Source organism: Burkholderia sp. Ac-20349, from assembly GCF_017104865.1.
Taxonomy (GTDB): Bacteria; Pseudomonadota; Gammaproteobacteria; order Burkholderiales; family Burkholderiaceae; genus Burkholderia; species Burkholderia aenigmatica.
In genome coordinates this window covers 1-56,339 of the sequence record NZ_JAAGPM010000004.1, presented here as the reverse complement: position 1 = coordinate 56,339, position 56,339 = coordinate 1, and the positions used below count along the sequence as shown (strand labels likewise).

The window sequence follows — 56,339 nt, the reverse complement described above, 5'->3', positions numbered from 1 at the left end:
CTTCTTCGTATTGCCGCCACTCCGACCCCAGCGTCTTTTTCCAGTCCGTATTGGCTTTGATGCCATAGCCATAGCAAATATGCACGGCAGTCTCACACTTGAGACCTTCAATTGCCCGCTCCAGGGTCGCAACACCCCAGTCATTCACCTCATCAAAGAAGACATTGAACGCAGGCTCGTCAAATTGAATGATATCAACGCCTGCAGCTTCCAGTTCCTTGGCTTCCTGATTCAGGATCTTTGCGAATTCCCAAGCCAGTTTTTCGCGGCTTTTATAATGATCGTCATAAAGCGTATCGATCATGGTCATGGGGCCCGGCAGCGCCCATTTTATGGGTTGCTTGGTTTGCTGGCGCAAGAACTTGGCGTCTTCGACAAAAACCGGCTTTTGTCGAGCAACGGCACCGACGACCGTCGGCACGCTTGCATCATAGCGATCGCGAATTCGAACGGTCTTGCGGTTCTCAAAATCAACACCGCTGAGGTGCTCGATGAACGTCGTCACAAAATGCTGGCGCGTTTGCTCGCCGTCACTGACGATATCGATACCTGCATGTTGCTGCTCTTGCAGTGACAAGCGCAAAGCATCTTGCTTGCCCTCAATCAACCCCTCATCCTGCAATTTCCACGGCGACCAAAGCGTCTCCGGTTGCGCGAGCCAAGAGGGTTTAGGCAAACTGCCGGCAGTTGAGGTAGGCAACAATTTCTTCACAGTAGATGACCTTGTGTTTTTGATGAATCAAAGAGCGTAGTTAGCGGACCACTGCTCAAGAACAGCGTGGTACGGTTTGATGAAGTGCTCTTCGACAAACTTTCCCTGCTCGATAGCCAGCCGGCTGCGTTCTTCCCGATCGTAAACAATTCGAGTTAACGAAAAATCCTGGTGCTTCAAACTTGGCTGATAGGATTTTCCCGCCGCAGAATTCGCATTGTAAATCTCGGGCCGGTAAATTTTCTGGAACGTATCCATCGTGCTGATGGTACCGATAAGCTCGAGATCACTGTAATCAGCAAGCAAATCGCCGGAAAAATAAAAAGCCAGCGGCGCAACACTATTCGGCGGCATGAAGTAACGAACCTTCAAGCCCATTTTCTTGAAGTATTCGTCAGTCAGAGAGTATTCATCCTGCAGATATTCGATACCCAATACCGGATGCTGATTGGCGGTCCGATGATAAGTCTTGCTGCTCGAGACACTCAGGCAGATAACGGGCTGCTTTTTGAAGTTGGCCTTGTAGGCGCTTGAGTTCACGAAGCATTTGAACAGCTTCCCGTGCAGATCCCCAAAATTCTCCGGGGTGCTGAATTCGGCCTGATTCCTGGTGTGCTCCAGAAGCAGAACGCTGAAATCATAATCTCGTACGTAAGACGAGAAATTATTCCCGACGATGCCCTCGATGTGCTCACCGGTTTTTTGATCGACGATATTCGTTTTCAATATTTCAATCAACGGGAGGGACGTGCCACTGCTTTCACCGTCGATGCTCATTTCGACGGAAATGATTTCAAGCTTGACGGCATAGCGGTTGCCTTCAGGATTATCCCAATGCGCCAACGCATTGAAACGATTGTCGATCATCCTGAACGTGTTGCGCAAATTCTCTTGACGACTCGTTCCTCTAGCCAGGTTGGCGAAGTTGGTCGTGATACGCGTACTGTCTGACGGCCGATAATCTTCATCGAAGCTAAGGCGCTTGATGGCAAATGTAAAATCTTGACTCATGTTGATCTGACACCCTGATTTCCGAGATGAAGCCTGAATTCATCCCTTGGTTTTTCAATGCTTTCCGATTTTGTTTTCTGGCTCTTGCTCAGAAATCTTCAAGATATCGGCATTCAAGACAAATTTTATGCCGAGCCATCCATGAATAAAAGTGAATAGATTTCATCAAACCATTAATCATGTTCATGGTCGGGGGTGCAGGTTGGGCTGCTCGCCTCTCTCCTTCCGCACCTTCGTTGCGTGATGCAGTCAGCGACGCGGTCATACGACGCTTCATGCCCCAACGCGCTCGCGTCCTGGCACATCTGCGTCAAGGGCCTTCCTTGCTTGCGGGGTTTGACCGCCCCGGCGCTCAGCCCGGCGGAAAGCCCGACGGCGAAGTCATGGAGCAAGCTTGGGGAACGCCTTGCGCGAACAGCGGGTTCATTTCCTTCGGATCGAATCTAACGACGAACCGTGAAATGACGCGCGCGAAAAAGAGACGTTCGTCACTGCGGGTCAAGGACCGACGATCGCAGCAGATAAGGGTTTCAGGCCGGTTTCGAGTCGCTTCCGATGCGCCAGCGGAATGCCAAGCGCCTGCGCCATGGCGATTCGTGGCATGCCGTGGACGGGTACGCAGCCCGACCAGGGTTTTGCGCGAGTACGGGATCTTCAAGCCGTTCCGCTTGTTGATCCGGGAACAGATGGCGAGCTCAGGATTCGATTGCGGAGTCGTCGTCGCCGTAGAACTTCACGCCCAGCTGGATGCGTTCCCGGCCGCTTTCCACGCGATGCCGATTGGTGTCGCGTAGCGAGTAGACGCAGCCGCAATATTCTTGCTGGTAGAAGTTTTCTCGCTTGCTGATCTCGATCATGCGCGCCGAGCCGCCGCCTTTGCGCCAGTTGTATTCCCAATACAGCATGTCGGGATAGTGCGAGGCCGCGCGCACACCGCAATCGTTGATCTGTTGCATGTTCTTCCAGCGCGAGATGCCCAACGAACTGGTGATGACAGGGAAGCCGTGCTCATGGGCATACAGTGCCGTGCGCTCAAAACGCATGTCGAAGCACATGGTGCAGCGGATGCCGCGCTCCGGTTCGTTTTCCATTCCCTTCGCGCGCTCAAACCAGTTGTCGCGGTCGTAGTCGGCATCGACAAATGGAATACCGAATGTCTCTGCAAACCGGATGTTTTCCTGCTTGCGTAGTTCGTATTCCTTCAGCGGATGGATATTCGGGTTGTAGAAGAAGATCGTGAAGTCGATGCCCGACGCCTGCATGGCTTCCATCACTTCGCCCGAGCAAGGCGCGCAGCAGGAATGCAGCAGCACTTTCTTGTGCCCGCCAGGTAACGCCAATGGCTTGCGTTCGATTGTGGTTGCCATGAGAAGTGTCAATGAAATACGCCCACGTCCGCCGGACGTGGGGAGCCCGGAATTATGGGCTCCGCCCGGGAGAAATAAAAATGGATATATTTCATGTTCCCATGAACGACGTTCATGGATTCCGCTGCCACGAAGCATTGAGCTGTCGCATCGACCGGTTGAATCCACCGTCGACTACAGCCCCCGCCCGCTAAGACGCGTCCCGCGCCGCCCCATGCTCAAGCAAATGCGCAACAAAGCGCGTCAGCTTCGGCAGCGGCCGCCGATCATGCCGATACACGACATGAATCGGATGCGGCTCGGGCAAGTACGCTTGCAACACCGGCACCAGCGCGCCACTCGCCAGATCGTGAGCCACCAGCACTTCAGGCTGCAACAACAACCCCGCCCCCGCGATAGCCGCCATGCGCAGGCCATGACCATCGTCACACGTGAAAACCGGATCCTTCGAAACCTGCGGGCCATCCCAGCTTTTGAGCTTCCACCCGTTACGGCCATTCCACACCGAGTGAGACAGGCAGTGATGCGCGCCCAGGTCCTGCGGCGTCTCCGGACGCCCATGCCGCGCGAGGTAACCGGGCGACGCACAGATCACCATCCGATACATGGCCAGCGGCTTCGCGATCAGGTCGACATCGCCCAGCGCACCAATACGAATCGCCAGATCGAACCCCTCGTCAACCAGATCGACGACGCGATTGCTCAACGCCAGCTCGATGCGCACGAGCGGGTACATCTGCTGGAAAGTCGCCGCCAAAGGCGCGACGACACAGGACCCGAAGGTAAGCGGCGCACTGATACGCAACGTGCCGGACGGCGACGCGCGCAACCGTTCGACCGACGTCTCGGCGATACGCACATGTTCGAGCGCGCGCTTGGCATCTTCGTAGAACACGCGCCCCGCATCCGTCAGGCTTTGCCGTCGCGTGGTGCGCTCCAGCATGCGCGCACCGAGGCGCTCTTCGAGTTCGCGCACATACTTGCCCACCATGACCGCCGATATGCCCAGCCGCTGCGCCGCCTCGGTGAAGTTGCCCCCTTCCACGACGGCAACGAAGGTTTCCATTGAACGCAGCTTGTCCATATTCCGAACTGGCGATTAGTAGTGTCGGAAATTAGAGCACATTTATCGCAATATTGGTTCGATGAACAATGGCCACTCCAACCTGAAATCGAAAAGGAGTGGTTCCATGAAGATCGTTGTAATCGGCGCCGGTGGCGACGTAGGGCGTGCCGTGGCAGATGAGCTCGCGCGCGACGGAAAACACGACATCATTCGCGTGGGTCGCACCTCGGGCGACCATCAGGTCGACATCGCCCGTGACGAGAGCGTGAGCGCGCTGTTCGGAAAGATCGGGCAAGTCGACGCGATCATCGTGGCCGCGGGCAATGTCATCCTGGCTCCGATCGAAAAGATGACGGCGGCCGAATTCCACAAGGGATTGCAGGACAAGCTGCTGAGTCAGGTGCGCGTCGCACTGGTTGGTCAGCACGCCCTGTCCGATGGCGGGTCGATCACGCTGACTTCGGGCATCGCCGTCGATGATCCGATTGCGCAAGGCGCCAACGCCGCAACGTCGAATGCCGGGATTGAAGGCTTCGTGCGCGCTGCCGCATGCGATTTTCCCCGGGGCATCCGGATCAATGCCGTGAGCCCGACCATGCTGACGGAATCCATCGACCGGTTCGGTCCGTTTTTCCCTGGCTGCGAGAGCGTGCCGGCGGCACGCGTGGCCATGGCCTATCGGCGCAGCGTGGAGGGGGTGCATAGCGGTCGCGTCTATCGGGTTGGGCACTGACGTTGAGGGCTCGCCCCGCGAGCCCCCATCCCGCGCTCCGCCGCCTGCCCCAGATTCCGCCAGGCCATCACCGCACCGACCACCAGCAGCAGAACCGACACGATCAACGCCCGCGCCATCCCATGCACAAACGTCACACCCCCCGCCTCGCGAACGAAGAAGCCAAACAGCGCGACGCCCATCACGCCGCCCACCTGCCGGGCCGTATTCAGCAACCCCGACGCCACACCTGACTGCGCACCGCTCACCGCCGCGAGCGCCGCATCCGTGATGGTCGGTATCGTCAGCGCGATGCCGCTGCCGGCCAGCAGCATCGGAATCGCGAGCAGCGCGTTGGAGTGCACGGCGATGGCCGGCCACATCGCCAGATAACCGGCCGCGGAAATCGACAGTCCGGCTGTCGCCAGCGTGCGCGCGCCCAGCCGGCCGGTCAGTCGCCCGGCAACGATGCTCATGGCCATCAGCACGCCCATCATCGGCAGAAACGCCACACCCGTGCGCACGGGTGTCATATGCCAGACGGACTGAAACAGCAGGCTCAACGTAAACACGATGCCGTAGAACACCAGATTCGCGATCGCACCGATCACGATCGAACTGCGGACGATCCGGTCCTGCCACAACGTGGCCGGCAGCATCGCGTCCGGATTGCGCGCTTCCAGCCGGATGAACGCGATGCCCAACCCGACGCACAACGCGAACGCACAGACGATGACTGGACTGCGCCACCCCAGCGCACTGAGCTCGGTCGACGCGAACGTGAGCGCCGCCAGCGCAAACGCGCCGGTCAGTTGCCCGGGAAGATCCAGGTGCCTGCCACGCTGCGCTTGCGTGTCGGGCGCAAACCGCCATGTCATCCAGATACCGGCCATGCCAACCGGCACGTTGACCAGGAAAATGCTGCGCCAGCCGACTGCCGCGATGAGCAACCCGCCTGCCAAGGGCCCCGCGGCCAGCGCGATACCGCCGCCGGCGCCCCACCAGCCGATCGCGCGGCTGCGCGCCGCCGCGTCGTCGAATGCCAGGCGCAGCACGGCCAGCGAGTTCGGCACCAGCAGCGACGCGCCGATCCCCTGGACGAGACGCCACGCGATCAACGCGCCCATCGAATGCGCGATGCCGCAGCCGATCGACGACAGCGTGAATATCGCGTAACCGGCCATGAACACGCGCTTTGCGCCCAGCCGGTCGCCGAGGGCGCCTGCCATCAGCAGGGTCGCCGCGAACACGAGCGCATACGCGTTGACGACCCATTGCAGGTCGGTGACCGCTGCGCCAAAGGCCGTGCGCAATGCATCGAGCGCAACGTTGACGACGCTGACGTCGATCAGGACGACCGCAAAACCGAGGCACGCCGCCGTTTGAACCAGCCGCGGATGAGGGGTGGAAGATGTCTGCATCGGCAATCCTTCGCATTCGGAGGATTGAAGCGTAGAGGATCGCCTTCTGTGCGAATATTCCGCAAAACAGCACAGCAACCTGGAGAAAATGCACCGATGTTCGACTGGGAAAACCTGCGGTACTTCGTTGCCGTCGCACAGGCGGGGAGTCTTTCGGCGGCGGCCAGGCGGTTGAATGTCGACCATGCGACCGTCAGCCGTCGCTTGGGCGCACTCGAAACCGAATTGAAGGTGCGCGTGATCGACAGGTTGCCACGCGCGTGCCGGCCGACCGCCGCGGGCCGACAGATGCTCGAATTCGCCGAGAAAATGGAGGAGCACGCGTTCGCGATCGAGCGTCTCGCGCTCACCGAACATCTGCCGATGCACGGCACCGTGACGATCAGCGTGCCACCCGTACTCGCCAACAATTTCTTCGCGAATCATCTCCATGAATTCGCGCAATTGCATCCGGGCATTCGACTGTCGATGGCCAGCCAGGCGCAAAGCGTATCGCTCGCCCGTCGTGAAGCGGATATCGCGGTGCGCCTGTTCCGCCCCGAGGAGCCGCAGAACGTGACGCGCAAGCTGGGCGAGATGCCTTTCGGGCTCTACGCGAGCCGCGACTATGCGCACGCGTCGACGCCCGACGATTGGGGCTTTATCTGCTACGACGCGCAATTCGCAGAAATGCCGCATCAGAAGTGGCTCGAGTCGATCGCTCGAGGCCGCCGCATCGCCTGCGAAGTCAGCGATATCACGACGCAGCAGGTCGCGGCCCGCACGGGAATCGGCGTGGCAGGGCTGCCCGTGTTCATGGGCGACCGCGATCCCGGGTTGCAGCGCCTGCCGTTCGACGGGGAATCGTACTCCCGCGAAATCTGGCTGGTCGTGCATGCCGATCTAAGGCATTCGCCGTCGATTCGGGCAGCAATCGACTTTATCGGCGACGTGACGGGCAGGACCTTCGCACCGGCTTCCGCGCGGTAGCAACGGCCGTCACGGCCGCCTGCGATACCGGGCGCGGGCGGCCGATCGTCCTGTCACGCGTGCAGCGACGGCTCGACCCTGAAATAACTCAGGTTGAAGTACCAGTAAGGATCGGAGGTCGGAAGATCCTCGCTCGGCCGCGCCCGATTCGGCCATCGAGAGACCTTTCGCAAATTGAAATTCTGCGGATCGGGCCAGCCGAACGCCCGGAAGATGCACTCGGCCAGTTCGTCTTCGATGCTGTTGCGGAACTTCCATTTCCCCAGGAAGTAAAAGAACATCATGACCAAGGCACCTGCGACCAGTGCCCCTCCCATCATGATCGCGAAGTCGCCGATGCTGCCTTCGCCACGGAAAAAGTTGATCCCCAGGAAGACGGCCATGATCAACTCCACGAACACGAAGAACCCCAGCGTGCCCTTCCGCTCGAATCGGCCACGCGCCTTCGTACCCATGATCGCATTCGGATAGATCGCCACCACGGCGTCCGAATCGCGCTGGACCGCATAGGCGAAATAGCGGTGCTCGCCGATTTTTTCGGCGACGACCTTGACCGCCTCTCCACTGCGCATCGGCATCATCCACAGCACGCCGTGAAAATGATTGCCGTCCATCTCGAACTCCACCCAGTCCGCTTCGTCTTTCCAGCTCGATCCGTCGGTCGCATCGACCATCACCCGCGCCTGGGCGCCCATGCCCAGCAACGTCGCCGCAATCGCGGTCGCCCCCACGACGCCCGCTGGCGGTGGAGGTATCTGAGGCGGGGCTGCCGCGCGCTTTTTCGACACACGGGCCAACGTGCCCTGCAACAGAACCAGATTGTCCTTCCACCCCGGCACCTGGCCCTCCGGTTTCCCGGCTGCGCGCCGGGCCGCGATCAACGCCTGCAATTCGTCTTCCATCAGCCGCTCCATGAAGTGACGATCCACCCGATATGGTGCGGGGGCGCTCGTCTGTCGTGGCATCTCGTCGGCGCACGCGCGTCGAAATTGTGCCATTGCCCGGACGATGCCTGCACCGTTTTGCGTCACCCCTGAATTTCCGTGAAGCCGCCCCGCTCCTTCAAACCATCGCCCTCAACCACCCGAGCAAATCCGCCTGCGCACTCCCGGCGGCCACCGGTTCCGGCGTCAGCAAGCAGTAATGCGAACCATCCTCGACGAATCCGAGCGGCGCGACCAGCACACCGCTTTCGATGTCGTCGCGAACGAGGTGCCACGGGCCGATCGCGACACCGAGCCCCGCGACGGCCGCCTGCAGGCTGAAGTAGAAATGGTCGAAGGTCTGCCCGCGCCCACCCGAGGCCGGCTGGTTCGCCGCTACCGCCCATTCCTTCCACGCGTCCGGGCGTGTCCGCGTATGCAATGGCGGAGCGTCCTTCTTCAACGCGCAATCACCACGACGCGTGGCAAACCACGCATCGACTTTATCCGGCCGGCAAACCGGCCCGACCCGCTCTGCGAACAGACGCTCCGCGTGATACCCCGCTGGCCACGCAAAGTCATTGCGTCGAATCGCCATGTCGATGCCGCTGTCGAATGAAAACGGGCCGCCCGCGGCAGCCAGGTGAATGTCGACGCCCGTATGCCGCGCCTGAAAATCCGGCCAGCGCGGAATCAACCAGCGCATCAGCAGCGTCGGCTCGCACGACAGGACCCAGCGGCGCGCCCGGGCGGCCTCGGTGCGTAATTCGTGCGCGGCGTGACGCATCAGGCCCAGCCCATCATGGACGGCCTGCGCCAGCTTGCGGCCCGCATCGGTCAGGAAGACGCGACGGCTACGCCGCTGGAACAGCGCCACACCCAGGTCATCCTCGAGCAGTCGCACCGCGCGGCTGACCGCGCCATGAGTCAGGCACAGCTCGTCGGCGGCACGGCTGAAATTCTCGTGACGCGCCGCCGCCTCGAAGCAACGCAAGGCCATCAGCGACGGCAGGCTGGCGCGAACGGATTGTGAGTCAATCTCACCATTCTGGTCAGAAATCATCGCTTTTCCCGATGTAACGTGACCCATAAGATTGCGTCATCAAGCCATCAACCGCAAGGACAAGACGATGACCGAACTGATAGTTGTAGTCACCATCACGCTGCTGGCCGTGATCAGCCCGGGCCCGGACTTCGCGATGGTCACGCGCAACAGCCTGATGCTGTCGCGCCGCTCGGGCGTGCTCACCGCGCTGGGTATCGGGCTCGGCGTGACGGTTCATGTGAGCTACACGCTGCTGGGCGTCGGCCTGCTGATCCGCCAGTCGCTGTGGCTCTTCAATGCCGTCAAGCTGGTCGGCGCGATCTACCTGATCTACCTGGGCGTGAAGATGCTCATGACGAAGGCAAGCAACGGGCAGCCCGACACACGCGTCGCCCCGCTGTCCGACCTGGCCGCGCTGCGCACCGGCTTCCTGACCAATGCGCTGAACCCCAAGACCACGGTGTTCATCGTCAGCCTGTTCATGCAGGCCGTGCGGCCCGACACGCCGTTGATCGTGCAGATCGGCTACGGCGCGTTCATCGCCGTCGCGCATGCCGGCTGGTTCAGCCTGGTGGCGCTGTGCTTTTCCGCAACGGCCGTCCGCGACCGCCTGCTGGCGCTGCGGCACTGGATCGACCGCACCTTCGGCTGCCTGCTCGTGGGCTTCGGCGTCGCGCTGGCCATCGCGCGCGGCGGGCGCTGATCTGAATTTCCGGGCCGCCGCGCTTCAAGGACACCATCGCGCGCGCTGACCCGGCCCCGCCCCCGGGTCAGCGCTTCGCGGTCAATCCCGCCCGCGCGCCCACCGGATCCCGGCTGCGCCCGAGCAGCGCCGCCAGCGACAGATCCGCGAGCTTGCCGAACGGCGCACGCAGCAGGCTCGGCAGGTTCCAGCGCCCGAGCACGAACACGCCCTTCGCATGACTCATCGCGCGGAATCCTTCGATGCCGTGATACGCGCCCATCCCGCTCGGGCCGACGCCGCCGAACGGCAAGTCTTCCTGCGCGACGTGCAGGAGCGTGTTGTTGATGCCGACGTTGCCCGACGTGGTGCGCGAGAGCAACGACGCGCAGTCGCTGTCCTGCGCGCCGAAGTAATACAGCGCAAGCGGTCGCGGACGCGCATTCACGTAGTCGACGACTTCGTCGATCGTGCGATATGTGCGCACCGGCAGGATCGGCCCGAAGATTTCTTCCTGCATGACGGTCGTATCGTCGCCGGCCCCGACGATCAGCGTGGGCGCGAGCGTCCGCTTGCGGGTGGCCGCCTGCTGCGGATTCACGCCCGCCTCGATCACGCGCGCGCCTTTGCTGCGTGCTTCGTCGACGAGCCCTTTCAGGCGATCGTAATGCCGGTCGCTGACGATCGACGTGTAGTCCGGGCTGGTCGGCCCTTCCGGATAGAAGCGCGCGACGGCCGCATCGTATTGCGTGACGAACGCATCCAGGTCGTCTTCATGCACCAGCGCGTAGTCGGGCGCCACGCAGGTCTGCCCGCCGTTCGACAGCTTGCCGAACACGATGCTGGACATCGTCCGGTCATCGACGTGCCCCCGCGCGACGATCGCCGGGCTCTTGCCGCCGAGTTCGAGCGTCACCGGCACCAGATTGTCGCTGGCCGCCTTCATGACCTTGCGGCCTACCTGCGTGCTGCCGGTAAACAGCAGATGATCGAACGGCAAGCCGCTGAACGCGGCGCCGACTTCCGGGCCGCCGAGCACGACCGCGACTTCTTCGATCGGGAAAGTCTCCGCGAGCATCCGGCGCATCACCTCGCTGGTGCGCGGCGTCAGTTCCGACGGCTTGAGCATCGCGCGGTTGCCCGCGGCCAGCGCGGTGGCCAGCGGAATGAACGTGAGCGCGAACGGGTAATTCCACGGCGCCATCACGCCGATGACACCCAGCGGCTGGTATTCCACGTGCGCCTGCCCGGCGCGATAGAAGATGCCGACGTGCCGGCGCTGCGGCTTCATGAAGCGGCGCAGGTTGCGCGTCAGGTAGTCGATCGCCTGGATCACGCCGACCAGTTCCATGATCGCGGTCTCGTGTCGCGAGCGATGCCCGAAATCGACGCTGACCGCTTCCTCCACTTCGCGGCGATACGCGAGCACCACGGCGCGCAGCCGCGCGAGCCGGGCCTTGCGCTGCTGCATGCTCGGCGGCCCCTCGCTGACGAATGCGTTGCGCTGGCGGGCCAGCAACACCGCCGGGTCGAAGCTCGAGCTGGATTCTGCGGAAACGGCCATGGTGCACCTCACGAGGTTGTGTCGATGTAGACACTGTCAACTTGCATGCGGCGGATCATAGGACCACAATGTGTTCCCTGTCAACATAGGAGCAACACGATGTCGTCGGATGGGGATGCGGATGCCGGGCAGAAGGCTTATCACCATGGGGATCTGCGTCGCGCGATCATCGAAACCGCGCTCGACACGCTGCAGGAGCAACAGGGCTGGCAGTTCACGCTGCGCGAAATCGCGCGGCGCGCGAACGTCAGCCACTCCGCGCCGTACCGGCATTTCCCGGACAAGGCCGCGTTGCTGCACGAGCTCGCGCTGATCGGCTTCGATCGCCTGCGCGACGATCTCGCCGCGTCCGTCGATCCCGCAACCGATGCACCGGACGTGCTGCTCGCCCTCGCCTATGCCCATCTCGCGTTCGGGCAGCGCAACCCGGATCTCTATCGACTGATGTTTGCCGCGGATGCCGGGGAGCCTTCGGACATCCATCTCGATCCGCGCGTGCAAGCCCCCTTCCTGCTGGTCGTCGACATCCTGGAGCGCGGCCAGCGCGCCGGCACGATCCGCCCGCGCCCGGCGCTCGGCCAGGCGACCGCCTGCTGGGCGCATCTGCATGGCCTGACGATGCTGGCGATCGACGGGCGGCTGGTGCGCGAGAAGGTTGGCGACCACGCGATCGAAGATGCGCTGACCACCTTGCTGGACGGACTCGTGCTGCCCGCCACGCCCGCGCGGACGGCCAGGACGAAAAGGCCTTGACCTTCGACTTTGCTTAAAGGTTATGGTTTGCCTCGGCAGCGTATCGAGGTCATGGGTATGTGCCATGCCATCCGACAATCCGGCGGTGCGTCGACGACGTCCGCCCCGTGGCCGATGAAAGGGAAACCGCATCATGAGCAAGCGCATCCTTCACGTCGTGAGCAACGTCGCGCACTACGCCGATCCGTCGCAACCGACCGGCCTGTGGCTGTCCGAACTGACCCATGCGCATCACATCTTCGCGGCAAAAGGCTATGAGCAGCAGCTCGTGAGCCCCAAGGGCGGCGTGTCGCCGCTGGAGCCGCGCTCGCTCAAATGGCCGCATGCGGACGCCGCCGCGAAAGCGTGGCGGGCCGACCAGGCCAACGCGGCGCTGCTGGCCACCACCGCACGCCCCGACGAGATCGATCCGGCCGATTTCGATGCGATCTACTTCACCGGCGGCCATGCGGTGATGTGGGACTACCCGGACGATGCGGGGCTGCAGCGCCTCACGCGCGAGATCTACGAGCACGGCGGCGTCGTGTCGTCGGTCTGTCACGGCTACTGCGGGCTGCTGAACACCAAACTATCGGATGGCTCGCTGCTGGTTGCCGGACGCCGGATCACCGGCTACTCGTGGGTGGAGGAAATCCTGGCCGGCGTCGCGAAGAAAGTGCCCTACAACGTCGAGCAGCAGATGCAGCAGCGTGGCGCGCGTTACGAGAAGGCGCTGCTGCCGTTCACGTCGAACGTCGTCGTCGACGGCCGCCTCGTGACCGGCCAGAATCCGCAATCGGCAAAGGCGACCGCGGAACAGGTCGTCGCGTTGCTGTGATGTGATGCGCCGGCGCGCCGCTAGGCGCGGGGTGGCCGGCGGCGCACCACCGCTTCGTCGCGATCGGCGGCGGCAGTCGCAGCCTCGCCGCCATCCGCCGCATTCCCGGGCGGGATGCGCGACAGCAATCGTTTCGCATGGGTTGCACAATCGACCGACTCCGGTTTCGCGGCGATGTCGGCGATCAGCGACACGACCTGCGCCTTGCTTTGCGCGAGCCGCGCCTCCAGCGCCTCGATGTCCTGCACCTTGCGGCACAGCGCCTCCAGCAACGAATCGCATGGCCATTGCGCGAGGTCGGCCGGCATCAGCGTGCGGATCTCTTCAAGACTGAAATCCGCCTTCTGCGCGGCCGTGATCAGGTCGAGCACCGTCACCGCTTCCTGCGGATAGGTGCGATAGCCGTTCGCTTCGCGCTCGACGAGCGTCAGCAGACCGATGCGCTCGTAAAAACGGATGCGCGAAGGGGTAAGGCCGGTGCGTTCCGCCAGTTCCCCGATCTTCATGTTCCGATACTCCCCGGCCGGATCGCATCCGGCGATCTGCCCCGTCGCGATTGTCAGTCGTCTCCTGATGTTGATTCGCAATCCGATCTTTATCGGCTTTCTGACGAATGGCGACCTGGCGGCGCGCGCTCAAATCACCTCGAAACGCAGCCCCGCATGGCGCACCAGCCGCTCGATGTAGCGCGCGTCGAACATCGTCGCAGGCGTCCAGAAGCCGCCGCCGCGTCCGGTCTTGACGCCATTGTCAACGCAATCCAGTGCGAGACTGATCGCGGCCTGACCGAGCATCTTGCCGGTGGAGCCGTAGCCCGGATCGCGGTCGCCGGTGACTTTCACGCGCAGGGTCTTCCCGTCGTCCGTGCGGCCGAAGAATCGCAGGTCGTAGCGGCCGGCCAGTTGCGCCGCGGCGCTCGGCCCCTCGCCGGGTTTCGGCAGCAGGAAGCGCTCCATCAGGCTGCGCACCGGCTTGATGACGACACCCACCATGAACGCGCCGAGGCCGGCCACCATCGTCACCGCGGTCAGGCGGCCCTTGAGGCCCGTGCCCGTCATCACCGCTTCGTCATACGTGAAGCGGCTGCCGTACGCATTGCCGGCCAGTGCATTGGAGCGATGCACGACGCGCTCGTTGATCGCCGCCATCACGAAGGGCGCGATCCACGCGTCGAAGTCGCGATCGAACGCGGCGGATCGCACCGCATGCTGGCGTGCCGTAAAACCATGTCCCTTCGGGCACAGCGAATAAGGATCGAGCAGTTCCCTGCGCAACGCGGGATCCGCCGCCGCTTCCCGAACGACGTTGATCACGCTCGCCACCGTGCCGCCCGACGCGCCGCCCTTCAGCGTTTTCACACGCATCTTCACCTGCGCGGCCGGTACGCCCCACTGTTGCCGCGCCTGTTGCTGCAGGAAGAACACGCCCATGTCCGACGGCACCGAATCGAAACCACAGCAATGAACGATGCGCGCACCGGATTGCCGGGCCGCCGGTTCGTACTTGTCGATCATCCGTTTGATCCACTGCGTCTCGCCGGTGAGGTCGCAGTAGTCGGTGCCGGTCTCGGCGCAGATCCTGACCAGCGGCTCCCCGTAAAGCGCATAGGGGCCGACGGTGGACACGACCACCCGCGTCTGCGCGCAGAGCGCTCGAAGCTGCGCTTCGTCGGCCGCATCGGCAACGATGATCGGTACCGACTGCCCGGCCGCGCCCAGCGTATCCCTGACCTGCCTGAGCTTCGCTTCGGAGCGGCCGGCGATGGCCCAGCGCAGCGTCTCGCCGGCACCCGACAGGTACTCGGACAGGTAGCGGGCGAGAATCTGCCCGACAAAACTGGTGGCGCCAAATACGACGAGATCGTGAGTCGGCCGGGTCATGGGCGGTTCCTTCGCGCGGGCGTGCCGCGGCGTTGCGTGGCGTCAGCGTTGCTTTCCGGGTTCATCGAAGGCCTTCAACGGGGTCGGCAGGTTCAGCACCAGTTGCGCGTCCTTCACTACGTCGAGACGCAGGATGGTGGACGCGCCAAGCCCGTCGAGCAGCTGGCTCAACGGACCGCCGTGCCGCACCAGCTCGACATTGCGCGGCAACAGGCGCTGGGCGAACGATAGCGCATTCGTCTGCACCGATGTCTGGTGCCATTCGCCGTCGATGCGATTGATCATCGTCGACGTGCCCATGTGCGACTGCGACGCGACCTGGGTCAGTTCGGGCATCGGCACGCTCAGGCTCAGGTCCGGCCGGCCGCCCGGGCCGGCAATGCGGGCGCTGGCGGTGGCGCCCAGGCTCACGTCGATATCGGCGAGCCACTTGGGCAGCTGATAGCCATGCACGCCGCGCACCCGCGCGATTTCCGTGGTGACCGGCAGCGCCAGCACGTGCGCGAAGAAGCTCCGGCGCCGCATCGAATCGATCAGCTCGAGCGCATGCGACCCGGTTGCGCCGGGCCGGCGGATGACCACCGCGACGGACACTTCGTCATACGGATCGTTGTCGCACACCGAATACGAGAAGAAGGTCAGCGCGGCCAGCCCGTATCCGGGAAGCGCGCGCAGCGGTTCGAGCGGCACCGGCAGTGTGGTCCGCAGGCGTTCGAGCGGCGCCAGGAACAGCAGCTGAATGCTGCTGGAACGGTAGTAGAAATTCGGCGCCCAGGTCGGGCCGACCCTTGACGCGACCTGACGCTTCGGAATCCGACGGAAAAAATCGATGTTCCCCGCCGCGGGATCGCGCGCCACCTCGTCGAGGTCAGGATTCATCCGGAACCGGTCGTAATACCCGCCTTCGGGTACGTCGACCTTGTGCGGCCCGAATTCGACCTGTGTAAAACGCCTGTCCATGTTCGTCGCCTCTCGTCGATGATCGACCGTGGCAGGCAACACCCGAAGCCTGCTGACTCACTGCCGTCAGCAAGCACTCTAAGATTTAAGTCAACTTTAAGGTCAAGGGCCCGAATAGAGGGGCGCGTCGGATTGCGCCCGGGCTACCGGCCGGCACTCGCCGTGCCGGCGTCGGATCATTTGGCGGTCGTGCGACGGCCCTTGCCGGGTGTCGACACCTCGCCCGGATTGCGCAACCGGTCCATCACCCAGCGCGTACGCTCCGTGCAGCTCAGTTCGGTCGGCCGGTTCTTGATGGTGTCGATCGCGACGAGCAGTTGCGCCTTGTTTTCCTTGAGGCGTTTTTGCATCGCGTCGATCTCGGTGACTTTCCGTTCGAGTGCCTCCACGAGCCCGTCATGCTGCCAGTTTCCGGCTTTCAACGGCAGCAGATGGCGGATCTGTTCCAGCGAGAACCCGGCACGTTGCGCGCCGGCGATGATCTCGAGCATCCACACCGCGTCGTCGCCATAGTCGCGATAGCCGTTCGTGCCGCGCTCGACGGCCGTGAGCAGCCCTTCAGCCTCGTAGAAGCGGATCCGCGAGGCCGTCAGGCCACTGAGCTTCGCGAGCTCCCCGATTCTCATACCTGCCTCTCCAGCGTGTTGACATTAAACCTAACTTTAAACCTAGAGTGGGCGCATCGCCAAGGCAGGCGGGCATCGGATGCCGCGTCATGCGCAGCGCCGGCCTGGCGACCATCGCGAACGGCAAGACCGTCACGAATCGATACCGCCCACCGAACAGGAGCAGACATGGGTTACGTCACAACGCAGGATGGCGTCGACATCTTCTACAAGGACTGGGGGCCGCGCGACGCCCAGGTGATCTTCTTTCATCATGGCTGGCCGCTCAGCGCCGACGACTGGGATGCGCAGATGCTCTTCTTCCTGGCACAGGGCTATCGCGTGATCGCGCACGACCGTCGCGGCCACGGCCGCTCCAGCCAGGTATGGGACGGTCATGACATGGATCACTACGCGGACGACGTCGCCGCGGTCGTGAATCACCTCGGCGTGCAAGGCGCCGTTCATGTCGGCCATTCGACCGGCGGCGGCGAAGTCATTCACTACGTCGCCCGCCACGGCGAAGACCGCGTCGCCAAGGCCGTGCTGATCAGCGCCGTTCCGCCGCTGATGGTCAAGACGGACAGCAATCCGGGCGGCCTGCCGAAAGAGGTGTTCGACAACCTCCAGGCGCAACTCGCGGCGAACCGCGCGCAGTTTTACTACGACGTGCCGGCCGGCCCGTTCTATGGCTACAACCGCGCCGGCGCAAAGCCGTCGCAAGGCGTCATCTGGAACTGGTGGCGGCAGGGCATGATGGGCAGCGCGAAGGCGCACTACGACGGCATCGTCGCGTTCTCGCAGACCGACTTCACCGAAGACCTGAAAAGCACCACGATTCCCGTGCTCGTGATGCATGGCGACGACGACCAGATCGTCCCGTATGCCGATTCCGGTCTGCTGTCGGCGAAGCTGGCCAGGAACAGCACGCTGAAGACGTATGCGGGCTTCCCGCATGGCATGCCCACGTCCAACGCCGAGACGATCAACGCCGATCTGCTCGCGTTCATCCGCGGCTGAACGCCGAACATGCCGCCGCGGCCTTCAGTTGCCATCGCGGCTGAAGGCCGCCTTCCACCGGCTCTCGAACGCAGCTAGTCGAGCGCGCGAAGAAAATCGGGGACCGCCTCTCCGATCGAGGCAAGATAGCCGGCCATCGCGCCGGCGACCTTGCGCACGGCGGGACGCGCCGTCATCCGTTCACGCCACGCGAGCAGGCGGGGCGTTTCGTCCGTCATCGGTGCGCCCTTGCGCGCGCCGAACAACTGCGCCATGTAGAACGCAATGTCGGCACAGGAATACGTTTCGGCCAGAAACTCGCGATCCGCCAGCACGTACTCCATGCGCCGATAGTAGTGCGCCGCTTCCGCGCGTGCGGCCTGTGCCGCCGGATCGTCGGGCGTCGCTTCCAGCCCCATCAGCCGGACGACGTGCGGAAAATAGATTTCGTCGCTGCAGTGTTCGAGCTGACGCGCGATGGCGCGCGCCGCCGGATGCGCCGGCCATAGCGCGGGATCGGGCTTCAGGTCCTCGAGATACTCGAAGATCTGCGTGGAATCGAACAGCTCCAGATCACCGTCGATCAGCACCGGCACCTGCCGCTTCGGGTTGATCCGCAACACATCCGGATGCTTGGGATCGTAGCCGCGAAGCTGGCTGAACGGCACCATCACCAGCTCGAAGTCGACGCCCTTCTCGTGCGCCGCAATCTCGACCTTCGCGCCGAACATGCTCAGCGGCCCGGAAATGATCTTCATCGCTTGATCCCCTGTGGTGTCGTGTTGCGTAACCCGCGTCGATGAAACGGATCGGGAATGCGGCAAAGCATAAGCCCGATAACATGACACCTCATGTCAGGTATTTGAGGTAACGTGTCGCTCATGAAAGCGAGCCGCCTGTTGTCGATCATGATGATGCTGCAAGCGCGCGGCCGGATGACCGCACCGGCGCTCGCCGATGCTCTGGAGGTGTCCGAGCGCACGATCCTGCGCGATATCGACCAGCTCTCCACGGCCGGCGTGCCGATCTGGGGCGACCGCGGCCGCAACGGCGGCTTTCAGTTGAGCGACGGCTGGCGTACCGATCTCACGGGGCTCACCGAGCATGAAGCGCACGCGCTGATTCTGGCGGGCCTGCCCGGGCCCGCGAGCGAACTGGGCCTCGACGGCATGGCGACCTCCGCGCGGCTGAAGATGATCGCGAGCCTGCCGCCCGGCTCACGCGAGCATGCCGATCGCGTCGCCAGCCGGCTGCACGTCGACACCGTGGACTGGTACCGGGCGCAGGAAACGCCTGCCCTCCTGCGGGAAGTCGCCGACGCGGTGTGGGGGGCGTACCGTATCGACGTGAAGTATCAGAGCTGGCGCGGCGTGTCCCGCCGCGAACTCGAGCCGCTCGGCCTGGTGCTCAAGGGCGGCGCGTGGTACCTGGTCGCCAGGGTGGTCGGCAAGCCGGGCGCACTCACGTTCCGGGTCGCGAATATCCTAGAACTCGACGCATCGCGCCGTCGCTTCAAGCGCCCCACGCGATTCGACCTGGCAACGCACTGGCGCGACGCGATGAGCCGGTACGAGGCCGAACTCAATCGGCTGACCGCCCATATTGCCGTGTCGCCGCGCGGCGAAACCTGGCTGGCCAACGCACGGATCAAGACCGTGCCTGCCGCGCAGGATGCCAGCAGCGCGGAGGTGCCGCCCGGATGGAAAGCATTCCTGATGCCCATCGAATCGATCGAGCACGGCGCGCGGAAACTGCTGGGGTACGGCGCACACGTGAAAATCCTCGGGCCGCAGGCGCTCAAGGATGAATTCATCGAAGCGTTGTCGCAGGTGAAAGCGCTTTATCAGGCAGGCGACGATTGAAGCGTTGCCGTTTGCGTCGATGAGGCTTCGGCGATTCGAAACATTGGAACCCCTGCGCCTCCGTCACGTTTGAAGTCGCACCTTTCAATGTCTCGCGTCGACGCGACCGTCATCCGCCCGAATCCGTTTGGCTTATAGTGCGGGTTGCCGATTCGACGAGGAGCGCTGCAATGACACTGCTGGCCAATGGTCCGTTTGAAGTGAAGCTGAATCCGGAATCCCTGAGTACCGTCGCGGAACAGACCGGGCTCGGTCGCATGTCGCTGGACAAGCAGTATCACGGCGACCTCGAAGCCGTCAGTCAGGGAGAGATGCTCGCGTTTCGAAGCAGCGTCCAGGGCTCCGCCGGCTATGTGGCGATGGAAACCGTGCAAGGCGCGCTGGGCGGCCGCCACGGCAGTTTCGTCCTGCAGCACAGTTCCACCATGACCCGCGGGCAGCCCCAACAGTCGATCACCGTCGTGCCCGATTCCGGCACGGGAGAATTGCTGGGACTCTCCGGCGCGATGATCATCACCATCGAAAGCGGCCGGCATTCGTACCGCTTCGACTACACGCTGCCTGACTCGCCTCAGTAAGCGGGCTCATGGGGATGCGGCGACTTCATTGCGTCGCCGCGCTGGTTCAGTAGCGCCCTCTGTGCAGCATTCACCTGCTCGATACCCGGCGATTGCGCCTCGACGAAGGCGTTGCCGGGTTCGCTCATGATCGTGCAAATGCATTCGACCGCGGCGACGCGCCCAACCATCGCCGCCCCGTCACGCCACGATCGCAACGGGTTCAATTCCACGCATGGCGCGCCGGCCGCACGCCGTTCAGGTAGTAGTTGCCGACGAGGTGATATTTCCAGCGCACCGGATCGTGCAGCGTATGCGTGCGGGCATTGCGCCAGTGCCGGTCGAGGTTGTGCTCGGCCAGCGTCGCCTGCGTGCCGGCCAGCTCGAACAGCTTCTCGCCCGCGAGCAGCGCGATCTCCGTCGTCAGCACCTTCGCCTCGCCCACCGCCACCGACGCGCGCGCGACATCGTCCTCGGTCACGTCGCCGCGCGCCGCGATCTCGTCGAGCGTACGCGCCGCACGCTCGAGCAGCGCCTCCGCCGCATGCAGCTGGATGTGCAGACGGCCGATCTCGCGGATCGTCAACGGATCGTCGGCCGCCCGCTCGACGCCGCTGTCGACCCACGGCCGCGTGCGCGTGCGCACGAACGCCAGCGTATCGTCGAGCGCGGCCCTGGCGATGCCCGCGTCGATCGCGGCCTGGATGATCTGCGACAGCGGGCCGTTCAGCGTCGGCAGATCCGACACGCGCTGGGCCGGCAGCACGTGCGACGCCGGCACCCGCACGTTGTCGAGCACGACGGTGCCGCTCGCGGTGGTCCGCTGCCCGAACCCCGACCAGTCGTCGATCACGGTCAGCCCCGGCGCCGGCTGGCGAACGTACGCGAGCCACGCGCGGCGCTCGTCGTCGAGGCCGAGCACCGGCACGTAATGCGCGAACAGCGCGCCGGTCGAATAGAACTTGGTGCCGTCGACGACGTAATCGTCGCCGTCCCGGCGCACCCGCGTCTTCAGGTCGAGCACGTGCTTCGTGCCCTTCTCCGAAAAACCGTTGCCGAACCGCTTGCCGCTCAGCACTTCCGAGAAAAAGTGGCGCTTCTGCGCGTCGGTGCCGGTCAGCGCGATCACGTCGACCAACCCGAAATGATTCTGCGGCAACTGCCCGAGCGACGCATCGGCCGCCGCGACGATCTTCACCACCTCCGTCAGCGTCACATGCGACACGCCCGCGCCGCCGTACGCCTTCGGCACGGTGATGGCCCACAGCCCCGACTGCGAGAACCATTCGATCTCGTCACGCGGCAGCCGGCGCTCCCGGTCGCGCTCGGCCGCCCCTTGCGCGAACCGCTGCGCCAGTGCATGCGCGGCCGCGATGGCCTGTGCGTCGTCGGCGATCACGCGGGCCACCTGGGGTTGCGTATCGGCCGGCCGTTCCTGAATCGTGGCGCTCGTCTCTGACATCGGGCTCTCCTGCTGATTGACGGAAACATTCAATCTAGCAGCGCACTGCGTGCCGGCAAACCGAGCGATTCGCACAACGATATTCCTTCGCGTGACAAACGATGCAGCACGATGCTTGCAGCAAACCGCGCGTCAGCGACGATGTCGACGCCCTTGCATCGATGCCGCGCCGCCTCGCCCGCGTAATGCCCGGTGGCGATAACGATGTACGAATCCGTTATTGGATCGTCCGCAGCGTGCTTCCTATACTGGCCTGCCGGCATCGACGGCCCCGCCTTTCAAGGACCCCGTATGACTTCGTCTCCCGCAGCAACCGAACTTTCCACCGGCACCGACTATGACGCGCTGGCCGGCCGCTTCAGGCCGATCTTCGAACGCATCGCGGCCGGCACCGCCGAACGCGAACGCCGCCGCGAACTGCCGCACGAGGCGATCGGCTGGCTGAAGGCCGCCGGCTTCGGCGCCGTGCGGCTACCGGTGCGCGACGGCGGCGCCGGCGCGTCGCTGCCGCAGCTGTTCCGGCTGCTGACCGAGCTCGCTGCGGCCGACTCCAATCTGCCGCAGGCATTGCGCGGGCACTTCGCGTTCGTCGAGGACTGGCTGAACGCGCCGCCCGACGCCGATCGCCGGACGTGGTTCGACCGCTTCGCGAGCGGCCAGCTCGTCGGCAATGCGTGGACCGAGACCGGCGACGTGGCGCTCGGCCAGACCATCACGAAGGTCTCGGAAAAGCATGGCCGCCTCGTGCTGAACGGCCGGAAGTTCTACAGCACCGGCAGCCTGTTCGCCGACTGGATCGACGTGTTCGCGCAGCGCGCGGACGACGGCAGCGACGTGATCGTCGCCGTCGCGACCGCGCAGCCCGGCGTGATCCGCGAAGACGACTGGGACGGCTTCGGCCAGACCACGACCGGCAGCGGCACCACCCGCTTCGAGGACGCGACGGTCGATGCTCGAGACGTGATCGACTTCGCGCGACGCTTCAAGTACCAGACCGCGTTCTACCAGCTCTTCCACGTCGCGACGCTGGCCGGCATCGGCCACGCGATCGTGCGCGATGCAGCCGACCTGGTGCGCCACCGCACCCGCGTGTACAGCCACGGCAATGCCCCGCGCGCGGCCGACGATGCCCAGCTGCAACAGGTGATCGGCGAGATCGCGTCGTGGGCCTATGCGGCCGACGCGCTCGCACTGCGCGCCGCGCAGCCGCTGCAACGGGCCTACGAAGCGCACTTCGGCGGCGACGCAACGGCCGAGCACGATGCGAACGTCGCGGCCGAGATCGAATCCGCGCAGAGCCAGCTCGTCGTGTCGGACCTCGTGCTGCGCGCGGCGACGCGCCTGTTCGACGCGCTCGGCGCGTCCGCGACCCGCAGCACGACGGCGCTCGACCGCCACTGGCGCAACGCGCGCACCGTGTCGTCGCACAATCCGCTCGTCTACAAGGCGCGGATCGTCGGCGACTGGGTCATCAACGGGCGCACGCCGCCGTTCGTCTGGCAGGTCGGCAGCGGCGCGGGCACAAGCACGCATGCAGAGGCAGGAGCGGCACAATGAGCAAGACCATCCGTTTCAATGCGTTCGAGATGAACTGCGTCGGCCACCAGTCGCCCGGGCTGTGGGCTCATCCGCGCGACCGGTCGTGGCAGTACAAGGACCTCGACTACTGGACCGATCTCGCCCGCGTGCTCGAACGCGGGATTTTCGACGCGATCTTCATCGCGGACGTGATCGGCTATTACGACGTCTACAAAGGCAGCAACTACCACGCGCTGCACCAGGCCGCGCAAATCCCGGTGAACGATCCGCTGCAGCTCGCCGCGCCGATCGCGATGGCGACCGAGCATCTCGGCATCGGCATCACCGCATCGACGACGTTCGAACACCCGTACACGTTCGCGCGCCGGCTGTCGACCGCCGACCATCACACGAAGGGCCGGCTCGCTTGGAATATCGTCACGTCCTACCTCGAAAGCGGCGCGAAGAACGTCGGCGATCACGGCTTGCGCACGCACGATGATCGTTATGCGGTCGCGGCCGAATACGTCGAGGTGCTGTACAAGCTGTTCGAGGGCAGCTGGGAAGACGGCGCGGTGGTGCGCGACCGCGACGGCCGCGTGTTCACGCACCCGGAGAAGGTGCACGAGATCGGCCACAAGGGCCGCTTCTTCGACGTGCCCGGCTACCACCTGTGCGAACCGTCGCCGCAGCGCACGCCGGTGCTGTTCCAGGCCGGCGCATCCGGCCCCGGCAAGGCGTTCGCCGCGCAGCACGCCGAATGCGTATTCGTCGCCGCGCCGACCCGCCCGCAGCTCGCGCGCTACGTAACCGACGTGCGCGCGCAGGCCGCCGCCGCGGGGCGCGACGCGAGCCAGGTCTTGATCTACAACCTCGTCACCGTGATCGTCGACGAAACCGACGAGAAGGCGCAGGCCAAGTTCGACGAATATCGCAAGTACGTGTCGTATGACGGCTCGCTGGTGTTCATGTCCGGCTGGACCGGCATCGACTTCGGCCAGTACGCGCCGAACGATCCGGTCCGGCGTGTCGAAACGAATGCGATCGTGTCGGCGGTCGAGCACCTGGCGGGCGGCGACACCGCATGGACGATCGAGGAACTGGCGGCCTGGGGTGGCATCGGCGGCCTGGGCCCGGTCTTCGTCGGCTCGGCCGCGACCGTCGCGGACATCCTGCAGGAATGGGTCGCCGCCACCGACGTGGACGGCTTCAACCTCGCGTATGCGGTTGCGCACGAAACCTTCGAGGATGTCGTGCGTTATCTCGTCCCCGAGTTGCAGCGGCGCGGCGTGTATCCGACCGGTTACGCGCCGGGCACGCTGCGCGAAAAGCTGTTCGGCGGATCGGCGCGGCTGCCGGACGAACATCCGGCCGCGCAATTCCGCGACATCGAGCAGGTCAAGCGCGATGCCGAACAGGTGGCGGCCTACGCGTGACGTGAATGTGACAGCGGGTCGGTCCGCGTGTCCGCGAGCAGGCCGGCCTCACGATGAGCAGCAACCGGTGAGTCGGGCCGCTCGCCCGACTCACCGCCTGATCGCCCCTCTCCCCTCGCTAGAAGCCCGGCGCCGCGCCGATTCCCGTTCTGCTTCCGCACTCGCTCATCGAACGGGTGAACACTGTGGTTGCACCAACGACGACGCGCGCACTCGAGAATGCGCGCGCCCTTTCCGGACTAGACACGATCTCGACCGCGCTCACACACCACCATCGTCATCGATATCGCGTGCCGTCGGCTCGTAGCGCACGATCAGCAGGAACACGATCGGCGTAGCGGCACTGATTGCGACGACCCAGAACATGTCCGTGCCGAGCCGCGCCTGCAGGATCGGCAGCACGAACAGCGCCAGCGCCTGACCGATGCCGCACAGCGAACGCCCGAAGCCGACGCCGGTGCCGCGAATCGTTGCCGGATACGACAGCGTCGGATAGATCATCATCTGCGCGCCGGGCCCGAACCCTTCGGCGAACAACCACGTGCCGAGCATCAACAGCACGAAGCCGATCGCGAGTGCGCCGTGCGGATGCCCGGCCAGCGCGAGCGCCACGAGCGCGACGAACTGAAGCGCGAAACCGGCGATCGCGACATGACGCGACGCATGGCGATGGGCCAGGCGCATGCCCAGCAAGCCGCCGGTGAACGCAAACAGCACGTTCAGCGCCAGCGACGCCGCGATCGTTTCGAATACGCCCGCGCCGAGAAACTGCGACAGGATCGACGGCAGGAAGAAAGCGATCGCCGTGTACTCGAACGGAATGCACAGGTTCATCACGCTGGCGACGATCGTGCGCCCCAGGTACGGACGCTGGAACAGCACGCGAATGCGCACGGGCGGCTGGCTCGGCGCGCGCGGGGCATCCTCCGCTTCGTGCGCATGAATCCCGTACGACTCGCGCAGAATCCTCGCGGCATTGGCCAGGTCGCCCTGGTTTGCAGCCCACAGCGGCGATTCGTTCATGAAGCGGTTCCTGAACAGGATGATGACGAGCGCGGGCACCGCGCCGAAGATCAGCGATGCACGCCACAGCCATCCCGCATGCTCCGCAGGCAACAGGAAATACAGTCCGAAGATCAGCAGGAAGCAGACCGAGGACGCCACGTACCACATCGGGCACCACGCCGCGAGCCGCGACGCCTTGTTGCCGCGACCGTCGAACTTCGAGAATTCCGCGAGAAACGCCATCGCGACGGGCAGGTCGATACCGACACCGAGCCCCATCACGAAGCGCGCGCCGATCAGCACCCAGACGTTCGGCGCGAGCCCGGCCGCGATCGCCGCGACCACGAAAAACAGCATGTCGGCCATGAACACCTGATAGCGGCCGATCCTGTCGGTCAGCCATCCGCCGATCAGGCTGCCGAAGATCGTGCCGATCATGATCGCCGACCCGACCAGCCCGGTCAGCGCGGGCGTCAGACCGAACTCGCGGGCCACGTCGTCGATCCCATAGGACAGCGTCGTCAGATCATATGCATCGAGAAACACGCCGCCGAGCGCCAGCAGCACGATCATCCGGGCATGGCTGACCGAGCTGTCCACGGTGTTGATCAGGCGCGCGACGTCGCTTGCCGAGCGGATGGGCGACGACACCGGGGGGACCGCGTTCAGATCGATCGAACTCATCGCATTCCTTAGTTTTTTGCCGAGTTGTCGGCAATGTCTACATGAAGTCGCCAACCGGACGTGCTCATTCGTGACCCGCGAGAATTCGCTGCGACCGCGATCCTCCCGACACGCGATACCGTCACGTTCCGGCAGCAGGCATTCTGTTCTCCCGGTCCCGTTATCCCAAGCGATATAAATCGATAAATTAATCGGCCCGCGTCATAAAGTTGCTCGCCGTGCGCGCTTAGCAGCAAAGCACATGTTCAATTGCGGATTTCTTCGTTCGCGGATCGCCGCTGCTTCGTTACATTAGCCGGTCACCCTGCCTGTTCGCGGCACCTTGCCGCCCTTCCGGAGAATCCCGATGAAGCTGTCCTGGTCCCGCGCATGGCAAGCCGCGGCCCTCGTCGTTGCCGCGTTCGCCAGCCTCGTGTCGGTGCACGCCCGTGCAGCGACGCCCGCGGAAATCCGCGTCGACTACGCGTACTACTCGCCGGAGAGCCTGGTGATCCGCCACTTCGGCTGGCTCGAAGACGAATTCAAGGCCGACCGCACGTCGATCCGCTGGGTGCTGAGCCTGGGCAGCAACCGCGCACTCGAATACCTGAACAGCGGGGCGGTCGATTTCGGCTCCGCCGCGGGTCTCGCGTCGGTGCTCGCGCGTGCGAACGGCAACCCGATCCATACGGTCTACGTGTTCTCCCGCCCCGAATGGACCGCGCTCGTGGTCCGCAAGGATTCGCCGATCCGCTCGCTCGCGGACCTGAAGGGCAAGAAAATCGCCGCGACGCGCGGCACCGATCCGTTCCTGTTCACGCTACGCGCGCTGCACACGGTCGGCCTGACCCGCGACGACGTCGAGATCGTCAACCTGCAGCATCCCGACGGGCGCACCGCACTCGCGAACGGCCAGGTCGATGCGTGGGCCGGCCTCGATCCGCACATGGCCGCGGCGCAGCTCGACGACGGCGCTCGCCTGCTCTATCGCAACGTTGCGTTCAACACCTATGGTTTCCTGAATGTCCGCGACGCGTTCGCCAGCCAGTACCCGCAGGCGGTCACGCGTGTCCTGAAGGTCTACGATCGCGCGCGTCAGTGGATCGTCGCGCATCCGGCCGATACCGCGCAGATCCTCGCCGACGAATCGAAGGTATCGCTGCCGGTGGCGAAACTGCAGCTGCAACGCAACGACTTCAGCCATCCCGTTCCCGGCGATACCCAACGCGCGGCGCTGAAGGCCGCGGCGCCGGTCCTGACGGCCGAACAACTGACCAGGCCCGGCGTCGATCCCGCGAAGATCGTCGATGCGCTGATCGATCCGTCGTTCGCGCGCCCGCTGGTCGACGCTGCGCGCTGAGACGACCGACCATGACCGACACCGCTGCCCGAGACACCGCGCTCGCGCGTCGCCGCGCCGCTGCGCCACGCGCCGGCCGGCGCGATCCGCTTCGCCGATGGCGGATCGCGGGCCTCGCGCTGCCGTTCGCGGTGCTCGCGTTGCTGGAGGTCGTCGTGCGGCAGGGCTGGCTGCCGGATCATCTGGTCCCGGCGCCGAGCGAGATTCTCGACACGCTCGTCCACATGGGCATCACGCGCGTGGCACGCCATGTCGGCGCGAGTACGCTGCGGGTCGCGACGGGCTTTGCCGCCGGCGCCACACTCGCGCTCGTCGTCGGCGCGGCGATGGGCCTGAGCCGCCGGCTCGACGCGCTGCTCGAGCCGACGTTCCAGGCGCTGCGCGCGATTCCGTCGCTCGCGTGGGTGCCGGTGCTGTTGCTGTGGCTCGGCATCGATGAAGCGCCGAAGATCACGTTGATCGCGATCGGCGCCTTCTTCCCGGTCCACCTCGCGGTGGTCGCCGGCATTCGCGACGTCGACCGCCAGCTCGTCGAGCTTGGCGCGGTGTACCGGCTCGGCCCGCTCGCGCTGTTCCGGCGCATCCTGCTGCCGGCCGCGCTGCCGCAGATCGTCACCGGCTTGCGCACCGGCCTCAGTCTCGCGTGGATGTTCATGGTCGCCGCGGAGTTGATCGCGGCCACGCGCGGCCTCGGCTTCCTGTTGAGCGACGGCCGGGAAACCGGGCGCCCCGATCTCGTGTTCGGTGCAATCCTGCTGCTGGCGTTGCTCGGCAAGCTGACCGACGGCGCGATGGCGCGCATCGAGTCGCACTGGCTCGGTTGGCGCGACGCGTTCGACCACTCACGCAAGGTGTCGACATGAGCACGCCCCCTTCTGCGCACACGGCGGCGGGCGCCGCTACCCCGCTGCTCGACCTGCGCATCATCCGCAAGCTCTACGGCGATCGCACGATCCTCGCCGACGTTCCGTTGCAGGTCGCGCGCGGCGAGATCGTCTGCGTGGTCGGCCCGAGTGGTTGCGGGAAAAGCACGCTGCTTCGGATCGTCGCCGGCCTCGACACGGATTTCCGCGGCAGCGTGACGGTAGGCGGCATCGCGCTCGACGGCCCGTCCCCGCGCGTCGGCGTGATCTTCCAGGAGCCGCGGCTGCTGCCGTGGCTATCGATCGCAGACAACGTCGGCTTTGCGGCCGGCCCGCGCGGCGGGCGCGAGCCGGCCGTCGCCCGGCTGCTCGACGAAGTCGGCCTGGCCGGCGTCGCCCGACAACTGCCGGCCACGTTGTCGGGCGGGATGGCCCAGCGCGCGGCGATCGCGCGCGGGCTGTTCGGCGAGCCGGACCTGCTGCTGCTCGACGAACCGTTCAGCGCGGTCGATGCGATGACCCGGATGCGGTTGCAGACGCTGCTGCTCGATGTCGTGGCCCGGCACCGGATGGCCGCGATCGTCGTCACGCACGATCTGGACGAAGCACTGTATCTGGGCGATCGCGTGCTGATGCTCGCGCCCAACCCGGGCCGTATCGACGACACGATCCACGTCGAGGTCGCCCGGCCGCGCGATCGGAGCGACCCGACGCTGGCCGTGCTGCGCGCGCGGCTGCTGGATGCGTTTCAGCATTTTCAGGATCGTGCCGACGACGCGAAGCGCCAGCCGCGTGGCTATCCCACCTCCGGAATCCGCGCCGGCTGATTCGTCACCGGCGTCGCCCGGCCCCGATCCGGCACGTGGTCGGCACCGGGACGACGCATCGGCCAAGTCGTGCCAGTGCGACAAGAATCTCCATCACATCGGTGGCCCCAACAGGGTGCGCGGGTATCGCGCGTGCCCGCTCACGCCGCAGCGACGTGACATGCTGCAACGCGCCGGTGCACTTCAAGCGTGCGTATGCCGCAACTCGCCGTCGATCGTCTGCGGCAGTCTCAACAGGTTGAAGATCGGGCACACGGCCTCGACCGCCTGATGGAGTGCGCGAATCGACTCCGGCGGTTCGGGCGACACGATATCGAGCGTATAGCGCAGGTTGTGCGGGAACACCGGCACAAGCTCGAAACCCGGTTGCTGCGCGAGCGGATGCTGGTCGCCGGTTACCTCGACTTCGACCGAGTCGATCTTCAGGCCGCGCTCCGCGGCCTGAATCAACGTGATGTGCGTCAGGCAGCTGCCCAGCACGCCGAGCTGCAACTCCGGCGACGCCGGCCCGAGGTTGTAGCCCGCGAAATCAGGCGGACTGTCGCTGATCACCTGGAAATCGCGAATGCGGATCTCCCGCACGCCGCTGCGGCCCAGCGCGCGCACGTTTGCTTTCAGCGGGGTCGCCTTGAAATCCGGATTGCCGCGGGCGGCGTCCTTTTTCGCGAGCCAGGCGTCGCGCTTCTGTTCGAGATAGTCGTTCAGTGTCGTCATGATCGGGCCGGTACGGTCGCAATGATTGGCCTCGCATGCGGTGGCCAATGGAGAGGGGTTTTGATGCTATTCCCTTCCGCGACAGCCACGAAACGATCTTTTCAGCAAAGCAATTCGCGCCGCGCGATGTCGCATGGCGACGTGCCATTTCAGGGATCGTCGGCGGCCCTTCACTCTCCCGCGAGTTATCCACAATTTCCGTGCATAACCCTGTGGAGAACCTTGGCACGATTGCGCCGCAGCCCTTGCCGACAAGCATCGCAGCGATGCCGTCGCCGCCTCGCGGGCACTGCACGCCAACCACGTCGCACCGGGTTCGACGATCGTCCGCGTGTCGCCCTTCACCGGACTGGTGCATGGTTTGCATCGATACAGGCAATCGGGATGTCCGCACCAGAAATGCGCCGCTTCGACGACGGCCACATCTCGTGGGCCGCGCGCCCGGCTCGACGATCCGGCTCCGATCACCCGCATCCGTGCATCACGCAACCGCCTCGTCACGCAAACGGAACTGCGCGACCGCCGCGCTGAGCCGCGCGCCTTGTTCGTCGAGCGACAGCGCCGCGGCCGCGGCTTCCTCGACCAGCGCGGCATTGCGCTGCATGGTCTGCTCCATCTGGATGACCGCCGTGTTCACCTGCTCGATGCCCGACGATTGCTCTTCGAACGCGTGGCTGGTTTCGCCCATGATCGTATTGACGCGCTCGACCGCCGCGACGAGTTCGGCCATCGCCGAGCCGGCCAGTGCAACGAGGCCGCTGCCGTCTTCGACACGCCGCGCGGAATGGCCGATCAGCTCGCGGATTTCCTTCGCCGCCGACGCGCAGCGCTGCGCGAGCCCGCGCACCTCGGTCGCGACGACCGCGAAGCCGCGCCCCTGCTCGCCTGCGCGCGCGGCTTCGACCGCAGCGTTCAATGCAAGGATGTTGGTCTGGAACGCGATGCTCTCGATCACGCCGACGATCCCGGAGATCCGCGCGGAACTGTGCGAAATCGCCGACATCGTCTCGACGACGCGCTGCATCGCTTCCCCTCCGCGCGACGCAATGCCCGCCGCACCTTCGACGTAGGTACGGGCATCGCGCGCGTTGTCCGCGTTCTGGCGCACGGCCGCCGTCAGTTGCTCGACGCTCGCCGCCGCCTGTTGCAGCGACACGGCCTGCTGCTCGGTACGCTCGGACAGGTCGACGTTGCCGCTCGCGATCGTGCGGACGTCGCCGACGATCGTCTCCGTGCTCGCGCGCACCTGGTTCACAGTGCCGACGAGGCCGTCCTGCATCCGCTTCAGCGCATGCAGCAGATAGGCCATCTCGTTCTCGCCGGGCACGACGACCGTTCCGGTCAGGTCGCCTCTCGAGATTTTTTCGAACTGGTCGACCGCGAGCTTGATCGGTTCGATGATCGCCTTCGCGAGCATGCGCTGCGCAAAGAAGCCGACGACGAGTGCGAAGACCGCCACCGCCGCCATCCCCCACACGATCCGGTGGAAATGAACCCCGGCCGCATCGTAGCGCGCCTTTTCGCGGGCCACCTGGAACGATTCGAGCGCATCGATCGCCTCCTGGTAGGCCGCGAACAGCGCGGCCGGCGCGGTACGCTGCGTATCGAGGAAGCCGAAACCGTCATCGCCGTCGAGTTGCGACAGCGCCTTCAGGAACACGCTGTCAAGCAACGTCCGACGGCGATTCTGCAGCGTGTCGAACAGCGCCTGCTCGTCGGCGCTGCGCGCGTGCAGGCCCGCATAGGCGTCCAGTTCGTCGTTGCTCTGCTTGAGGAGCGTGCGGAGTTTCACGATCTCTTCCTTGCCCGAGTGGCCGGCGCTGATGATCTGCGCGACGTCGCTCATGCGTTCGCGCAGCACGAGCATCCGCTCCGAGCTGGTCTTCAGGTGCAGCAGCGACGCGGTGTCGTCGCGGTACATCGCCTCGAGCGAACCGTTGCTCGTATAGAGGGCCGCGATGCACGCGCCGACCACCAGGACGAGCAGCACGGTATAGCCGGCGATGGTCGCGACGAGACCACCACGGATAGTGAGTTGTTTTCGCATGACGTTCCCTTGCGCCGGCCGTGCATGGCCAGCGGCGGATGTGGATTCCGGATCACGAAGGACGCGCGCCGCGTCGCAATACGTGGCGCATGGGCTGCGAACGGGTTAACGGCGGGGGAAACGGCAGGGTTTTATCTGCACGCGACGCGAATCTTGACGATTGCGACAGGGGAAGGCGGCGCGTCGTGCCAGCGGGCGACGGTCTGCCGTCGGCGGGCCTTGAATGGGCTTCGTCGATCGAGCGGTCGTGCGGGTACGCGGCGTGCCGTCGCGTCGCCGACTGAAAGCCGTCGCACACGCTGGACACGTAGTTGACCGAATTTTTGATGCGCCACGTCCCGTTGATATGGTCGTAGTCGGCCGGATGCGTGGTGAGACTATCGATCGTGAAACACGAGTCTGTGTTCGCACCGACGGTACCAATTGCGCGATTGTCCGCTCGCCTGCCCAAGGGAGTGCCCCTTGAGTTGGCGTGCACGGCACGAGATGGGTCGCGCGTGAAAGCGATGATGACACCGCGGGCTCGTGCCGCTGTTCCGCTTCGATGGAGACCCGCGGGTCTACTGGCACCGCGATCGGTCTGCCATACCTGTTGGCTGGCGGCAGGTCTTGCCTGCCGTTGGCGGCCGCGCAGCGGTTCCCCGCGACGCAGGAGACGTGCCCCAACGCGATGCCCCGCCGCACACCGGGCGACAGCCCTCAAGCGTTCGAGGCCGCACGGGAGGGGTGCACATGCAACGCGCGGCGGCCCAGCGCCAACACGGCCAGCGCCCCCACGCAGACCAGTGCCAGCAACAGCATGACCCCACGGTAGCCGGCGACGAAGCCGCCACCGTGCACTGCGGCGAGCCGGTACAGCACGGTCGCGGCGGCCAGTCCAACCGAGCCGCCCACGTTATGCACGGTCGTCGCCATGCCCAGCGCGGTACCGGCCAGGTTTTCGGGCAGCGCCGACAGCGCAGCCGCCATCGACGGCCCCAACACGCAGCCCCAGCCGATGCCCATGCACGCAAACGCGGCCAGCACCCACAGCCAGCCCGTCGTCGCGGTAAAGGCCGACTGCATCAGGGCCGATAGCAGCAGCGCGGCAAAGCCGGCCATCATCACCGGCCCGGTGCCGAACCGGTCGCTGCCGCGGCCGGCCAACGGCGCGATCAGCGCCATCACGGCCGTCGTGGGCAACAGCAACCAGCCCGTCGCGGCGCTGTCCTGGCCGCGTAACTCGCCCAGGTACAACGGCATCAGGAAGAAAGCGGCGCAGTAGAAGAACGCCAGCGCCGCCGTCGCGCAGGCCGCGACTGCAAAGCGCGGCTGCGCGAACAGCGCCAGCCGCAGCAGCGGCACCGGCGCACGCCGCTCGACCCACGCCAGCACGCAGGTCAGCGCGCTGCCGAGCGCCAGCAGCCCCAAGGTCGCAGGCGATCCCCAGCCCCAGTCGGCGCCGTGTATCAACGCGGTCAGCCAGGACGGCAACACCGCCAGCAGCAACGCGATGCCGAGCCAGTCGAAGCGTGTTCGCACGGGCATCGCCGGGCCCGCCTGCAACCGCCTCAGGCACAGCGCAAAGCTGATCACGATCAGCGGCACGTTGACCAGGAAGGTCCAGCGCCAGCCCAGCGCATCCACCAGCACGCCACCCAGGACCGGGCCGATGGCCAGGCCCAGACCATTGACGCTGAACAGGAGGCCCAGCGCCTTGCCGCGCTCCTGCTCGGGAAACATCTCCGCCACCAGCGCCGCCGACGCCGTGTACAGCCCGGCGCAGGCCATGCCTTGCACCGCCCGCCATGCCACCAGCGCAGTCAGGTCCGAGGCCAGCCCGGCGCCCAGCGAGGTGACCCCGAACGACGCCATGCTGAGGTACATCGCGCGGCGGCGGCCATGACGGTCGGCCAGTTGCCCCACCGCGATGGTGCAACTGGACAAGGCCATGACGAAGGCGCTGATGACCCATTGCACCTGGTCGATTTCCGCGTGGAAAGCCGACTGGATGGCGGGGATCGCGGTATTGACGATGGTGAAGTCGATGCAGCCCAGGAAGCTGGCGATGGCAATGCCAGCCAGGGCCAGCCAGCGTTGCCGGCTTGACGAGCGAGACATGGAAAAGCACTCCTGAAAGAGCACGGCCAGACAGCGCGTGCAGATAAGCAGGACATGCTAATCAATAAAACAAGGATTGAATTGATACACTCAATACCAGGATTAAAGACTTGAACTATCAAATAGCCATGCAGCTTTCCGATCGTTTCCAGGGCATCCTCGCCTTCATCCAGGCCGTGGAGTGCGGCAGTTTCAGTGTGGCCTCGCGCCAGATGGGCATGTCGCCCTCCAGTGTCGGCAAGGCCGTGGCGCGCCTGGAGCAGCGCCTCGGCGTGCGACTGTTCCTGCGCACCACGCGGCGCATGTCGCTGACCGATGAGGGCGTCGCCTTCCACGAAAGCTGCCTGCGTGCCCTGGCCGAGCTGGATCAGGCCGAGTCGGTGCTGACCGAGCGGCGCCTGCTGCCTTCGGGCCGGGTGCGGATCGCGCTGCCGACGCTGTTTGGGCGCGAGCGTGTCCTGCCGATTCTCATGGGGCTGGCCGAACGCTACCCGGCACTCGACCTCGACGTGCAATTCTCCAGCCGGGCCGCCGATCTGGTTGAGGAAAACTTCGACCTCGCGGTACGCATTGGCCAGCTCGACGACAGCGCATCGCACGTCGCTCGCCCGTTGGGCGAACAGACGCTGCGGCTGTGCGCCGCCCCGGACTACCTGGCGCGGCGCGGCACGCCCCGCACCCTGGACGACCTGCGCGATCACGACTGCGTCGCCCGTTTACGCAACGGCACGGAAGAAGTCTGGCAGTTTGCGGGCGAGGCGGGCCAAGTGGGCCAGGCGCGCCACCTGCCGCGACTGGCGCGCCTGCGCCTGAGCGACTTGGCGGCGGTGAAGGATGCCGCGCTGGCTGGCCGGGGGCTGGCGCAGTTGCCCGGCTGGTTTGCCGAGCGCGACATCCGGGCGGGACGGCTGGCCGTCGTCCTGCCCGATGCGCAGCCGGCGCCGCTACCCATTCATGTGCTGTGGTCCAGGACCACGCGGATGACCGCGCGCCTGCGCGTCACCATCGACGCGCTGACGGCCCACGCGTCGCAGGAAGCCGCGCCCGGTTGATCGCGGGCGCTGCCCAGCGCCGTTACCACGACGTCGATGTCGGGGGCAGGAAGATCGAACCACGCGGGCCGGACAGAAATGACACGTGCCGTCGGGTCGGCGGTCCCCACCTGGCTAATGCAATGGCCGCTCGAGCTTGATGTTGTATCGCTTCACTTTCGCATACAGCGCCGGCTTCGATATTTCGAGGATGGCGGCACACCGCGTGACATTGAACCGACACGCGGCAAGCGCTTCACTGATGGCGTTGCGCTCGACGTCCTTCAGCGATTGGACGACCTGATCGCCTCGTCCTCCCTGCGCGTCCGGCCTCTCGGGCGTCGACGCCGGTTCAGCGCCGCTGCCGACGACACGGGATGGGCGCAATAGCGCCGACACGTCGTCGATGGTGCCTTCCTCGCTCAGGTTCACCGTTCGCTCGACGAGGTTCTCCAGTTCGCGAACGTTGCCAGGCCACGCGTATGCGTTCATCTGGTCAAGCGCCTTCTTGCTGAAACCAAAGATCTTCTTGTTGAGCAGCGCCGCATACTTGCTCAGGAAAAAGTTCGCGGTCGCCGTGATGTCGGCCTTGCGCGATCTCAACGGAGGGATCGCGATCTCGATGACGTTGCAGCGATAGTACAGATCCTCTCTGAACTCCTTCGCTGCCACCATGGCCTCGAGATCCCGGTTGCTCGCGCAGATGATTCTCACATCGATCGGAATTCCCTTGGTGTCCCCGAGCCTTGTCACCTCCCGCTCCTGGAGCACGCGAAGGAGCTTGGCCTGAACATCGATGGGAAGCTCGGATATTTCGTCAAGGAAAACGGTCCCGCCATCGGCGGACTCGAATTTGCCCGGCCGCCCTTCTTTAGTCGCCCCGGTGAAACTGCCCGGTGCGTGTCCAAACAGCTCGCTTTCGATCAGGTCATGCGGAAGCGCAGCACAGTTGATCGCGATGAAGGGTTCGGCCTGACGCGCGCTTGCGTTATGAATCGCCTGCGCGAAAACCTCCTTGCCCACCCCGCTTTCGCCGCTGAGCAGCAGGTTCGCCGCACCGCGTGCGGCTTTGCGGGCGGCGCTGACTGCATCCAGAAGACTGTCGCTCTGTCCGACGATGCTCTCGAACGTATAGCGTGCGTAGTTGCCGGCATACTTGCCGGCGATGCTGCGCACGCGCTTGATCTCGCGGAACGTGTTGACGACGGACACCACCTGCCCGCAGCTGTTCTTGACCGGGATTGCCGTGTCGATCAGATGCAGATGGCGCGCAGGTGAGTCGATGATGAGCTCGCGGTCCACGTATCCCACGCCGGTTGTGAAGATCGGGGCGATGATGGGCTCGAAGTCGATCAGATCGCCGAGCGGCCGGCCGATGCTGGTCGCCGGATCAATCCCGAGAATGCGTCCTGCCACGGTGCTCGCATGTCGAACGACGCCACCTTGACCGAGCACCATCAGGCCATCGCCAATGTGGTCGATGATTGCTCTCTGCTCCTCGACCAGCGTCTGGTGGGCGACGAGATCGAAGTAACTTCTCAGTGAGACGCTCAGGGTTATGCTGAGTAACGCGAGCAGGTCATGCAGTGGCCGAGCGTCACTCGCGCGGGGTTTCAAGACGAAGAGATAGACCGTCGACGGCCCGATCGAAACACGGGTGGCGACGCAGTGAAGATCGGCTTCGCCGGCCGAAGGCACGTCGACCGTTACCGCGTCGCTGTCCTGAAGTGAATCCCGGGCAACGCTCAGCAAGCGCTCGAGATCCAGCGCCGCGACATCGACCCGACACACGCCTGGCAACGCTTTCGCATGGTCATCCTCAGGCTCGAGCGGGATCGCTTCATCGCTCAACGTAAGGACATAAGCGCCGAACCGATGCGCCGCGACGCATCGTGCATCGAGCCAGCTGGTTGTATCGATCGCTGACCGCAGGTCGCGCAATCGATCGGCCGCGCGGAGATTTCGCTCATTCATTAGCGTTCGCAGAACGGTGGCAGGCCCGGCCAGCTTACCAGCGGCATAAACTTTCATGTTGATCCCCGTACCCACCCCATGACCGACGCGCATGCCGCCGCCGGTCGACGCCGCGAACGCGCGCCGCACCTTTCCTGATACGAACGCTTTCGGGCTCACTCAGCTGGCCCCGGCTCGCGCTGATAAGCCCCTTACGTATCCTGCCCACTGACGACGGTGAGACAGGACCGCCCCGGGCTCCAGGAACCGACGAAGCCCCGGGCCATCACGGCGATCAGCGGCGCGACGCAGCCTTTTTCTCGATTGCCGCACGGTCGACGATCGCGCGCGCATGCGTGCCGCTTCCGACCTGGCCTTTCGAATCGCGCGCGATGATGTCGAATACGTACAGGTTCCCTTCCTGCCCCCGGAAGCTGGCTGTGGCGCTCACTTCCGCGCCGACCGGGGTGGGTGCCGAGTGCGTCAGCTGGGTCGTGACGCCGACCGACAGCTGATCGCCGTCGAGTTCGCCTCGCATGACTTCCGCGCATGCGCGCTCCATGAGCCCGAGCATCGCGGGCGTTGACATCACATCCGGGTACTGTTCATCCGAGTCGTTGCCGAAGGCAGAGGCCAGGTCTTGTACCCCCACCAGGCGCGTCAGGGTCGCCGTTGCTCCAGAGCTGATCATGTAATCTCCTTGTTTGGTCAAGCCAACGCAGCAATACCCATGCCAGGCTGACCGGCAGAGGGATGGTTCCGCCCAGCGGGTGTCGCAGGGCCGTGCTGGAAGGCCCGACACGAATCTTTCCGTTAAAAAAATTAACGCCCGTTTCGGTTTCTTATGCTTTTGGAAGTCGCTTCGCCGATCCGACGCGGCCCCGCAGGTGATGGCCCGGCATCCAGAAAAATGGGCCGTCTTGCGACGGCCCAAGCGCTACAAAGGCACCGACAGGAGACCGGCTTCGATACTGCGATACGTCGATTCGCTACTGCGCGGCGACAGGGGTCAGATTGCCGCCCAACAGCTTGTAGACGGTCACCGGCGCATCGACCCAGTCGCCCTGATCGTCGAACTTCACCGGCCCGAGCATGCTCGTGAACGATTGCTGGCGCATCACCTTCGAATACGCTTCGGGTGAGGTCGAGTTCGCCCTTTGCATGGCGTCCGCTACGACCAGCGTTGCAGCGTAGAAGGCGGGGGCATAGGTATCCACGTTCGCGCCAAACGTGCTTTTGAATGTGCTCTGGAAGCGCTTGCCGTCGGGCAGGCTGTCGAGCGGCGCGCCGCCCTGCGCACAAAACATCTTGTTGTCGAGCGCGTTGTTCGACAGCTTGCTGAACTCCGGCGAACAGATGCCGTCGCCGCCCACCAGCACGGCATTGATGCCGAGATCCACCATCTGGCGTGCCAGCATCGCCGCTTGAGCGTAGTAGCCGCCGTAGAACACCACCTGCGGATTCCGCGCCTTGATGTGCGTCAGGATGCCCTTGAAGTCCGTCGTCTTGTCCGTGCTGTATTCACGGGCCACGACGGTCATTCCGTCCTTCTCCGCCGTCTTGACGAACACGTCCGCGACCCCGGCGCCGTAGGCGGTCCGATCGTCGACCACGGCCGCGCGCTTGAACTTCAATACGTTGGCTGCATAGTGCGCCATGCGGCCGCCCATGACATTGTCATTGGTCGCGAGGCGGTAGACGTAGGCAAATCCCAGCTTCGTCAGCTGTGGATTGGACGATGCGCCCGTGATCATCACGACGTGCGCATCGTTGTAGATGCGCGCAGCCGGAATGCTGACCCCCGAGTTGTAGTGCCCGATGACAGCGGCCACGCCGTCGTCGACGAGCTTTTGCGCGACGTTGACACCGACCTTCGGGTCGCCCTGATCGTCGACGGACACCAGTTGAAACTTCACCGGCTGGCCCCCGATGACAAGCTTGCGGGCGTTCAGTTCGTTGATGGCCAGCTGCACGCCGCGTTCATCGTCCTTCCCGCTTTGTGCCGAACTTCCGGTAAGGGGGCCGGCCGCACCGATCTTGACGATAGTATCGGCACGCGCATACGACGCCATGCCAGTGGCATTCACACCGACGGCGACGACTGCAAACATCAAGGTAACGCGGTTCATTTCGATTCCCCTGAAGCATTGGACGGCAGCTGTTCCAGGACATCCCGAACGGGCGACAGCGTCTTGAACTCGAAATCGGGGCGTGGCTGCCACGGACCGAGCGTGTCCCCGGTGCGGTTGACCCATGCCACGTGCATGCCGAGCGGCTTTGCGCCATCGACATCCGCCCAGCTCGCGAGCGAGCAGTGCAACACGTTCGGCGCATCCAGCCCGAGGCGGTCCAGCGCCAGGCTGAAGATCAAGTGAGAAGGCTTGTAGGCCTTGGCCATTTCGGCGGTGGTGACATGCTCGAAGTAGCGCACCAGCTGGCTTCGGCGCCACAGGTCGCTGTCCATGTTCGTGATCGGCATCAGCGGATATCGGGACCCTGCCCAGTCGAGAAACGCGACGGCATCCTCATGCGGCGGGGAGGACTCGACCAGATGCGTGAGCAGCACGTCCGTGAGCTGTTCGACGTTGTGACCGTCGAGCGCCTTCGGAAAGAGGGTATCGATGCATGCCGTCAAGGCGTCCTGTGCGACCGCCCGATAGCTCCGGTACGCGCCCCCTCGATAGGTCTGCACGTTGCGCATGTCCCAGTCGAGGTACACATCGAACACGGAACGGGGCGAGTCGACCCCGAGGATGCGCATGACTTCGGCGATACCTTCCATGCCACCTTTGTCGACATCCACCAGCGTGCCGAAATAGTCGAACGTCAATGCTTGAATATTCATGGTCATTTCCTCGTAGCAAACGCCTGGACGCGTCTGGCGGCCTCGGGGGTCGCAAACGCTGCAACGGTTGCGACCTGTTCCAGCTCGAGACTGCGGCTCAAATCAGTAGAAAGCTCCGTCGTCAGCAGGCGTTTCAGCCTAGATACCGAAAATGCCGAGCGTTCGGAAACGCGCGTCGCAAGTTCCCGTGCGGTTTCAAGGACCTTGTCCGGTTCGACGACCCGATTGACGAGGCCGAGCGAATACAACTGTTGGGCCGACTGACGCTCGCCCAGCAGCCAAAGCTCCATGGCGCGCTGATGGCCGACGCTTTGAGGCAGGAGTTGCGTCACCCCTCCCGTGACGAACTGCCCCCACGCCATTTCCGGAAAGAAGCACACCAGATCGTCAGAAGCCACGACCAGATCGCAATTGAGCAGCCACTCGAACCCGCCGCCGACGGCAAAGCCGTGCACGGCGCCGATCACGGGCTTGCCATTGAACATCAGATCGCGCGTGATCTGCTGGATGCGTTCGACGTGACTGCGGATACTCGCATCACTTTCCGTCTGCTTGCCAAATTCCTTGAGATCGTCGCCGGCACAGAATGCCCGACCTTCGCCCGTGAATACGATGACCTTGCACCCTTCATCGGCATTGACCTCGACCAATGCTTGATGAAGGTCGTCCAGCAAATCCCCGCTGATCGCGTTCAACCGCTCGGGGCGATCAAGCACGACCGTCGACACGGCTCCCGACTTCTCGACTCTTGCGTAGCGCATCACGCCTCCTTTTCGACCCAACGCGTTTTACCTTCGGTACGCGGGAAATGTTCGAACCGCACCATCGTGACTTCCGCCGTCGAACCGACCTTCGTGCGAATCGCGGCCTCGACCTGCTCCCGGGCCTGTGCCCAGCTGTCTGCCGGCAATCCCTGCGCCGCTTCCACCGCCATCGTGATCCGGTCGTACGGGCCATCTCCCTTCAGGATGATCCTGAAGATGCCCGATGCCCATTGCGGCACCGATTCGACGGCAACGCGAACGGCACTCGGGAAGACATTGATGCCGCGTACGTTGAACATATCGTCGGTCCGGCCGGTGACCCGGAATCGCCACGCCGTCCGGCCGTCCGGCCCCCGGTCGACACCGGTCACGGTCACGACGTCTCGCGTCCTGTACCGAACGAGTGGCTGACATTCCTTCTGCAGGTGCGTACAGACGAGTTCTCCGACGGTCCCCTCCGCGACCGGGAGGCGTTGAAGCGTCGCGGGGTCGACGATCTCCGCAAACACCACGTCACTCGCGTGATACAGCAAATCGTGGGTCCAGTCGGTTTGACCACCCAGGATGCTCAGCACCTCCGACAGCCCGAAATTGGCATTACGCACCTTGAAGCCCCACTTCTCCTCCATTGCGTTTCGCAGGTCCGGATTGTCGAGCCCCGCCTCTCCACCAAACAGCCCCAACGTCAGTTTCAGATCGCGAGGACGCAGGCCGCCCGATTCACGCAGAATCTGTTCGATGAGGCCCGGATACGACGGGGTGCACGAAATCGCATTGATGCCGAGATTGACGATGGAATCGATCAGCACACGCGTGTTGCCGACACCGAAGGGCACGACCGTCGCGCCGGTCGCCTCGAGGATCGTGTGATCCGTAAAGCCCCCCGTCCACATGCAGTAGTTCAGGCAGTGAACCACCCGGTCCGTCGGGCGCAAACCGGCCGCCCACATCGAACGCGCACCGACGTGGGCGATCCGGCGGGCGTCGGAAGCACTGTTCGCAAGAATGAGCGGACGCCCGGTCGTCCCGGACGTGCGATGAAGGCGGGCAACGCTCGCCTCCCCGCATGCGACGTAGTCGCCGAATGGAGATGCCGTCTCCTGGCTGACCCGAAGCTCATCCTTCTCGGTAAAGGGCAGGTCTTGAAGCGAGTCCAATGTCACTTCCCGATCGATCCAGCGCGACAGCTTCATGCGATAGAAGGACGACATGGAGCGGACGTAGTCCCACTGGGTGGACCACAGTTTGTCCTGATGCTGGCGCACCTGGTCAAGCGGCAAGGTTTCGAATGCCTCGTCAAACAGCGCATTGCCTGGATTACTCGTCGACTCCACTTTCATGTCTTCCCTTCCTTTAGCATGTCGAATTGATATCGTTGCAGTGAGAAATCAGATGTCGTGACGTCAACCCGGCTTAAACCCGATTGCCGAACGCTCGACTATCGAGCGCGCATGACTGCCGCTTGCAACCGGGCCTGCTGCGTCGGCTACGACGACATCAAACCAGTACAGTTCACCGTCGAACATCCGAAATGTTGCCGTTGCGAAAACCTCGGCTTGCGACGGCGTCGGAGCCAAATGCCTGAAGTGCATGACATTGCCGATCGAGCACTGGTCGCCCCGGATATCCTCACGCATGGCCCTGACGCATGCTTCTTCCACCACGCCCACGAGGGCAGAGGTCGACAGCACGTCGGGATGAAATTCATCCGCGCTACGGCGACCACACCCAACCAGCCCGTGCTTCCCGAACATCATCGATATCGCTGTACGTTTCGCTGGCATCGGATCGAGCGTCTCCCTGTTCATCTGCATTCAGATAACGCAAGGGGCATGCCAGGCTGACGTTCGCCCGAAAGCCGCGCCGCAAGGGACTTGCTGCCGGCACAACCGACCGTCGTAATCAATCTGAACGTCATTATTTTTAACGGTCGTCAGGGAAGATGCCTGACTGCTGTCGCATTGAATGTCTTCGTGCAGCCAGTAGAACCGGTCGCCGATCCGACGTCGCATCCAGACCGGCAGACGGGTCTCCCACTGCGCCCGTCGTTCGCGCAGTGCGTCCGATTTCCAGTCGATGGCAGACATGCGTGGCACACGGCCTGCGTCGACCTGCGCGACGCTGTAGCCATCGCCCACCCGGCAAATCCGCGCGCTAGCTCGGAACGTTTGATGTAAAGTACGCGGCTCGAACGCGCCTTGTTCAATTGACGCGCGCCGGATTTCTCGAGAGAAGAAAACACACGTATGGAACAGATAAGTTGGGACGATTTTCAGAAGGTTGTCATGGTGGCCGGCACCATTACGCGCGCCGAACCTTTTCCTGAAGCCCGCAAGCCCGCTTATAAAATCTGGGTGGATTTCGGTCCATATGGAGAGCGCAAGACTAGCGCGCAGATCACCTCCCTGTACACGCCGGAATCGCTCGTCGGACGGCAGATCGTCGGAGTCCTGAACTTCCCTGAAAAGCAGGTCGGGCCGATCAAGTCGCAATTTCTGCTGAGCGGATTTCACACGGACGACGGCGTCGTGATCACCACGCTCGAGCGACCGGTTCCCAACGGGTCCCGTCTTGCGTAAGGGACCAGACACGCTTTGAAGCAGCGCCGCATTATCGAGGCCCGCTACGCGAAAACAGCGGGCATGCCTGCATGGGAGTCGGCCTCGTCGCGCCTCGCTGCCAACTGATACACGCGTCTCGCACTGCTTCGGTGTGTGCGCCCGACGCATCGACGACGGCCATCGTATGAGCAAGGTTCGCGTCGAAATTGCTCAACGCCGGCAGGCCGTTCTCGCGCGCCAGGCAGCGCCCTGTATCAACACGCCCCGCTAACGGGGCGGTCACGGTCAATCCCCGGACGATCCACGCACGGCGCGCACCGGCCACCCATCCCCCGCATCAAGCGACCGCGCCACGCGAAAGCCGAGATCGTCGATCGCAAAGGTCGGATGACTCCGACGGCGGTTCGTCGCAAGGCAGCCTCGTTCGACATCGGCCCAGCCCCCGCCGCGAAACACGCGATACGAACCGTAGACTTCCGGATCGTATCGATCCGCGCACCATTCCCACACATTGCCCAGCATGTCGTACAGCCCCCAGCCATTGGGCTGTTTCCGGCCGACGTCGTGCGTGCGGCCGCCGGAATTTTCCCGGTACCACGCGATCGCATCGAGCGCGCCGTACCTCGGGCCCTGCGCTCCCGCACGGCATGCATACTCCCACTCCGCTTCGGTGGGCAGCCGATAGCCATTGCTGCCAGGAACCGGGGAGGCACCCGTTCCGTCTTCGAGGATCGCATAACTGCCAAGCAGACCGTCGGCCGACGACAGCCTGTTGCAGAACCGGACGGCGTCGATCCACGATACGTTTTCCACCGGGCATTGCGCACTGACACGCGACGAAAGCGATTGTCCCGTTACCGCGGCGTATTGCGCCTGGGTCACCGGATAGCGGCCGATCGCAAAGCGCTGCAGATCGACGCACCATGTGCGGCCGATCCGGTCGTCCCGCAATGCAATGGTGCCGGCGGGAACCTGCACCATCGGCAGATCGAGCGTTTCAGACTGATGTTCCATGTTCGCCACGCTGCCGCACCGTTACGAAGACAGCCTGACGGCACCGGCTTCGTCATACGCCACGATGTTCAACCCTTCCGTCGCTGCCGGCGCGACGAAGTACCGCGCGATCCGGTCGAATTCGTCGTCCGACGCCTGGAACGGATGGTCGCCTCGCGCATTGCGTGCGCGCAGCCGCGCCTTGCAAACCGCATCGCTGACGTCGAGGTAATGCAGTCGATGGTCGCAGCCGACCGCCTGCGAAACGGCGAGCCCCCAGGCGCGCGCGGCGACGGTATTGAACGGCACGTCGAGCACCACCGATACGCCGGCCCGCAGCACCGTGCGGGCATGATCGGCAATCACGTTGCCGACGCGCGTTGCGCACCGGACGTAGTCGTCGATCGACAGGATCTCGCCCGGATAGAGCTGCGCCAGCCACGCGTCTTCGCTGATCGAAACGACCGGCCCGGCACTGGCGAGCCGCGCGACGAGCGTCGATTTTCCGGACGCGATCTTGCCGCATACCATGTGGAGCAACACGGCATCGTTCGATGCCGTCGCGTGAAGTGACTTCCCTGTCTGCATGTCCAGGCTCTCCATCGAATGCCCAGAAAGCAAAAACCCGCCTTCCGGGCGGGTTGTGACGACATCCATTCAGTCGATCGCTACCCCGCCGGCAACATGGCGGCGCAAATAATCGAACGGGTTTGCGAATGGATCATGCGCACCAGAATAACCAACTCCCCGATCGTGAGCAAGCGGGTGACAATCAAAGCACTTCAACCTGCGCGCTTAAAACTGATACGCTAGACGAAAAATAAACAAGGCGTTCCCGGGCACCCTCGTCCGCCGCCATTCAGATAACAAACAGAGAAAAGGGCATTCCGAAATGAAACGTGGTTTTGTATTTGCCGCCCTGCTGGCAATGTCGTCCTTGGCAACACAAGCGGCACTGGCGCAGGAAAAGGCCGCGCCGCCTGTCTATACGTGGCTCTCCGAGCGTTTCCCCGAGAACGTTCGCTACGATTCCCCCATACTGACCATCAACGATTCGGGGTTATCGGCGGATCAAGGCATCATCAACGCGCAATTGACGCTGGTGCAGTCGCCGCAAGGCAATGATTCCGTACTGGGGCTGGCCGTCGCGTTCCATACGACGGAGAAGCGCAATTTCAATACCGTGCGCGACTACGGGAAATTCGGCACCCACTACCGGCAGCCCAAGATCCCGGTCGCGATTCCGACGCTGAACGGCGGCGGCTACACCGACACCGAGAACTGGCCCCCGGTGGCCGATGGCGGCAAGACCTGGCCCGTGAACGGCGGCGTCTTCATCATGCTGAACCGCATCGACCTGAAGCCCTACGACATCAGCGGGACCGACCTGGTGCTCAGACTCTCGGACTACGACACGGCCGACAAGGGCTTCCGGATCCGGATTCCGGCCGCGTTTCTATCGCGCTTTCTCGCCAGCATTCCGAACGACCGCCGGCTGGTGCCGGAGGCGATGTTGAACCGTCCGTCGGTCTTCGGCGTGCATTTTGTCGAATTGAGCGAACAGGAGCAGACGGGGCTGAAACTCCCCGGCAGCGCGCTGCAGATCCTCGCTGTGCTGCCCGACACGGTCGCCGATCGCGCCGGCCTGAAGAATTACGATGTGCTGCTGCGGTTCGGCAATCACCCGCTGAAGCAGATGGACGACCTGAGGGACGCCGTGCTTGCGACACCCAAGGGCACGGTGGTGCCGCTGACGGTCTGGCGCGACGCCAGGGAGGTCAAGCTGCCGGCGCAGTTCTGAAATCGTCGACGGATCGTGGCGCCAGGCCGGCCAGGCGCCACGACGCATGCGTGCGTGGCCCCGTCGCGGCCTGCTCGAGCGGCACGGGGTCAGATGATGGAAGTGCTCGCCGTCGCCGAAACGCCGTACTCAACCCATGACACGGCGCCGACGATGACCAATGCTCTGCGCTTTTCCGCTGCTTCATGCTTCCCCGGCGTTCATTATTCGAACAACAATTTAGTGTCGTACATCGAAGACGACGTATGCGTCGTGAGCTTTGCTGATTCACCCGGCGATGACCCAACCCATTACCTGATCCTGTCGCAAGCGCTGTTCGATTGCGGGGAGGACGATGAGGAGATCAGCGTCGAGTACGGCAGGAATGGCGGCAGGGTAAATACAGAGGTCATTGCGGCTCGACTAGATGCGAAATCATTTACGATGAAAGTGGATCCGGTTATCGTCGGCGTTTCAGCGTTCAATATCGGCATCGCTTCGCCCGTCACTGATGAGTTGCGTGAGCATCTGAAAAATATTTTTAGTCAATCTCCTACGAAGCTTGCGCTTCTATAAACCTTCGACATGAGTCCATTTTGACTACCAAGATGCCGACGCTGCAGACCTTCATGACGCCAGCCGATGAAGCAGTGTTCTCGGATCTGCTGAAAGCGCATATTCCGCGAGTCAAGTTTATCGATTCGTACATTTGGAGCTCGCCGATTCCCCCTGCCTACGACAGCATGACAGCGTGCTGCGGGCAGCCGTTTTCCAACATCGTCATTATTGACGAATCTATTTGCAGCGTTGATCGCTATACGCATGAATTCGTTGGCGCTCACCCCGGCGGGAGTGGCTATATTGGCGGAAAGGTGGGCCCGGGAATGATTCAGTTTCTCCGGTCGCATGAGGCTCAATATGCGCCTGGGTGCCTACGAGACGGACGCGTGGCAGCTTCCTACGACTCCGACACAGAGCCGGATACGGATGCATTTGTTAAAACCGTGTGGAAAGTGCTCAAGAAATTTTCGCACAAGACGTTCTTGGTCAACCGCGAAACGGGAGTGATCAATGAAAAACCGGAGGCTCGATTTTTTGCGGGACCGGATGCCGCAGCGAAGTTCGACGGTACGGATGGACACTATCTGACGAATAACGCGTTCGTCTATTTTTTGGCTCGACCGTCCAGGTAAGGTATGTTTATGGCCAACAGCGGTGGCTGCCGTCAGGAGAGCTCCATGAGCAAGTTGAAGCTGGTCAAGTTGGCCAAATCACTGACTGAAAACGATATCTCGAACTTCGAGAACCAATTCGGCATCCGAATGCCAGACGATCTCCGGAAGCATTATTTGAAAGCGAACGGCGGATTTCCGGACTGTTTCAAGATGTGCTACATCCCGAATGGGGTCGACCCTTGCGATGCAAACGATGTGACGTTCAATGGGTTCTATCCAATGAAGTATCCGTCAACGGCTGATGGATCGACGCTGGAAGAAAACTATATCGACTACACGGATACGCAAGCACTGTTCGACAAGCACGAGTACATTCCATTTGCATTCGACGTGAGTGGATATCCGCATCTCATGAAGCTTGATGATCACGCGATCTACCTTCTTAATCGAGACGTTGTTGATGATGAAGGACGTGAAGTCATAGAGTTTGTTGCACCATCCCTGCAGGAATTTATCGATGGATTGATTTCTGGCGACGAGTTCGAAGATCTGATCAGTGATTGCTAATGTAGCCGCTGGCAATCCACGGAGTAGCGATACGATCTATGGGGTTTGAGAATTGCAGTAGAAAAATTGACGGCATCGATTCGTTAGAGATTCTCTACGGACTGTCGAGCAAATACGGATCGACGACACCAGAGAGGTTTGAGACGTACAAGGGCCGCATTCCGGCTGATTGGATTCCAATCGGTGAAGCGCCGGGTGGAAACCAGGTCTGCCTGAGCATTCATCCATCCGGCGCTCGATCGGTTGAATTCCGGGATCAGGAGAGCGAGGTCGGTCCCGGCTTACCGCCACGCGGTACGGGCTTAACGAAAACCACCGACACATTGCAGGCGTTTGTGAGCCAGCTCACGTCGGAGGATCCGCCGGAGCATGCGCCTCTGTGCACGCAGAGCTGTTCACGCGTCCAGTTCTGCTGAAGCCTACGTAAAACCTCACGCACCGGCGTGACCCTACGCGTGACGACCGACCGGACTCGCGAGCGACCTGACACCCGCCGAGCATGCTCAAAATGCAGCGGCGTGCACATCAGCACGGTGCGCAGCCAGATCCACGCGATTTTTTCGAAGACGGGCGTCAGACGCCTCGCCGATCTCGTCGCGTTGTCCGGCGACTGACGGCGGCGATCAGCCGCCCCGGCCGCGCGTCGCGTCGCCGGTACGCGCTGGCGGTTCACCCGCACTCATGCGATCAAGTTGCCGCACGATTTCCGCGCGCAGTTCGGCCGACATCTGGACGCTGTCGAGCAATTCCGAGATCCACAGTCCGTCGGCGGCGAGCCGGCAGATCATCAGCGTCGCGGCCTGCTCGAGCGGCACGGGGTCGGGGCGCGTCCATTCCCGCATCGGCACCGACCATCGTTCGCGCGTGCCCTGGTCGGTAATCATCGACGCGACGAGGACGCGCAGCACGTCGGTGCTCGCGGCCGGATGCACAGCATCGAGCACCGTATGGACGTATGCGCGCGCCGCCGCGCCGTCGCCGCCGGCATCCGCCGCCACCCGCGCGGCCATGTGCGCGGCGAACCGCTCGGTCGCCTGACCGAACAGCGCATCCAGCAGCCCCTGCTTGTTCGCGAAGTGATACTGCAGCGCGCCTTTCGTCACGCCGGCACGCTCGGCCACCGCATCGAGCGTCAACGCGGCCACGCCGTGATGGGTCGCGATTTCCGATGCCGCCGCCAGCAACTGTGCGCGCACCTGATCCGGCGCTTTTTTTCGGCGCACGCCGGCGGTGGCGGCGCCCGGTGCCGACAATGCTTCGGGCGCCCGCGCATCGGCCGTTCCAGCCGGTTCGACGGGCACGGACACGTCGTGCGGCGCGGGTTCGAGGTGTTTTTTCATGGTGCGGATGGTAGCACCCGGGCGTCTCGATATAAACATTCCGGCTGGATGGTATGATCCGCCGCATGACTACAGCCACCCCCTCCTCCTGGTCCGCGCTCGACACCGCCATCGCCCGTGGACGCGACGCCCTCGTGCGTCTCCAGCAGCCCGACGGCAGCTGGTGTTTCGAACTCGAATCCGACGCGACGATCACCGCGGAATACATCCTGATGATGCATTTCATGGACAAGATCGACGACATCCGCCAGGAGAAGATGGCACGCTACCTGCGCGCGAACCAGCGGCTCGACACGCATGGCGGCTGGGCGCTGTACGTCGACGGCGATCCGGACGTGTCGTGCAGCGTGAAGGCGTACTTCGCGCTGAAGGCGGCCGGCGACAGCGAACACGCGCCGCACATGGTCCGTGCGCGCGACGCGATCCTGAAGCTGGGCGGTGCGGCCCGCGCGAACGTGTTCACGCGCATCCTGCTCGCGACGTTCGGCCAGGTGCCGTGGCGCGCGGCGCCGTTCATGCCGATCGAATTCGTGCTGTTCCCGAAGTGGGTGCCGATCTCGATGTACAAGGTCGCGTACTGGGCGCGGACGACGATGGTACCGCTGCTCGTGCTGTGCTCGCTGAAGGCGCGCGCCCGCAATCCGCGCAACATCTCGATCCGCGAGCTGTTCGTCACGCCGCCGGACGAGGAACGCCAGTACTTCCCGCCCGCGCGCGGCATGCGCAAGGCGTTCCTCGCGCTCGACCGCACGGTGCGCCATGTCGAGCCGCTGATGCCGAAGGGCCTGCGGCAGCGCGCGATCCGCCATGCCGAGGCGTGGTGCGCGGAGCGCATGAACGGCGAGGACGGGCTCGGCGGGATCTTCCCGCCGATCGTGTACAGCTACCAGATGATGGAAGTGCTCGGCTACCCGGACGATCATCCGCTGCGGCGCGATTGCGAAAACGCGCTGGAGAAACTGCTGGTCACGCGGCCGGACGGCAGCATGTATTGCCAGCCGTGCCTGTCGCCGGTGTGGGACACCGCGTGGAGCACGATGGCGCTCGAGCAGGCGCGCGGCGTGGCGGCGCCGGAAGACGGCGAGCCGAGCGAAGCACGGCGCGCACTCGACGAACGCATCGCACGCGCGTACGACTGGCTGGCCGCACGCCAGGTGAACGACCTGCGCGGCGACTGGATCGAAAACGCGCCGGCCGACGTCCAGCCGGGTGGATGGGCGTTCCAGTACGAGAACCCGTACTACCCCGACATCGACGACACGGCAGTCGTCACCGCGATGCTCGATCGCCGCGGCCGCACGCATCCCCACGCGGACGGCACGAACCCGTATGCGCCGCGCGTCGCGCGCGCGCTCGACTGGATGCGCGGGCTGCAATCGCGCAACGGCGGCTTCGGGGCGTTCGACGCCGACTGCGACCGCCTGTACCTGAACGCGATCCCGTTCGCCGATCACGGCGCACTGCTCGATCCGCCGACCGAGGACGTGTCGGGCCGCGTGCTGCTGTGCTTCGGCGTGACGAAGCGCGCGGACGAACGCGCATCGCTCGCGCGCTGCATCGACTACGTGAAGCGCACGCAGCAGCCCGACGGCAGCTGGTGGGGGCGCTGGGGCACGAACTACATCTACGGCACGTGGAGCGTGCTGGCCGGCCTCGCGCTCGCCGGCGAGGACAAGTCGCAGCCGTATATCGCACGCGCGATCGAGTGGCTGCGCTCACGACAGCATGCGGACGGCGGCTGGGGCGAGACGAACGACAGCTATATCGACCCGAAGCTGAGCGGCACCAATGGCGGCGAGAGCACATCGAACTTCACCGCATGGGCGCTGCTCGCGCAAATGGCGTTCGGCGACTGCGAATCCGATTCGGTGAAGCGCGGCATCGCGTACCTGCAGTCAGTCCAGCAGGAAGACGGCTTCTGGTGGCACCGCTCGCACAATGCGCCGGGCTTTCCGCGCATCTTCTACCTGAAGTATCACGGCTATACCGCGTACTTCCCGCTGTGGGCGCTCGCGCGCTATCGGCGGCTGGCAGGCGCGGCAGCGGCGCGGGCTTCGGCCGCGCGCGGGGCGACGGCAGTCAAGGCATCGGACACGGTTGTCGCCTGAGTGGTGACGTGGCGGCGCAAGGCCGTCACACGAAACCCTCTTCGACCAGCGTGCAGCCGTGCGCCGTGATCTCGTGCTGCTGGCCCGAGCCGCCGACCACGCGGCTCCAGCTCCTGGACACGAGCACGGCCGCGGCGCCGTCGGCACGGAGCGTATAGCCAAACCCGCCATACATGCCCGGCACCCCGAACCACATGCTTTCGGCCTGCGCGTCGAGTTCCAGCAGCGGTTCGAGTTCGGGCAGGCGCAGCGCGTCGACGCGCAGGTGCGCGATACGGCCAAGAATCATCTCGTGGAAGTGGCGCTGGATGTCGCGCAGCGTATCGTCGGGCACGAAGCGTCGCGGCTGCGGCGTCAGCAGATCGATCAGGTGCCGATGCCCGCGCTGCTCGGCAATATCGACCGGGCGCGCGCCGTGCGCATCGCGCAGCATGCGCCACGTGCCGAGCCGTAGCAATTCGGCGACGGCCTCTTGCGGCGCGCCCCCGTAGGCAGCCTGGTGCAGCGGCGTATAGAGCGACGTGCCACCCGGCCGCGTCGCGTTGACGAGCGCGGACCGTGTCGCGACGAGATCCAGCATCGTCGCCCAGTCCCCGTTGCGCGCCGCGTCGGCCAACGCGTGCCGGCTCGCGACCTCTGCGTCGTGGAGCAGGTCGGCGCCCGTGATGCCATCCCATGCGATGCTCAATCGTTTCTCCTTCCGTCTGTCGCCCGTGCGGCTGGCGCGTCGTCCGCTCATCATAAGCGTTCGTCACGTCCATGCGCTCGCGACGCGAGCAGCGTCGCCGGCAACCGCCAATCCTGTCCGCAAGTGTGGAATCATGCGAACGCGCCGTCGGCGCGTTCATTTCACTTCGACGAAGGATGCCAGCCGTGCTCGACATTTCCACCATCACCGATGCCCTCGCCCCGAGCGGCGAACCCGTGCAGTATCGCGTGTCACCCGAGAAGCTGATTGCCGGCGACCCGCTGCAGACGCTCACCCCCGGATTCACGAGCCCGTGCGGGCGCTTCTCGACGGGCATCTGGGAAAGCACGCCCGGCCGCTGGCGGATCGCGTATACCGAAGCGGAATACTGCGAGATCCTGGCAGGCGCGTCGGTGATCACCGATGAGGAAGGCAACGCGAAAACCCTTCGCGCCGGCCATCGCTTCGTCATTCCGCCGGGCTTTCGCGGCACGTGGGAAGTCGTCGAGCGCACACGGAAGATCTTCGTCGCTTACGAAGAGCAGCCGCCTGAATGAGCGTGGGCCATGCGCGATGCGCGCCACATCGCGCCCCAATTTGCCACGCACATCCACGCCGATGACACGGAATTGACACGCGCGGCCGGTAATTTCCGCACGTCTCGTCCCGTGTGTCGCCATGCTTGCCCTGCTTCTCGCCGCCTTCTATGAAACCGCCCGCCAGGGAAGCGTGACCGCCGCCGCGAAGCGCCTCGACGTGAGCCAGCCGACGATCACGTCGCGCATCCAGCAGCTCGAACGCCATTACGGGGTCGAGCTGTTCCATCGCCGCGGCAACCGTCTCGACCTCAGCGACGCGGGTGCGTCGCTGATGCCGATGATCGGCCAGATGCTGCAGATGGAGAACGATATCGATTTCGCGCTGCGCAACGAGCGCGAACTGCATACCGGCAACCTGCGCGTCGGCACGACCGGCCCGTTCTACATCCTGCCCGCGATCGCCGCGTTCCGGCGCCAGTATCCGGCCGTGAGGATCAGCATCGAGATCGGCAACTCGCAGCAGGTGCTCGATGCGCTCGTCGATTTTCGCTGCGACGTCGCCGTGTCGTCGCAGCGCGACGACGATCCGCGTTTCGTGCGGCATACGATCGCGAACGATCCGCTCGTGCTGGTCGTGCACCGCTCGCATCGGCTCGCCGCGCGCGAGTCGGTCACGCTCGCCGCGCTGGCCGGCGAGACGCTGCTGCTGCGCGAGCCCGGCTCGCGCACGCGCGCGCTGATGGAGCACGTGCTGAAGCACGCCGGCATCGGGCTGCCCGCGAATGCGATCGAGCTCGGCAGTCGCGAAGCGATCCGCGAAGCCGTGCGGCACGACATGGGCTGCACGCTGATGCCGCGCGGCGAGGTCGGCGCGCATCCGGAACTGCGCGCGGTCGCGTTCGCCGACGATCTGCCGCCGATGCACGAATACCTGTACTACCTCGACGCGCGCGCCGACACGCGGCTGATTACCGCGTTCATGGCCAACGTCGACCGCCACGACGCGCGCACGCCGGCCTGAGCGTAACGGCGCACGCGCTCACACCGTTTCGAACAGCTCCACGATCCGCCAGCCGCGCGCCGTCGCCAGCGCGCGCAGCCGGTCGTCCGGATTGGTTGCGACCGCATCCGTCACTTGCTCGAGCAGCGGGATGTCGTTATGCGAATCGCTGTAGAACCAGCTGCGCTCGAAGTCGGACCACGCGCGCCCGAGCGACGCGAGCCACGCATCGGTACGCACGATCTTCCCTTCGCGATAGCTCGGCACGCCCGCCGGCCGCCCCGTATAGCGCGAATCCGGCCGCCCGTCGACGGTTTCGAGCTCGCACGCGATCAGCGCGTCGATGCCGAACGCGTGTGCGATCGGCCGCGTGATGAACGCATTCGTCGCGGTAACGATGCAGCACAGATCGCCGCGCGCGCGATGATGACGCACGAGATCGAGCGCCGCCGGCGAGATCGCGGGCCGCACGACGTCGGCCATGAAGCACGCGTGCCAGTGCGCGAGCCGTTCCCGCGAATAGCGGGCGAGCGGCGCGAGCATGTTGCACAGGTGCGCATGGATGTCGAGCGTGCCGGCCGCATAGCCGGCCGAAAACGCCGCGTCGATGCGCGCGAATTCGGCCGCGTCGATGAGACCCTGCTCGACCATGAAATGGCCCCAGGCCTGGTCGCTGTCGAACGGAATGAGGGTGAAGTCGAGATCGAAAAGCGCGAGTTGCGTCATCGAATGAGGCGTCGTGTGAACAGGAAAGAATGAAAAACGCGCGGCCTCGTCGTCGCGAGGCCGCGCACAAAAAGCCGCCGGTGCGGGTCGACGCGCCGGCGGCTACCGGTGATGCGACGCCGGCCGCCCGGCCGGCGCCGGTCAGCTGGACACGCCCATCGCCGGATCGCTGATGCTGTCCTTGCCGGTCTCGACGCGGCCCGCGAAGCGGCGCACGAGGCCGTTCTCGGCCGTCAGCGTGAAGTCGTACCAGCCGCTCGACGCGGCGAGCGTCCAGTACGGCTCGACCTGCATGCCGGCCGGCACCGCGTAGCTCCACGGGCCGTCGGTGCGGTACGCGTTCGACGTGACCGTGACCTGGCTCGCCGCGTTACCGACGTTCATGATCGTCAGGTACACGGCGTCGTTCGCCGGGTCGTAGCACACGCGGATCTCCGGCACCGGCCCGCTCGCCGCCTTCGCGACGTTGCCCTGGAATTCGCGCAGGAAGCCGTTCGGCCCGAGCACCCACAGATCGTAGTTGCCCGCATCGTCGGCCACCGCGCGCCACGAATCCGACAGCTGCTTGCCCGCTTCGACCGTATAGCGGCGCGGCGCGCGATCGAGATGCAGCTTGTCGTACACATGGAACACCGCGCCGGCCGTGCCGGTATTGCTGAACGTGAGCCACACCAGCCCGCCCGACACGTCGGCGCTCGCGCTCGTGTGCAGCTCGTACGGCAGCGCGCGCGACGGGCGCGTGCCGGCCGGCTGCGTCGGCATCTGCTGCGCGCTGACCGACGGCACCGGCACCGCGCCCTGCAGGCTTTGCTGCACGTGCTGCGCATCGGCCGCGGCCTTGGTCGGCGCCGGGAACGACGTCGCCGGGTTGCCGTTCGGGTTCTTGAAGTTGAAGGCCGACGTCAGGTCGCCGCACACCGCGCGACGCCACGGGCTGATGTTCGGCTCCTGCACGCCGAAGCGCTGCTCGATGAAGCGCAGCACCGACGTATGGTCGAACACCTCCGAGTTGACCCAGCCGCCCGCGCTCCACGGCGACACGACGAACATCGGCACGCGCGGGCCGGGCCCGTACGGGCGGCCGTCCGGCGCGAGCGGCGACGAATCGCCGGGCGGGTTCGGCAGCGTGAAGTATTCGTACTGCGTCGTGACGGTCGACTTGCCCGCATAGGTGCCGTCCGCATTGCGCGACGGCGCGTTCGGCGGCGGCATGTGATCGAAGAAGCAGTCGTTCTCGTCGTAGTTCACGATGAGCACGGTCTTGCTCCACACGTCCGGGTTCGCCGTCAGCGTGTCGAGCAGGCGCTGCAGGTAGTACGCGCCCTGCCCCGGCGTCGACGCGCCCGGGTGCTCGCAGTACGCGGTCGGCGACACGATCCAGCTCACCTGCGGCATCCGGTTCGCCGCGATGTCGTCGGCGAGCGATTGCAGGAAGCCACCATCGGGCATCGTGTTGCCGATCCCCTTGTACAGCGGCGACAGCGCTTCCATCGCGGGCGTGTAGGGCACGTTCGGCGAGCCCGGCACCGTCTCGTTGACCTTGCGGAACGCCGCGAAGCCCGCGAGCGGGTTGTCGGTGTAGTTGTCCGGCATGTTCTGGTAGACCTTCCAGCTCACGCCGGCCGCCTGCAGGCGCTCCGGGTAGGTCGTCCACGTCAGGCCCGTCTTCGACGAACCGAGGCCGTCCCAGCCGTCGTTGTTCACCACCGCCGTGTTCGAGCCCGTCGGGCCGTTCGTGCCGGTCCACAGGAAGATCCGGTTCGAGTTGGTGCCGCCGTGCAGCGAGCAGTGGTACGCATCGCACAGCGTGAACGCGTTCGCCAGCGCGAAGTGGAACGGCAGGTCGGACTGTCGCAGGTAGCCCATCGACGCGTCGCCCTTCGACGCGGGCCACGCGGTCATCCGGCCGTTGTCCCAGGCCGAGTGCGAGTCGGTCCACGAGTGCGCGCCGCCGACGAGCAGTGCATTGCCTTTGGTGCTGTCGAGGTAGAACGGCAGCACCGGGCGCTTGCCGTCGCTCTGTTGCCACACGGGCGTGCCGCCCGGCTGCGGGATCGTCAGGCGGTCGCCGAAGCCGCGCACGCCGGGCATCGTGCCGAAGTAATGATCGAACGAGCGGTTTTCCTGCATGAAGATCACGACGTGCTGCACGTCGTTGATCGTGCCGGTCTGGTTGTTGGCCGGAATCGCGAGCGCGCGCCGGATCGCCGGCGGGAACATCGAGAAGGCCGTGCCGGCGGCAGCGGCACGAACCTGAACGGCGGCAACCTCGTGGTCGGCAGCAATACGGCGCTTGGCCTTGGCGCGCTGAACGTCAACGGCCCGGCGTCGCTCGATGCGACCACCAACGTGTCGCTCGCGAACGGCGT

55 protein-coding genes (1 of these 55 running past the window's edge) are annotated in these 56,339 nt (G+C 64.5%); 22 read left to right on the top strand and 33 right to left on the bottom strand.

The window, feature by feature from the left end:
- From G3N61_RS02710 to G3N61_RS02695, 4 genes are all read right to left on the bottom strand, one after another.
- A protein-coding gene (locus tag G3N61_RS02710; RefSeq protein WP_043184288.1) for a methionine synthase crosses the window boundary here: on the bottom strand, positions 1–712 show its 5' portion. Its footprint begins 317 nt before the window's first position; the window shows 712 of its 1,029 coding nt (coding positions 1–712); the start codon lies at positions 710–712; the stop codon falls past the left edge of the window.
- Positions 713–739: 27 nt separating this feature from the next.
- Complete coding sequence (locus G3N61_RS02705; protein WP_089454454.1) at positions 740–1,723, bottom strand: DUF1852 domain-containing protein; 984 nt, start codon at positions 1,721–1,723, stop codon at positions 740–742.
- Between the two features lie 695 nt (positions 1,724–2,418).
- On the bottom strand, positions 2,419–3,090 hold the full coding sequence (locus G3N61_RS02700) for an epoxyqueuosine reductase QueH (protein WP_205821429.1): 672 nt from the start codon (positions 3,088–3,090) through the stop codon (positions 2,419–2,421).
- 190 nt (positions 3,091–3,280) lie between these two features.
- Complete coding sequence (locus G3N61_RS02695; protein WP_205821428.1) at positions 3,281–4,174, bottom strand: LysR family transcriptional regulator; 894 nt, start codon at positions 4,172–4,174, stop codon at positions 3,281–3,283.
- Between the two features lie 106 nt (positions 4,175–4,280).
- Between G3N61_RS02695 and G3N61_RS02690 the strand changes: the two genes are divergently transcribed.
- Positions 4,281–4,889 carry a short chain dehydrogenase gene (locus tag G3N61_RS02690; RefSeq protein ID WP_205821427.1) on the top strand — a complete coding sequence of 203 codons (609 nt, stop codon included), beginning with the start codon at positions 4,281–4,283 and terminating at the stop codon, positions 4,887–4,889.
- Here G3N61_RS02690 and G3N61_RS02685 read toward each other — a convergent pair.
- The gene (locus G3N61_RS02685; protein ID WP_205821425.1) at positions 4,871–6,289 is read right to left on the bottom strand and encodes an MFS transporter; all 1,419 of its coding nucleotides are present in this window, start codon (positions 6,287–6,289) and stop codon (positions 4,871–4,873) included. The two genes, G3N61_RS02690 and G3N61_RS02685, sit on opposite strands and share 19 nt — an antisense overlap.
- On the opposite strand from G3N61_RS02685, the gene G3N61_RS02680 reads away from it, so the two are divergent.
- Positions 6,266–7,258 (top strand): LysR family transcriptional regulator, encoded by a 993-nt coding sequence (locus tag G3N61_RS02680; protein WP_346778539.1) that lies wholly within the window; start codon positions 6,266–6,268, stop codon positions 7,256–7,258. The genes G3N61_RS02685 and G3N61_RS02680 overlap by 24 nt on opposite strands.
- Positions 7,259–7,311: 53 nt before the next feature.
- Here G3N61_RS02680 and G3N61_RS02675 read toward each other — a convergent pair whose 3' ends face one another.
- Positions 7,312–8,172: a putative type VI secretion system effector gene (locus G3N61_RS02675; RefSeq protein ID WP_205821424.1), complete on the bottom strand. Its 861-nt coding sequence runs from the start codon at positions 8,170–8,172 to the stop codon at positions 7,312–7,314.
- A gap of 148 nt (positions 8,173–8,320) precedes the next feature.
- Positions 8,321–9,244 (bottom strand): LysR family transcriptional regulator, encoded by a 924-nt coding sequence (locus G3N61_RS02670; RefSeq protein ID WP_205821422.1) that lies wholly within the window; start codon positions 9,242–9,244, stop codon positions 8,321–8,323.
- A 67-nt stretch (positions 9,245–9,311) separates the two neighbouring features.
- Between G3N61_RS02670 and G3N61_RS02665 the strand changes: the two genes are divergently transcribed.
- On the top strand, positions 9,312–9,929 hold the full coding sequence (locus G3N61_RS02665; RefSeq protein WP_043184544.1) for a LysE family transporter: 618 nt from the start codon (positions 9,312–9,314) through the stop codon (positions 9,927–9,929).
- Positions 9,930–9,996: 67 nt separating this feature from the next.
- Here G3N61_RS02665 and G3N61_RS02660 read toward each other — a convergent pair whose 3' ends face one another.
- A complete protein-coding gene (locus tag G3N61_RS02660; protein WP_205821420.1) occupies positions 9,997–11,472 on the bottom strand; it encodes a coniferyl aldehyde dehydrogenase in 1,476 nt (491 codons plus the stop codon).
- Between the two features lie 99 nt (positions 11,473–11,571).
- Here G3N61_RS02660 and G3N61_RS02655 point away from each other — a divergent pair, with 99 nt between their 5' ends.
- Together G3N61_RS02655 and G3N61_RS02650 are read left to right on the top strand one after the other, a co-directional pair.
- A complete protein-coding gene (locus tag G3N61_RS02655; RefSeq protein ID WP_205821418.1) occupies positions 11,572–12,225 on the top strand; it encodes a TetR/AcrR family transcriptional regulator in 654 nt (217 codons plus the stop codon).
- A gap of 133 nt (positions 12,226–12,358) precedes the next feature.
- The gene (locus tag G3N61_RS02650) at positions 12,359–13,042 is read left to right on the top strand and encodes a type 1 glutamine amidotransferase domain-containing protein (protein ID WP_043184272.1); all 684 of its coding nucleotides are present in this window, start codon (positions 12,359–12,361) and stop codon (positions 13,040–13,042) included.
- A gap of 20 nt (positions 13,043–13,062) precedes the next feature.
- Here the strand turns inward: G3N61_RS02650 and G3N61_RS02645 are convergent, their stop codons facing one another.
- The 4 genes from G3N61_RS02645 to G3N61_RS02630 all read right to left on the bottom strand — a co-directional run bounded on the left by G3N61_RS02645 (position 13,063) and on the right by G3N61_RS02630 (position 16,508).
- On the bottom strand, positions 13,063–13,548 hold the full coding sequence (locus G3N61_RS02645; protein ID WP_205821417.1) for a MerR family transcriptional regulator: 486 nt from the start codon (positions 13,546–13,548) through the stop codon (positions 13,063–13,065).
- A 129-nt stretch (positions 13,549–13,677) separates the two neighbouring features.
- Positions 13,678–14,922 (bottom strand): saccharopine dehydrogenase NADP-binding domain-containing protein, encoded by a 1,245-nt coding sequence (locus G3N61_RS02640; protein ID WP_205821416.1) that lies wholly within the window; start codon positions 14,920–14,922, stop codon positions 13,678–13,680.
- 42 nt (positions 14,923–14,964) lie between these two features.
- A complete protein-coding gene (locus G3N61_RS02635; protein WP_205821412.1) occupies positions 14,965–15,882 on the bottom strand; it encodes an acetoacetate decarboxylase in 918 nt (305 codons plus the stop codon).
- A gap of 176 nt (positions 15,883–16,058) precedes the next feature.
- Positions 16,059–16,508, bottom strand: a complete 450-nt coding sequence (locus G3N61_RS02630; protein WP_205821411.1) for a MerR family transcriptional regulator — start codon at positions 16,506–16,508, stop codon at positions 16,059–16,061.
- Between the two features lie 168 nt (positions 16,509–16,676).
- On the opposite strand from G3N61_RS02630, the gene G3N61_RS02625 reads away from it, so the two are divergent.
- Positions 16,677–17,507 carry an alpha/beta hydrolase gene (locus G3N61_RS02625; RefSeq protein ID WP_205821409.1) on the top strand — a complete coding sequence of 277 codons (831 nt, stop codon included), beginning with the start codon at positions 16,677–16,679 and terminating at the stop codon, positions 17,505–17,507.
- A gap of 74 nt (positions 17,508–17,581) precedes the next feature.
- On the opposite strand, the gene G3N61_RS02620 is transcribed toward G3N61_RS02625, so the two are convergent.
- Positions 17,582–18,244 carry a glutathione S-transferase family protein gene (locus G3N61_RS02620; protein ID WP_205821407.1) on the bottom strand — a complete coding sequence of 221 codons (663 nt, stop codon included), beginning with the start codon at positions 18,242–18,244 and terminating at the stop codon, positions 17,582–17,584.
- Between the two features lie 123 nt (positions 18,245–18,367).
- Here G3N61_RS02620 and G3N61_RS02615 point away from each other — a divergent pair, with 123 nt between their 5' ends.
- Together G3N61_RS02615 and G3N61_RS02610 are read left to right on the top strand one after the other, a co-directional pair.
- Positions 18,368–19,348: a WYL domain-containing protein gene (locus tag G3N61_RS02615; protein WP_205821406.1), complete on the top strand. Its 981-nt coding sequence runs from the start codon at positions 18,368–18,370 to the stop codon at positions 19,346–19,348.
- A 170-nt stretch (positions 19,349–19,518) separates the two neighbouring features.
- The gene (locus G3N61_RS02610; protein WP_205821405.1) at positions 19,519–19,926 is read left to right on the top strand and encodes a DUF3224 domain-containing protein; all 408 of its coding nucleotides are present in this window, start codon (positions 19,519–19,521) and stop codon (positions 19,924–19,926) included.
- Here the strand turns inward: G3N61_RS02610 and G3N61_RS02605 are convergent.
- Together G3N61_RS02605 and G3N61_RS02600 are read right to left on the bottom strand one after the other, a co-directional pair.
- Positions 19,920–20,138 (bottom strand): hypothetical protein, encoded by a 219-nt coding sequence (locus G3N61_RS02605; protein ID WP_205821404.1) that lies wholly within the window; start codon positions 20,136–20,138, stop codon positions 19,920–19,922. The two genes, G3N61_RS02610 and G3N61_RS02605, sit on opposite strands and share 7 nt — an antisense overlap.
- Positions 20,129–21,367 (bottom strand): SfnB family sulfur acquisition oxidoreductase, encoded by a 1,239-nt coding sequence (locus G3N61_RS02600; protein ID WP_205821403.1) that lies wholly within the window; start codon positions 21,365–21,367, stop codon positions 20,129–20,131. Before G3N61_RS02600 ends, G3N61_RS02605 begins: the two co-directional genes overlap by 10 nt.
- A gap of 291 nt (positions 21,368–21,658) precedes the next feature.
- Between G3N61_RS02600 and G3N61_RS02595 the strand changes: the two genes are divergently transcribed.
- Together G3N61_RS02595 and G3N61_RS02590 are read left to right on the top strand one after the other, a co-directional pair.
- Positions 21,659–22,924, top strand: coding sequence for an acyl-CoA dehydrogenase family protein (locus G3N61_RS02595; protein WP_205821402.1), 1,266 nt, complete (start codon positions 21,659–21,661; stop codon positions 22,922–22,924).
- Positions 22,921–24,321, top strand: a complete 1,401-nt coding sequence (locus G3N61_RS02590; RefSeq protein WP_205821401.1) for an LLM class flavin-dependent oxidoreductase — start codon at positions 22,921–22,923, stop codon at positions 24,319–24,321. Before G3N61_RS02595 ends, G3N61_RS02590 begins: the two co-directional genes overlap by 4 nt.
- 261 nt (positions 24,322–24,582) lie before the next feature.
- Here the strand turns inward: G3N61_RS02590 and G3N61_RS02585 are convergent, their stop codons facing one another.
- Positions 24,583–26,010 carry an MFS transporter gene (locus G3N61_RS02585; protein ID WP_089454476.1) on the bottom strand — a complete coding sequence of 476 codons (1,428 nt, stop codon included), beginning with the start codon at positions 26,008–26,010 and terminating at the stop codon, positions 24,583–24,585.
- Between the two features lie 346 nt (positions 26,011–26,356).
- On the opposite strand from G3N61_RS02585, the gene G3N61_RS02580 reads away from it, so the two are divergent.
- Genes G3N61_RS02580 through G3N61_RS02570 form a run of 3 tightly spaced genes read left to right on the top strand, consistent with a single transcriptional unit; the run spans position 26,357 to position 29,039 of the window.
- Positions 26,357–27,349: an aliphatic sulfonate ABC transporter substrate-binding protein gene (locus G3N61_RS02580; protein WP_205821400.1), complete on the top strand. Its 993-nt coding sequence runs from the start codon at positions 26,357–26,359 to the stop codon at positions 27,347–27,349.
- Between the two features lie 11 nt (positions 27,350–27,360).
- Positions 27,361–28,212, top strand: a complete 852-nt coding sequence (locus G3N61_RS02575; RefSeq protein WP_205821398.1) for an ABC transporter permease — start codon at positions 27,361–27,363, stop codon at positions 28,210–28,212.
- Entirely contained in the window at positions 28,209–29,039 is an 831-nt protein-coding gene (locus G3N61_RS02570) for an ABC transporter ATP-binding protein (RefSeq protein WP_205821396.1), read from the top strand. Before G3N61_RS02575 ends, G3N61_RS02570 begins: the two co-directional genes overlap by 4 nt.
- 183 nt (positions 29,040–29,222) lie before the next feature.
- Here the strand turns inward: G3N61_RS02570 and G3N61_RS02565 are convergent, their stop codons facing one another.
- The 3 genes from G3N61_RS02565 to G3N61_RS02555 all read right to left on the bottom strand — a co-directional run bounded on the left by G3N61_RS02565 (position 29,223) and on the right by G3N61_RS02555 (position 33,900).
- On the bottom strand, positions 29,223–29,753 hold the full coding sequence (locus tag G3N61_RS02565; protein WP_205821395.1) for an OsmC family protein: 531 nt from the start codon (positions 29,751–29,753) through the stop codon (positions 29,223–29,225).
- Positions 29,754–30,234: 481 nt separating this feature from the next.
- On the bottom strand, positions 30,235–31,800 hold the full coding sequence (locus G3N61_RS02560; protein ID WP_205821394.1) for a methyl-accepting chemotaxis protein: 1,566 nt from the start codon (positions 31,798–31,800) through the stop codon (positions 30,235–30,237).
- A gap of 699 nt (positions 31,801–32,499) precedes the next feature.
- Complete coding sequence (locus tag G3N61_RS02555) at positions 32,500–33,900, bottom strand: MFS transporter (RefSeq protein ID WP_205821393.1); 1,401 nt, start codon at positions 33,898–33,900, stop codon at positions 32,500–32,502.
- Positions 33,901–34,010: 110 nt separating this feature from the next.
- On the opposite strand from G3N61_RS02555, the gene G3N61_RS02550 reads away from it, so the two are divergent.
- Complete coding sequence (locus G3N61_RS02550; protein ID WP_205821392.1) at positions 34,011–34,952, top strand: LysR family transcriptional regulator; 942 nt, start codon at positions 34,011–34,013, stop codon at positions 34,950–34,952.
- A gap of 114 nt (positions 34,953–35,066) precedes the next feature.
- Here the strand turns inward: G3N61_RS02550 and G3N61_RS02545 are convergent, their stop codons facing one another.
- From G3N61_RS02545 to G3N61_RS02510, 8 genes are all read right to left on the bottom strand, one after another.
- Positions 35,067–37,064: a sigma 54-interacting transcriptional regulator gene (locus G3N61_RS02545; RefSeq protein ID WP_346778537.1), complete on the bottom strand. Its 1,998-nt coding sequence runs from the start codon at positions 37,062–37,064 to the stop codon at positions 35,067–35,069.
- Between the two features lie 115 nt (positions 37,065–37,179).
- Positions 37,180–37,575 (bottom strand): hotdog domain-containing protein, encoded by a 396-nt coding sequence (locus G3N61_RS02540; protein ID WP_043184251.1) that lies wholly within the window; start codon positions 37,573–37,575, stop codon positions 37,180–37,182.
- 298 nt (positions 37,576–37,873) lie between these two features.
- Complete coding sequence (locus tag G3N61_RS02535; RefSeq protein ID WP_342352406.1) at positions 37,874–38,956, bottom strand: branched-chain amino acid ABC transporter substrate-binding protein; 1,083 nt, start codon at positions 38,954–38,956, stop codon at positions 37,874–37,876.
- 53 nt (positions 38,957–39,009) lie between these two features.
- On the bottom strand, positions 39,010–39,729 hold the full coding sequence (locus G3N61_RS02530; protein WP_205821391.1) for an HAD family hydrolase: 720 nt from the start codon (positions 39,727–39,729) through the stop codon (positions 39,010–39,012).
- A 2-nt stretch (positions 39,730–39,731) separates the two neighbouring features.
- On the bottom strand, positions 39,732–40,490 hold the full coding sequence (locus G3N61_RS02525; RefSeq protein ID WP_205821390.1) for an enoyl-CoA hydratase/isomerase family protein: 759 nt from the start codon (positions 40,488–40,490) through the stop codon (positions 39,732–39,734).
- Positions 40,490–41,833 (bottom strand): AMP-binding protein, encoded by a 1,344-nt coding sequence (locus G3N61_RS02520; protein WP_205821387.1) that lies wholly within the window; start codon positions 41,831–41,833, stop codon positions 40,490–40,492. Before G3N61_RS02520 ends, G3N61_RS02525 begins: the two co-directional genes overlap by 1 nt.
- A 63-nt stretch (positions 41,834–41,896) precedes the next feature.
- Positions 41,897–42,301 (bottom strand): thioesterase, encoded by a 405-nt coding sequence (locus tag G3N61_RS02515; protein WP_241017525.1) that lies wholly within the window; start codon positions 42,299–42,301, stop codon positions 41,897–41,899.
- 6 nt (positions 42,302–42,307) lie between these two features.
- Positions 42,308–42,631, bottom strand: a complete 324-nt coding sequence (locus G3N61_RS02510) for a hypothetical protein (protein ID WP_205821386.1) — start codon at positions 42,629–42,631, stop codon at positions 42,308–42,310.
- Between the two features lie 108 nt (positions 42,632–42,739).
- On the opposite strand from G3N61_RS02510, the gene G3N61_RS02505 reads away from it, so the two are divergent.
- Complete coding sequence (locus tag G3N61_RS02505) at positions 42,740–43,072, top strand: tRNA-binding protein (RefSeq protein WP_043184247.1); 333 nt, start codon at positions 42,740–42,742, stop codon at positions 43,070–43,072.
- A gap of 267 nt (positions 43,073–43,339) precedes the next feature.
- Here the strand turns inward: G3N61_RS02505 and G3N61_RS02500 are convergent, their stop codons facing one another.
- Positions 43,340–44,068 (bottom strand): formylglycine-generating enzyme family protein, encoded by a 729-nt coding sequence (locus G3N61_RS02500; protein WP_241017533.1) that lies wholly within the window; start codon positions 44,066–44,068, stop codon positions 43,340–43,342.
- 21 nt (positions 44,069–44,089) lie between these two features.
- Complete coding sequence (locus G3N61_RS02495; protein ID WP_205821382.1) at positions 44,090–44,635, bottom strand: ATP-binding protein; 546 nt, start codon at positions 44,633–44,635, stop codon at positions 44,090–44,092.
- 304 nt (positions 44,636–44,939) lie between these two features.
- Here G3N61_RS02495 and G3N61_RS02490 point away from each other — a divergent pair, with 304 nt between their 5' ends.
- The 4 genes from G3N61_RS02490 to G3N61_RS02475 all read left to right on the top strand — a co-directional run bounded on the left by G3N61_RS02490 (position 44,940) and on the right by G3N61_RS02475 (position 47,569).
- Positions 44,940–45,848, top strand: coding sequence for a PDZ domain-containing protein (locus tag G3N61_RS02490; RefSeq protein ID WP_205821380.1), 909 nt, complete (start codon positions 44,940–44,942; stop codon positions 45,846–45,848).
- Positions 45,849–45,941: 93 nt separating this feature from the next.
- The gene (locus G3N61_RS02485) at positions 45,942–46,403 is read left to right on the top strand and encodes a hypothetical protein (protein WP_205821378.1); all 462 of its coding nucleotides are present in this window, start codon (positions 45,942–45,944) and stop codon (positions 46,401–46,403) included.
- Between the two features lie 20 nt (positions 46,404–46,423).
- Positions 46,424–47,020 carry a hypothetical protein gene (locus G3N61_RS02480; protein ID WP_205821376.1) on the top strand — a complete coding sequence of 199 codons (597 nt, stop codon included), beginning with the start codon at positions 46,424–46,426 and terminating at the stop codon, positions 47,018–47,020.
- 45 nt (positions 47,021–47,065) lie between these two features.
- Complete coding sequence (locus G3N61_RS02475; protein ID WP_205821374.1) at positions 47,066–47,569, top strand: SMI1/KNR4 family protein; 504 nt, start codon at positions 47,066–47,068, stop codon at positions 47,567–47,569.
- Between the two features lie 623 nt (positions 47,570–48,192).
- On the opposite strand, the gene G3N61_RS02470 is transcribed toward G3N61_RS02475, so the two are convergent.
- The gene (locus G3N61_RS02470) at positions 48,193–48,909 is read right to left on the bottom strand and encodes a TetR/AcrR family transcriptional regulator (protein WP_205821372.1); all 717 of its coding nucleotides are present in this window, start codon (positions 48,907–48,909) and stop codon (positions 48,193–48,195) included.
- A 53-nt stretch (positions 48,910–48,962) separates the two neighbouring features.
- Here G3N61_RS02470 and shc point away from each other — a divergent pair, with 53 nt between their 5' ends.
- Positions 48,963–51,017 (top strand): squalene--hopene cyclase, encoded by a 2,055-nt coding sequence (gene shc, locus G3N61_RS02465; RefSeq protein WP_205821371.1) that lies wholly within the window; start codon positions 48,963–48,965, stop codon positions 51,015–51,017.
- A 25-nt stretch (positions 51,018–51,042) separates the two neighbouring features.
- On the opposite strand, the gene G3N61_RS02460 is transcribed toward shc, so the two are convergent.
- The gene (locus G3N61_RS02460) at positions 51,043–51,705 is read right to left on the bottom strand and encodes an ankyrin repeat domain-containing protein (protein WP_205821370.1); all 663 of its coding nucleotides are present in this window, start codon (positions 51,703–51,705) and stop codon (positions 51,043–51,045) included.
- A 176-nt stretch (positions 51,706–51,881) separates the two neighbouring features.
- Between G3N61_RS02460 and G3N61_RS02455 the strand changes: the two genes are divergently transcribed.
- Both G3N61_RS02455 and G3N61_RS02450 read left to right on the top strand, forming a co-directional pair.
- Entirely contained in the window at positions 51,882–52,262 is a 381-nt protein-coding gene (locus G3N61_RS02455; RefSeq protein ID WP_205821369.1) for a cupin domain-containing protein, read from the top strand.
- Positions 52,263–52,383: 121 nt separating this feature from the next.
- Positions 52,384–53,265 (top strand): LysR substrate-binding domain-containing protein, encoded by an 882-nt coding sequence (locus G3N61_RS02450; RefSeq protein ID WP_205821368.1) that lies wholly within the window; start codon positions 52,384–52,386, stop codon positions 53,263–53,265.
- A gap of 18 nt (positions 53,266–53,283) precedes the next feature.
- On the opposite strand, the gene G3N61_RS02445 is transcribed toward G3N61_RS02450, so the two are convergent.
- Together G3N61_RS02445 and G3N61_RS02440 are read right to left on the bottom strand one after the other, a co-directional pair.
- Positions 53,284–53,970 carry an HAD family hydrolase gene (locus G3N61_RS02445; protein ID WP_205821367.1) on the bottom strand — a complete coding sequence of 229 codons (687 nt, stop codon included), beginning with the start codon at positions 53,968–53,970 and terminating at the stop codon, positions 53,284–53,286.
- Positions 53,971–54,111: 141 nt separating this feature from the next.
- Positions 54,112–56,256: a phospholipase C, phosphocholine-specific gene (locus tag G3N61_RS02440; protein ID WP_205821498.1), complete on the bottom strand. Its 2,145-nt coding sequence runs from the start codon at positions 56,254–56,256 to the stop codon at positions 54,112–54,114.
- Positions 56,257–56,339: the final 83 nt, after the last annotated feature.

Coding starts and splice junctions, on each gene's coding strand:
- G3N61_RS02645 (WP_205821417.1), bottom strand. CDS start 13,548: ATGAAGATCGGGGAACTGGCGGAACGCACCGGCCTTACCCCTTCGCGC.
- shc (WP_205821371.1), top strand. CDS start 48,963: ATGATCCGCCGCATGACTACAGCCACCCCCTCCTCCTGGTCCGCGCTC.
- G3N61_RS02585 (WP_089454476.1), bottom strand. CDS start 26,010: ATGAGTTCGATCGATCTGAACGCGGTCCCCCCGGTGTCGTCGCCCATC.
- G3N61_RS02590 (WP_205821401.1), top strand. CDS start 22,921: ATGAGCAAGACCATCCGTTTCAATGCGTTCGAGATGAACTGCGTCGGC.
- G3N61_RS02650 (WP_043184272.1), top strand. CDS start 12,359: ATGAGCAAGCGCATCCTTCACGTCGTGAGCAACGTCGCGCACTACGCC.
- G3N61_RS02505 (WP_043184247.1), top strand. CDS start 42,740: ATGGAACAGATAAGTTGGGACGATTTTCAGAAGGTTGTCATGGTGGCC.
- G3N61_RS02560 (WP_205821394.1), bottom strand. CDS start 31,800: ATGCGAAAACAACTCACTATCCGTGGTGGTCTCGTCGCGACCATCGCC.
- G3N61_RS02555 (WP_205821393.1), bottom strand. CDS start 33,900: ATGTCTCGCTCGTCAAGCCGGCAACGCTGGCTGGCCCTGGCTGGCATT.
- G3N61_RS02445 (WP_205821367.1), bottom strand. CDS start 53,970: ATGACGCAACTCGCGCTTTTCGATCTCGACTTCACCCTCATTCCGTTC.
- G3N61_RS02625 (WP_205821409.1), top strand. CDS start 16,677: ATGGGTTACGTCACAACGCAGGATGGCGTCGACATCTTCTACAAGGAC.
- G3N61_RS02615 (WP_205821406.1), top strand. CDS start 18,368: ATGAAAGCGAGCCGCCTGTTGTCGATCATGATGATGCTGCAAGCGCGC.
- G3N61_RS02630 (WP_205821411.1), bottom strand. CDS start 16,508: ATGAGAATCGGGGAGCTCGCGAAGCTCAGTGGCCTGACGGCCTCGCGG.
- G3N61_RS02600 (WP_205821403.1), bottom strand. CDS start 21,367: ATGTCAGAGACGAGCGCCACGATTCAGGAACGGCCGGCCGATACGCAA.
- G3N61_RS02470 (WP_205821372.1), bottom strand. CDS start 48,909: ATGAAAAAACACCTCGAACCCGCGCCGCACGACGTGTCCGTGCCCGTC.
- G3N61_RS02700 (WP_205821429.1), bottom strand. CDS start 3,090: ATGGCAACCACAATCGAACGCAAGCCATTGGCGTTACCTGGCGGGCAC.
- G3N61_RS02635 (WP_205821412.1), bottom strand. CDS start 15,882: ATGGACAGGCGTTTTACACAGGTCGAATTCGGGCCGCACAAGGTCGAC.
- G3N61_RS02495 (WP_205821382.1), bottom strand. CDS start 44,635: ATGCAGACAGGGAAGTCACTTCACGCGACGGCATCGAACGATGCCGTG.
- G3N61_RS02665 (WP_043184544.1), top strand. CDS start 9,312: ATGACCGAACTGATAGTTGTAGTCACCATCACGCTGCTGGCCGTGATC.
- G3N61_RS02620 (WP_205821407.1), bottom strand. CDS start 18,244: ATGAAGATCATTTCCGGGCCGCTGAGCATGTTCGGCGCGAAGGTCGAG.
- G3N61_RS02535 (WP_342352406.1), bottom strand. CDS start 38,956: ATGGCGTCGTATGCGCGTGCCGATACTATCGTCAAGATCGGTGCGGCC.
- G3N61_RS02490 (WP_205821380.1), top strand. CDS start 44,940: ATGAAACGTGGTTTTGTATTTGCCGCCCTGCTGGCAATGTCGTCCTTG.
- G3N61_RS02525 (WP_205821390.1), bottom strand. CDS start 40,490: ATGCGCTACGCAAGAGTCGAGAAGTCGGGAGCCGTGTCGACGGTCGTG.
- G3N61_RS02455 (WP_205821369.1), top strand. CDS start 51,882: ATGCCAGCCGTGCTCGACATTTCCACCATCACCGATGCCCTCGCCCCG.
- G3N61_RS02595 (WP_205821402.1), top strand. CDS start 21,659: ATGACTTCGTCTCCCGCAGCAACCGAACTTTCCACCGGCACCGACTAT.
- G3N61_RS02450 (WP_205821368.1), top strand. CDS start 52,384: ATGCTTGCCCTGCTTCTCGCCGCCTTCTATGAAACCGCCCGCCAGGGA.
- G3N61_RS02685 (WP_205821425.1), bottom strand. CDS start 6,289: ATGCAGACATCTTCCACCCCTCATCCGCGGCTGGTTCAAACGGCGGCG.
- G3N61_RS02610 (WP_205821405.1), top strand. CDS start 19,519: ATGACACTGCTGGCCAATGGTCCGTTTGAAGTGAAGCTGAATCCGGAA.
- G3N61_RS02575 (WP_205821398.1), top strand. CDS start 27,361: ATGACCGACACCGCTGCCCGAGACACCGCGCTCGCGCGTCGCCGCGCC.
- G3N61_RS02475 (WP_205821374.1), top strand. CDS start 47,066: ATGAGCAAGTTGAAGCTGGTCAAGTTGGCCAAATCACTGACTGAAAAC.
- G3N61_RS02570 (WP_205821396.1), top strand. CDS start 28,209: ATGAGCACGCCCCCTTCTGCGCACACGGCGGCGGGCGCCGCTACCCCG.
- G3N61_RS02675 (WP_205821424.1), bottom strand. CDS start 8,172: ATGGAGCGGCTGATGGAAGACGAATTGCAGGCGTTGATCGCGGCCCGG.
- G3N61_RS02565 (WP_205821395.1), bottom strand. CDS start 29,753: ATGACGACACTGAACGACTATCTCGAACAGAAGCGCGACGCCTGGCTC.
- G3N61_RS02500 (WP_241017533.1), bottom strand. CDS start 44,068: ATGGAACATCAGTCTGAAACGCTCGATCTGCCGATGGTGCAGGTTCCC.
- G3N61_RS02640 (WP_205821416.1), bottom strand. CDS start 14,922: ATGACCCGGCCGACTCACGATCTCGTCGTATTTGGCGCCACCAGTTTT.
- G3N61_RS02540 (WP_043184251.1), bottom strand. CDS start 37,575: ATGATCAGCTCTGGAGCAACGGCGACCCTGACGCGCCTGGTGGGGGTA.
- G3N61_RS02520 (WP_205821387.1), bottom strand. CDS start 41,833: ATGAAAGTGGAGTCGACGAGTAATCCAGGCAATGCGCTGTTTGACGAG.
- G3N61_RS02705 (WP_089454454.1), bottom strand. CDS start 1,723: ATGAGTCAAGATTTTACATTTGCCATCAAGCGCCTTAGCTTCGATGAA.
- G3N61_RS02670 (WP_205821422.1), bottom strand. CDS start 9,244: ATGATTTCTGACCAGAATGGTGAGATTGACTCACAATCCGTTCGCGCC.
- G3N61_RS02660 (WP_205821420.1), bottom strand. CDS start 11,472: ATGGCCGTTTCCGCAGAATCCAGCTCGAGCTTCGACCCGGCGGTGTTG.
- G3N61_RS02655 (WP_205821418.1), top strand. CDS start 11,572: ATGTCGTCGGATGGGGATGCGGATGCCGGGCAGAAGGCTTATCACCAT.
- G3N61_RS02485 (WP_205821378.1), top strand. CDS start 45,942: ATGATGGAAGTGCTCGCCGTCGCCGAAACGCCGTACTCAACCCATGAC.
- G3N61_RS02680 (WP_346778539.1), top strand. CDS start 6,266: ATGAGGGGTGGAAGATGTCTGCATCGGCAATCCTTCGCATTCGGAGGA.
- G3N61_RS02580 (WP_205821400.1), top strand. CDS start 26,357: ATGAAGCTGTCCTGGTCCCGCGCATGGCAAGCCGCGGCCCTCGTCGTT.
- G3N61_RS02690 (WP_205821427.1), top strand. CDS start 4,281: ATGAAGATCGTTGTAATCGGCGCCGGTGGCGACGTAGGGCGTGCCGTG.
- G3N61_RS02695 (WP_205821428.1), bottom strand. CDS start 4,174: ATGGACAAGCTGCGTTCAATGGAAACCTTCGTTGCCGTCGTGGAAGGG.
- G3N61_RS02515 (WP_241017525.1), bottom strand. CDS start 42,301: ATGAACAGGGAGACGCTCGATCCGATGCCAGCGAAACGTACAGCGATA.
- G3N61_RS02530 (WP_205821391.1), bottom strand. CDS start 39,729: ATGAATATTCAAGCATTGACGTTCGACTATTTCGGCACGCTGGTGGAT.